Below are 56,776 nucleotides of genomic sequence, written 5' to 3'. Positions count from 1 at the left end.
TAGAAGTTGTGTCTTCTTTGGCAGGAGCTTTACATCCTGTTAATGCAGGTACTAGCATAAGAGCTAATAAAACTGATAGTAGAATTCTCATTATAAATTCCTCCTTATGTAAATTCGTTCTATACAAGTTTTTCCCAAAAACATGTAATTATGTATGTGTTGAAAATAAATTATTATCCTGCAGTCACAAGGACTAATCCGCAATTTAAATCAAAAACGATTTGTATGTATATGGTAAATTGAAGTTGTGAGGGAGGGGCTAAAATGCATGAAGAATATAAAGAGATAATAAAAAAATCAATTGAATATATAGAGAATCACTTACATGAGGAGCTTACAACAGAAAGAGTGGCATCCCACAGTGCAGTATCGATGTACCATTTTCATCGCATCTTTCAAAGATATGTTGGGATGAGTGTAACAGATTATATTCGAAAGAGAAGGTTAACTCATGCTGCGCAAGTTTTAGTGTCAACGGAGAGAGCTGTTATTGATATTGCAGTGCAATACGGTTTTTCCTCACAAGAGGCATTTACGAGAGCTTTTAAAAGAATGTTTCAATTGCCACCAAAGAAATATCGAAAGTACTTTCAGTCATTTTATATAGAAAGAGAGGGTGTTTCAATGCAAAAAGGTATACCGAAAGGATGGATCTTAAGTGGAAGTCATCCTGCTGAATATGAGATGGGTTTAGATTATGAAGTTGTCCATCAAGGAAAAGTATCTGCATACATAAAAGCAAAAGAGAATGTTACGCATGGAGGATTTTCAACATTAATGCAAATGTTCCGAGCGGATAAATATGTAGGGAAGAGATTACGTTTTACAGCATTTATTAAGAGTGAAAATGTAAGAGATTGGGCAGGATTGTGGATGCGAGTAGATGGAAAAGATACAGAACCGCTCGCTATGGATAATATGCAAAATCGCCCCATTAAAAATACGAATAACTGGCAATCGTACTCGGTTGTATTAGATATAAAAGAAGAAGCACTTGGTATTGCATTTGGTGTTTTATTATCAGGAGAAGGTTGTGTGTGGCTAGATAGTATTCGATTTGATGAAGTAGATGAAAAAATCCCTTCAACAGATTTGGCAGAGAACTTTTATGAAACACTTTTAGAAGATCCGGTGAATCTACAGTTTGAAGAAGTAGAAAAATAAAAACAAGGAGAAAAGATATGCTCAAATATGTAAAACTAATAAGTATTAGTTTAGTAATATCGTCTTGTATTATGGGAATTAATTATTTAGTTAGCTATCTTTGGTCAGGGCATATACCTTCTTCGACGTGGAGAACATATTTGATGTTTGTGTTTATATTTATGATGAGTTTTGGTTCAATGCAAAAAGAAGGAAAAGAGGATTATTGACAATAGTCTTTTTCGCCTTTCTTTCATTAACACAAATGGTTGTAACTGTGCCACATGAAATGCTTTCTAAAACATATCAAACAATTAGTGAATTATTTCCTGCAACATATGCAGCGAATGGCTATTATACAATAATATTTGGAGGAGTTAGTTTAGAGAGAAATATTATTTCATTATTAGTTATTGTATTGGTTACACAATCAGTAGCAGTGATGACTTTAGCTATAAAAGGAATGGTAAAGGGAAGAAGAAGCTCTGTAGTTAAAGAAGTATAAAATAAAAAGGTATCCTCGGTGGGATACCTTTTTATTAGCACTTATTATTTTGTAACTTCTGTCCACTTGTAGTTAAACTCACCACCGAAGTCAGTTGTTACAAGTCCTTTAATGAAAGAGCGTTGTAAGTAAGAACGGCCTTGTTGGTATAAAGGAGCGACAGCGCCGTCTTGTAATAGAATTTTTTCAGCTTGCTTCATTGCTTCAAAGCGTGCTTTTTCATCGCCAGCTAAATCTGTTTTCACTTTATGAATTAGCTCATCGTACTCTTTGTTAGAGTATTTATCGAAGTTATAAGCACTATCTGTTGTAAATAAATCTAAGAATGTAATTGGATCAGCGAAGTCAGGGCCCCAGCCGTCAATACCAATTTCATAGTCACCACTTAATAGTAGTTTTAGCTGTTGTTTACGTGGTTGTGGTTTTAAATTCACTGTTAATCCATCTAGGTTCTTTTCTAATTCACCTTTTAAATATTCACCAGTCTTTTTAGCTAAAGCATTGTCACTTGTTAATAGTTCGATTGTTACTTTGTCAGTACCAAGTTCTTGTTTTGCTTTTTTCCAGTTTTCTTTAGCTGTTTTCACATCATCCTTGACTAGATTTCCATTTTCTTTACGGAAGTCATTGCCTTCTGGGCTCTTTGCAAATTTCGCAGGAACCATTCCTTCAGCTGGAACAGCGCCGTTATTTAAGATTGTTTCTACGTAAGCTTTTTTATTCATTGCGCCGTTAATAGCAAGGCGTGCATGTTGATTTTTTAATGTTTCATTTTTCTGATTTAATCGTAAGAATTGAATACCGACTTCAGCGCGTTCTTTGAAGTTTGGATCGCTCTTATATTTATCAACAAACTCTGCAGTTAAAGCAACACGATCAATTTGTCCTGAATCATATAAGTTCACTTCTGTAGACTTATCTTTAACGACATTGAAGTTGATTTCTTCTAATTTTACAGTTTTAGCATCCCAATAGTTAGGATTTTTCTTCAATTGGAAGCTTTGTTCATGTTTCCAGTTATCTAATGTGAAAGCACCGTTATAAATTAAATGATTTGTTTCTAAACCATATTTATCGCCTTGAGACTTTAAGTACTCTTCATTAATTGGTAAGAATGTTGAGAATGTAGTTAAGCTTAAGAAGTAGGGAACAGGACGGTCTAGTTGTACTTCTAACGTTTTATCATCAACAGCTTTGACCCCTAGTTGATCAATTGGCAATTGTTTTTGGTTTATTTGTTTCGCATTCTTTATATCGAAGAATAAGAATGCGTATTCAGCTGCTGTATCAGGATTTACGGCACGTTGCCAAGCGAAGGCAAAGTCCTTTGCTGTAACAGGAGTACCGTTTGACCATTTTGAATCACGGAGATGGAATGTATATTTTGTTTTATCGGGACTAATGTCAACCGACTCAGCGACACCAGGAACCGGTTTATTATCTTCTCCCATTGCATATAGCCCTTCAAAAACATTACGCATTACGTTCATGGATTCCCCATCCGTTGCTTTTGCAACATCCATTGTTGGAATTTCTGAAGCGAATGATAAGTTAATTGCCTGTTTATCAGGTGCTTTATCGTTTGCTTTCGCTCCGCTTGCATTATCTTTATTTCCCCCGCAAGCAGTTAGTAATAGACTTGCCCCTAAAACAGATGCAACAACAGGTACAACTTTTTTCTTCATTGTTCGTTCCTCCCTAAATGTGTTGTTCGTAACGTCATAATGTCCGTGTCTTGAAGTAGCTATAGAAGGAGATAAAACCTATTATAAATATTTGTTTATAGGTAATCAGGTGTTCTATATGTATATACATGTCGAACTATAATCTATCGTTATATGTTTCAACGTAGTAGACATTATATTTTGATGGTGAAATATTTTGTTTCTTTGATTATTTAGAATATTAACACTGAAAAGAACTATATGTCAATAATAAAAATAGATTGTTAATTTCTCAGAATAATATATTAAAAAAGCAGATTCTCATGTGTGAGAGAACCTATTTTTAATATATTTTGCTAAAAAAACAATTGGTGTGGGCTAATAATAAGTGGGGATGAAGAAACCCCCACTTATTAAAGTTTCACTTTATTTTTCAATTTTTGCCCACTTGAAGTTTAATTGACCTGCAAAGTCTACTTGCACAATTCCTTTCACATAAGAACGTTCTAAATAAGATTCGCCTTTTTGGTAAAGAGGAGCGATAACAGAGTCTTTAAATAATATTTTCTCGGATGCTAGTAATGCTTCCCAGCGAGCTTTTTCATCACCAGCTAAAGTTGTTTTCACTTTTGCTATTGTTTCATCGAATTCCTTATTAGAGTAATGATCTAAGTTATAAGGGTTATTCGTTGTAAATAGCTCAAGGAATGTAATTGGATCCGCAAAGTCAGGGCTCCAGCCATCAATTCCGATTTCGTAGTCACCTTTTAATAAAAGCGAAACTTGTTGCTTACGCGGCTGAGGTTTTATATTTACTGTTAATCCATCTAGATTCTTTTCTAGTTGTCCTTTTAAGAATTCACCAGTTTTCTTATCAAGGTCAGCATCACTCGTTAATAATTCTAATGTTATCTTTTCAGAACCAAGCTCTTGTTTAGCTTTTTTCCATAACTCTTGTGCAGATTTTGTATCAACTTTTGTTAAATCGCCGTTTGCAGTACGGAAGTCTTTTCCTTCAGGTCCTTTTGCAAAGTTTTTTGGAACGAGACCAAATGTTGGTGTAGAGCCATCATTTAATAACGTATTTACAAAGGATTTTCTATCAATTGTTTGATCAATTGCTTGGCGTGCAGAAACGTTTTGAAGTACTTTGTTTTGTTGATTCATACGTAAAAATTGTACGCCTACGTTTGGACGTTCTTTAAAGTTAGCATCCTTTTTATATTTATCGACGAAGTCAGATGTTAGTTTTATACGATCTAATTGTTTTGACTCGAATAAATTTACTTCTGTTGATTTTTCTTTTACGACATTAAAATTGATTTCTTCTAGTTTGACAGTATCTTTATCCCAATAGGTAGGGTTCTTCTTAAATTTAAAGCTTTGTTCGTGCTTCCAATCGCTTAGTGTAAAAGCTCCATTGTACAAAATTGTATTATCTTCTAAAGCGTACTTATCACCTTGTACTTTAAAGAATTCCTCATTAATTGGTAGAAATGTTGGGAACGCTGTTAAGCTAATAAAATAAGGAACAGGACGCTCTAATTCTACCTCAAACGTATGGTCATCAACTGCTTTTACACCAAGTTGGTCGGCTGGAAGTTCTTTGTTGTTAATTTTTGTTGCGTTTTTAATATCAAAGAATAAAAATGCATATTCAGAGGCTGTTGCTGGATCTACGGCACGTTGCCAAGCGAACACAAAATCTTTAGCTGTAACAGGAGTGCCATTTGACCATTTTGAATCTCGCAAATGGAATGTGTATTTCGTTTTATCGCCACTTACTTCATGAGATTTTGCAACACCAGGAACAGGTTTGTTACCTTCACCAAGATTATACAAACCTTCAAATACGTTTCTCATTACTTGACCAGAATCAGTATCTGTAGCACGAGCCGTATCCATTGTTCGTATTTCAGTAGGTGAAGATAAGTTTAAAACCTGTTTACTAGGTGCCTCGTCTTTTGCATTTGCTCCGCTTGCTTCGTTTTTATAACTACCGCAACCAGTTAATAAAATACTTACTCCTACAACTGATGCAATACCGGGTACAAACTTCTTTTTCATTTGATTTTCCTCCTAAATAATTAAGTTTGGATGATGATGAGGGAAATGAAAAATAAAAAATCCCTCTTTTCATATTGAGAAAGAGGGATTTTTACGTACAAGTTATGCACCCGTATATAAACGAAGTCCCTCATTCTATCTTTCAAGCATAAAGCTTGCAGGAAGTGGCACAGTATTCAAAATGAACCTGTTGCCGAGGTTTCAAAGGGCCAGTCCCTCCACCTCTCTTGATACAATGAGTAAACGAATAAATTTTATTAATTTTTTTGTTTCTTTGATAATTCAAAATCTTACACCTTGAATAATAAAGTGTCAACTAAATGAAATATAGTTTAAATTTTCAGTTTTCTTAAATGAAAAAACCACTGCATATGGCAGTGGTTTTTCTACTAGAAGTTAAAGTTATCTGGATCTGGACCAACGCGACGATCTTCATTTAAAGCTTGAATTGCTTTCATATCATCAGCACTTAATTCAAAGTCGAAGATGTTTGCATTTTCAATAATGCGATGTTCTTTAATTGATTTGGGAATTGTTACAACTTCGTTTTGTAAATCCCAACGTAAAATAATTTGCGCAGTTGATTTATTATATTTTGTCGCAATTTCTTGTAACGTTGGATTATCTAGTAGTTGTCCTTGCATTAATGGTGACCAAGCTTCAAGCTGGATATTATGTTCTTTACAGAATGCATGTAACTCTTCTTGTGCTAAACGTGGGTGGTATTCCACTTGGTTGACCATTGGCTTAATTTCAGCAATTTCAAATACGTCTTGTAAGTGGTGAATGTGGAAATTACTCACACCGATAGCGCGAACACGGCCATCTTTATAAAGTGTTTCTAATGCTTTCCATGATTCAGTATATTTCCCTTTTACAGGCCAATGTACTAAATATAAATCTAAATATTCTAGACCTAATTTCTCTAATGTAGTTTCAAATGCTTGAAGCGTTGTTTCATATCCTTGATCGCTATTCCATACTTTTGAGGTAATAAATAATTCTTCACGTGAAACACCGGATTCACGAATCGCTTGCCCAACGCCTTCTTCATTTTGATAGATTGCTGCAGTATCGATGCTGCGGTAGCCATTTTTAATTGCTGCTTTTACAGAATCAATTACTTCTGAACCATCTTCTACTTTAAAAACACCTAAACCAAACCAAGGCATTTTTACACCGTTATGTAATGTTGTATAGTCTTTTAAACTTGTTAAGATCATATTATTTCCCCCTAGCTTTTTTGTTTGTTGCTTCTACTGCTTTTTGAATTGCCTCTGAAAAATTATATTCGTATAAAGTTTTGAGACCCTCAGCTGTGGAACCACCTGGCGTTGTTACTTGTTCGCGAAGGTTAGCTGGATTTTGCGTTTGTTCAAGCATAGAAGCAGAGCCAGAAATCATTTGAATGACAAGATGTTTTGCGGTTTCTTCATCAACTCCATAACTTTTTGTTGCTTCAATTAAGCTTTCAGCAAAGTAATAAAGGAAGGCTGGTGCACTTCCAGTAACTGCAGTAAGCTGATGAACTTCTTCCTCAGTACAAAGTTGCGAAGTACCAATACCTTTTAAAAGTAGTTGCAGGGTTTCTTGATGTATCTCGTTTACTGATTGTCCCATTGTATATAAGGAGATAGACTTTCCAATTTCAGCAGCTGTATTAGGCATAATCCAAGCAACAGGCGTGCCTTTTGGGAGTCTAGCTTCTAAATAAGATGGTCCAATGCCAGCTGCTACTGTTACGACTAGTTGATTTGATATTAACGGAGATAGCTCAGCTAATAACTCTTCATGAGCCGAAGGTGGCATTGCTAAAACAACCGTATCAACAGATGTAACATGCTGTTTCCAATCTGTTGTAGTAGACACATTATATCGATGTTGTAACTGTTTTAGCTTTTCTATGTTGCTTCGGTTAGAGACGATAATTTCTTCGATGTACTCTTTGCTTGTTTTAAGTAATCCGGAAAATATAGCTTCTGCCATACGACCGGCACCAATAAATAAAATTCGATGTTTAGTTAGCATATCCTTTATTCCTTTCTAGTAGAGATATGTTATAAAAACGATATCATCTTTAAGAGAATTTTGTAAAAAGAAAAGACTTACCGTAGATGGAATGGATAATGAGAAGGAGGAGATTCATGGTAAAGGAAAGGGCTATTCCTTATACTGGTGATAGGGAATTTATTACACATCTGGGGAGAGATAAATATGGTTAGAAGTCCACTTTTTTTACTTGTTTCTAGTATTATTTGTGTATTAGTTGGATTGTATATTCAATCGAGTTATATTGAAATTTTCGCATCAATTATGGGGATCATTAATGTTTGGTTATTAGCGAGAGAAAAAGTATCCAACTTTTTATTTGGCATGATTACTGTTGCGGTATTTCTATACATTTTTATTACACAAGGTTTATATACAATGGCAGTATTAGCCGCTTTTCAATTTATATTTAATGTATATGGTTGGTATTATTGGATTGCACGAAGTGGGGAGGGAGAGGTAAAAGCAACAGTTCGTTTAGATTTGAAAGGATGGACTTTTTATATAAGTTTTATTTTAGTTGCTTGGATTGGTTGGGGTTATTATCAAGTCCGTTATTTAGAGTCAACAAGTCCATATTTAGACGCTTTAAATGCCGTATTGGGACTAGTGGCTCAATTTATGTTAAGTCGAAAAATATTAGAAAACTGGCATTTATGGATTTTATATAACATAGTTAGCATTGCAATTTATATTTCTACTGGTTTATACGTCATGCTAATATTAGCTATTATTAATCTCTTTATATGTGTAGCTGGTTTGCTAGAGTGGAAGAGCAATTATAAGGGGCAAGAACATACAAATAATTATATCTAGAAAATAATTAGAATTAAAAAACCCCTGAAGTACATATGCTTCAGGGGTTTACTAATAGAATATAAGATTATGCTTTTGTCATACCAAGTAATACAGCGCCGCCGATAATTAAAACACTACCTAGTGCAATAAAGATCAATTGACGTTTTGTTTTCTTTTCACCTAAGAATACAATCGCACCGAATGTTGAGATAACGATTCCAGTTTGAGATAATGGGAAGCTTGTTGCTACTCCAACACGTGGTAATGAAAGAAGTAAGAATAAGTTTCCAGTTCCCCATAGTAAACCAGACAAAGCATTACGGATTGCATATTTGTTAAATGGTTTATGTTTAGACGTCAGTACAACCGCACCAACAAACATACCAACTGCTTGTGGTAAAATAGCAGACCAACCATCGATATTATACCAACGAATAATAATTACATATACAAGATAGCCGAAAGTAGAAACAATTAAAGTAAGAAGTCCTTTTTTCAATTGTCCAGGTGGCTGAGCATTTTCTTTATCATCTAATGATGTGAATACAACACCAACTACGATTAATAGGATTGCAATCGTTCCCAGAATGATCGTTGTAGTAGTAGTCCACTCACGGAAAGCGATAACCCCAAAGATAGAAGTTGCAACAAGTTGCATACCAGTAGAAATCGTTACAGTAGTTGAAACACCTAGTTTTTCAACTGTTTTTAATTGGTTTACTTGTCCTAAAGCCCAGAATAAACCTGAAATAAAACCAACAATTAAGATTGTCATTGTTAAAGCTGGTTGAGTAAATACATACATAATTGTTGCGAAGAATAGAGCACCGATTGTCATACCTACCGTTTGGCTATATGCACCACCGCCCATTTTTACGCTTACTAATAAGATGTTTCCCCATGCAATTGCAGGAAGAAGCGCTAATAAAATGTCCATTACAAGACTCCCTTCGGTTTGCTATACCAATATAGTTACATATCGTTCTAACGATCGGTAATGCCCCACTAATAGAGTAGAAGATTACCGATCGCTAAAACAGGATGAAGAATTCACGATATAAATGCGTTTTCATTTCTTCATTTTTTGAAACACCTCCATATAATAACAGGAAATTGCCTATTTTAGAAAGTGAATTCAAATAAAATGTATATTTTAATAAGAGGTAAAATTCAGTTATTTACAGGTGGTATATTTTATTTCCTAAGAAATAAAGAAGCAGCTTCGAAAAAAGCTGCTTTAAGAGTTAGTAATTCTTTTATTAATAAGTTGAATACATAGTAGAAATACGAGTGACATAACGATAGTAATAACTACAAGTGTCCATGCGAGTTGCATATTACTTGCATCAATAGCCATGTAAATTGCAGTTGGGATTGTCTGTGTTTTACCAGGAATGTTCCCGGCAAACATAAGTGTAGCACCAAATTCACCGAGCGCGCGGACAAAGCTCAAAATCATCCCGCTTAGTAAGGCAGGAAATGCGAGCGGAAGTGTAACGTGCAGAAAAACTTGATATTCACTTGCGCCAAGGTCACGAGCACTTTCTTCAATTTGTACATTTGCGATAGAAAATCCCGTTTTCGCTGATTGGTACATAAGCGGAAATGCAACAACTGTAGAAGCAATGATCGCAGCAGTAGATGTGAACATAATAGACTGCTGAAATAATGATTCAACCCACTTTCCGATCGGGCTGTTGTTTCCAAAGATGATAATGAGAAAGAAGCCGATAACAGTTGGTGGAAGTACCATTGGTAATAAAAATATGGTTTCTAATAGTACTTTATATCGCCATGAGGAGCGAGCTAGTGCTCGCCCGACAATTGTCCCTAAAATTGTAACGAGAATAGTGGCGCATGCAGCTACTCTTAAAGATAGAAAGACAGGCGATAAAATAGCATCAATGCTCATAGTAATTACGACAGGACTGTAAATCCATATTTTTTAAAGATAGATTGTGCATCTTTTGACTGCAAATACTCATAAAATGAAGTCGCCTCTTTCTTATGTTTAGATTCCTTTATAACACCTAAAGGATAGTGGATTGGCTCATGAGAAGTAGCTGCTGCTGTCTCACCAATCTTTACTTTATCCGAAATGAGAGCATCTGTTTTGTATACGATACCAGCATCGACATTCCCTGTTTCTACATATGTTAACACTTGGCGAACATCTTTTGTAAATACGACTTTATTTTGAACATCATTCCAAAGGTTTTCGTGTGTTAGAGAAGCCTTTGCATATTTGCCAGCAGGTACAGATTCAGGTGTACCAAGTGCAATTTTTTTTATTTTTTCATCTTTTAAATCTTGAATTTTTGTAAGAGAACTATCTTTTGGGACGACTAGAACGAGTTCGTTTCCAAGGAGATTTTTCCTCTCTTTTTCATTAATGAATCCTTTTTTTACAAGGGTTTGGAATTTATCTTCTGCTGCTGAGAAGAATAAATCAGCAGGTGCACCTTGTTCAATTTGTTGTTGAAGTGCTCCAGAAGCACCGAAGTTAAAAGAAAGTTTGATATTTGGCTCTTTTTCTTTATATTGTTTTTCGATTTCTTTTAATGCATCTTGTAAGCTTGCAGCAGCTGAGATAGTCAGTTCAACTGTTTTATCCTCTTTAGCAGCTGACTTTGTATGCTTTTCCCCACTTGTACAAGCAGCGCTAAATATAAGAAGGAAAGAAAGTATAAGTGCCCCGATGGAACGTAATATAAATTTATTCATAAAAAAATCCCCTTTCATTTTGACACATCTAATTATAACTAAATATAACTAAATATAACTAGTTATAATTGAATATAATTTGAACATATGTCTATTTTTAAAAAATAGGAGAAATATTCTTTTCTTTGTTACAATGAAAGGAGAAAGTGAGGAATCGTCTATGGATCATCATTCCTACACAACGGAAGAAGTAGCAAAGCGATTAAAAGTATCAAAATTAACTGTATACGACTTAATTAAAAAAGGAGAACTTCCTTCTTATAGAGTTGGTAGACAGATGCGCATTGATGCAGCAGATTTAGATCAATATATAAAGCAAATGAAAACAGGGAAAGTACAAGTTAATCCTGTGAAAAACGATGGTAGTAGTATCTTGAACACGTGTATTATTAGTGGTCAAGAACTAACGTTAGATATGTTAGCTAAACGTATAGAAAATCGTTTGCCAAGTTCTAATGTTTTAAGAGCGTATCAAGGTAGCTTAACGAGTTTAGTGAAAATGTATCAAGGAGAAGGAAGTATCGTTAGTTTGCATTTGTTTGATGGTGAAACGGGTACATATAATATTCCTTACGTAAAACGTATTTTAGTAGGACAGCCATGTCTTATGATTAATTTATTGTCCAGAAATGTAGGGTTTTATGTTCAAAAAGGAAATCCGAAGAAAATAAAGACATGGGCTGACATATCCGGGTCCACTATAAAGTTTGTGAATCGAGAAAAGGGTTCTGGTATTAGAGTGTTAGTGGATGAACAATTACGAATCCGAAAATTAAATAAAGCTGATATTAGTGGATATGAATGGGAAGAATCGAATCATCTTGGTGTTGCCACGCAAGTTGCAAATGGAAAAGCTGATGTAGGAGTAGGTTCAGAAAAGTTTTCGCAAATTGTAAATGTGGACTTTATTCCAATCATGAAAGAACAGTATGATTTAGTAATTTTGAAGAATAAAGAAAATGAAGAGCTGATTGAAGTTGTGAAAGACATTCTGCAATCGGAAGAATTTCATAATGAATTAAATGCGATTGGCGGATATGATATTACGAAAACAGGTCAAATTGTATATGAAATAAAGTGAAACTTTAATCAGTGTGGGGGTTCTTCATCCCCCACTGATTATTAGTTGAACCAATCGGACTTTTATGGGCAGCCCGACCCCCACCTAACTTCTTTGCTTTCGCTGAATTTTGAGGAGGGGGTCTTACTGCCCATTAAAGCGGGACAAACTAAAAAGCTGCTTGTCTATAAGACGAGCAGCTTTTTCTATATATAAAGGGGTTTGGGGAAACAAAGTGTTAAATAAGACCTTGAGCAAGTGTATAAATGAAAGCCGTAAGAAGAGTAGCTCCACTTGCAAGTCCGATAAAGTCTGATTTGTTGAAAGTAATGTTGTTCATTATAATCTCTCCTTATTTGTTTAATGTAGTTGCAACAGCTTTTGCATCGACAAGTGCGGATAGCACCATGCCCATTGTATTTAAAAATTTATTTGATTTCATATTGTTCATCATGCGTATCCGCTCCTTTTCGAATAGTTGTTGCCCTGCTTATGTCTTAATTATAGGGAATATGGATACTTCCAACTATCGAATTAGCTTACGAAAGACTTACACTTTTGTAAGAAAAAAAGACATTCATGTAAGAATGTCTTTCACAGCATATTGATATGATGATGGTCTTCAATTGTTTTTAAAAAACTACGCATTGAATTCGTCATATAGCTATCTTTACGGCGTATGAAAACCGTTGAAATACTGCCGTATTTTTCAGGGATTGCATGACAATGTACCTTACCTGCTTTAGAAAGATGATGGACAGCAGACTGTGGTACGAGTGTAATTCCGAGACCGAGTGCAACACTGTTTAATATTGTCTCTAATATATTGAATTCCATAATTCTTTTTGGTAGCAAACCTTCGTCTTTAAGCCAACGTTCTAGTTTGGAGCGGTATCCACATCCTTGGTTAAAAACGAGTAGAGGCGTTGTTGTAAATTCTTCTATATGAAAGGCTTTATTTTGTGTTATAAGCATTAATTTCTCTGTACTAACATCGTATTGTTCGATTAGTGGATGTTTAATAGGACCTGATATAAAGGCGCCATCTAATTGATGATCAAGTACTTCTCTAATTAATTCTTCTGTTAGACCCGCTTGTAATGATAAATCGACATTCGGATAGCTTTTATAGTAAGAAGATAAAATGGTAGGCAGTGTACTTACTGTTTCGACTGTACCGATTTTTAATATACCAGAAGGTGTTTCGCTATCTAAAAATACTTGTTTTAGTTCGTCGACATCTTGCAAAATTTTACTAACATAAACGAGCATTTTTCTTCCTTCAGCTGTTAAAGTCATTCCTCGTTTATGGCGGTAAAAGAGTGGGGTTTTTAATTCGTTTTCTAGTTGTTTAATACGTGCAGTTACATTTGATTGTACATAATTTAATTCCTTTGCTGCGCTACTTACACTACCCTGATCGGCAACGCTTTTAAAGATTTGTAAGTCTCTTAATTCCATTTTGTAATCCCCCTTGATGTTAACTATCATTATAAATGATAGTTAACATCATTTTGAATCATTTTACGTGATATATTTTTTCTTTTACAATTCTCTTTGTGCAAATAGAAAGAAACGGGGGATTGCGGTGAGAAGAGGTCAAATGATAATAGGGGCTTTGGCGTGTTTAATTGCGAGTATGTCATGGGGAGCGATGTTTCCAGTTGCTGATCATGCGCTAGAATACATAGATCCATTTTATTTTTCGCTTATTCGCTATGGAGCAGTGGCGATAATGCTGATTGTATTGTTGTTAGTGAAAGAAGGAAAACAGGCATTTTGTTTAGAGGGAAGAGGAAAGTTACTCGTCTTTTTTGGAACGATGGCATTTACAGTATATAATGTCCTCATATTTTTAGGGCAAATGTTAATGGGTAAGTCGGGTGTAATGGTAGCTTCCATTATGGAAGCACTTATGCCGATGATTTCTATTTGTATTTTATGGGGATATAAGCATATAAAACCGAAGAAGTATATGATAACGAGTATGGTTATTGCTTTTGTAGGAGCTGTGTTTGTTATTACAAAAGGTGACATGAGTTTCTTTGTAACATTGAAAGATAATATGTTCCCATTAGCATTTATATTTATTGGTGTTGTAGGGTGGGTTATTTATACGATGGGTGGTCAAACTTGTAGTGATTGGTCAACGTTACGTTATTCTACGTTGACGTGTGTATTCGGTACGACTGTTACAGGAATTATAACGGTAATTATTACGTCGCTTGGATATATTTCAGTTCCGAGTATGGGAACGATTTCTATTGTGAAATATGATTTGTTATTCATGATGACATTGCCAGGTATTGTAGCGCTACTTGCTTGGAACTATGGTGTGAAAATTTTATCATCCATTAATGGGATTTTATTTATTAATTTTGTACCAATTACGACTTTAGCTATTATGATGATGCAAGGGTATCAAATCACAATGTTTGATATTATAGGGACTGTACTTGTTATTGCAGCGCTTATTCGCAATAACGTTTGTCAGAGAAAAGAAGAAAATATAAATAAGAGAGTTTTACAAGAAGAACAATTACGTCAAGCTGTTTAATAGGCAAATGGAGGATTTCACATGTTAGAAAGTTTATTGTTTTTCTTCGCCGTCGGAGTTGCCTGTGAGCTTGCAGCAATTAATCGAAATGGTCGTAAAAAGATAAAACAACAAGCTGAGCTAATACAGCTTTTAAAAGAATTGAAAGAAAGAAAAAATTAAAAAGACGACCGGGCATAGACGGTCGTCTTTTTCTATATAAAGGGGAAAGGGGACACAAAGTTATACAAGCGTAGCAGCGTAAATGAAAGCAGTAAGAAGAAGAGAGCCGCTAGCTAATCCTAAAAAATCTAATTTGTTAAAAGTAATGTTATTCATAATACATTCTCCTTACTTGTTTAATGCAGAAGCAACAGCTTTTGCATCGAAAAGAGCCGATAATACCATGCCCATTGTATTTAAGAAATTGTTCGTTTTCATTTTGTTCATCATATTGATCCACTCCTTTTCGAATAATTGTTGCCCTGTTTCTGACTTAATTGTATGAAATATAGTAAGAAGTAACTATCGAATTAGCTTACAAGAAAATTACACTTTTGTAAGAATTGAAATTTAACAATTCATCCTTAATTTTATTACCAACTCCTAAAACTTAGTGTTATAATTGTTATAAGAATATGATTATACTTCGGATGTTTAGAAAGGAACGAAATAAATGTATAAACCAATTACATTTTTGTTGAAATATATATTTAAAACAGCTGGGAAAGTAGAAGTACAAGGAAGAGAAAAGCTACCAGAAGGTGGACCCTATGTTGTTGCATGTACACATACAAGTTTTATGGATGTATTAATGTTAGCTACAGGGATGTATCCAACTCAAATTCATTACATGGCCAAAAAAGAATTATTTGAAGGGAAATTCAAAAATTGGTTCTTTAAAAATGTAAATGCATTCCCTGTAGATCGTGCGAATCCAGGACCAAGTACACTTAAAATTCCATCACGTTTATTAAAAGAAGGAAAGGTAGTAGGGATTTTTCCGAGTGGAACAAGATCAGCGGAAGATGTTTCATTAAAAGCGGGTGCTGTGACAATTGCGATGCGTTCCAATGTTCCGTTAGTACCAGCAGCTTATGTTGGTCCATCAAGTGTAAAAGAATTAATAAAGGGGAAAAAGGCACAATTGATTTTTGGAGATCCAATTCAAATTGAGGCTGGAGAACAAATAGATCGAAAAACCGCTATGAAAATGATGACAGATCAATTAAATGAGAAGTTTGAGGAGTTAAAAGAAGCTTTGCAATCAAATCAAAAATAAGAAAAGACGACCGGGCATAGACGGTCGTCTTTTCTATTACTATTTATAATAAAGGGGAAAGGGGACACAAAGTTATACAAGCGTAGCGGCGTAAATAAAAGCAGTAAGAAGAATCGAGCCACTAGCTAGTCCTAAAAAATCTAATTTGTTAAAAGTGATGTTATTCATAATACATTCTCCTTACTTGTTTAATGTAGAAGCAACAGCTTTTGCGTCGATAAGAGCGAAAAATACCATGCCCATTGTATGTAAGAAATTGTTCGTTTTCATTTTGTTCATCATATTAATCCGCTCCTTTTCGAATAGTTGTTACCTTGTTTCTGACTTAATTGTATGAAATGTTGCGGAAAGTCACTATCGAATTAGCTTACAGAAAAATTACACTTTTGTAAGAGAAACGAATGAAGGTGTAATGATAAGAAGATTTGACATATGTTCATGAGATTCATTAAGTTAAAGGTAGAGGTGAGTGTATGGCTAATATTAAAGATATTGCAAAGATGGCGGGAGTTTCAGTTACGACTGTTTCGAGAGTGTTGAATGATCACCCATATGTAAGTGAAGAAAAAAGAAAAGCGGTTATAGAGATAGTTGAGAAATTGAATTACTCGCAAAACGCAAATGCTGTTCATTTATCAAAAGGAAAAACGAATATTGTTGGTGTGATTTTACCGTATATTAATCATCCGTGTTTTGATGCGATGGTGAGCGGAATGATGGAGACTGCGTTAGCGCATAATTACAGGGTGCTACTTTGCCAAACGAATTATAATAAAAAAGAAGAAATGAAAAGTTTACATATGTTAAAAACAAAACAATTGGATGGTCTTATTATTTGTTCACGTGCAAATGATTGGGAAACGATAGAACCGTATGCTTCTTACGGCGCAATAATTGCTTGTGAAGACAATGATATTTCAAACATCTCAAGTGTATATACGAATCATTCAGCGGCCTTTCAATTAGGAATGGATTATTTGATTGAGAAAGGTTATAAAAAAATTGGTTATTGTACGGGAAGAAAATTAGGGCCGAGTAGTCAAAAGCGTTTTGATGTTTATAAACAGCAATTGCAATCTATAGACGAAGAGGTTAATGAAGAATGGATTTTTACAGAATGTTTTACACTAGAAGATGGTGTAAAAGTGGCTCATAAGTTAAAAGAGATGCAGGATCTTCCTGAAGCATTAATAGTAGCAGGTGATGAAGTTGCGATTGGGGTTATGACAGAGGTTGAAAAATTAGGGATTCAAGTTCCTGAGGATTTAGCGATTATTGGCTTTGATAATCAACCTATCTCGCAAGTGTTACAATTGACAACTATTGATCAAAATTTAAAGGAGATAGGGAAAACTGCTTTTGAAATGTTGCATAGAAAAGTGAATGACGAGAGTTCTGAACAAGAAAAGCTGGAAATTCCATACGAACTTGTGGAACGCTCTACAGTTTAATCGTAATCCGTTATGTGTATAATCGCATAACGGATTATTTTTTTGAAATATCTTTGACAGGAAACGCGTTTCATACTTTATAAAGGAGTTAAACCGGTCTGTAATAATCCATGGATTCTTTTCAAGTGTTAATGCAGTGAATAGAATTTGGAGGAATATGCATGAATGAACTTTTATCGAGTATGAAAAAGTATGTAGATGATGATGAAAAGATTCTGGCTTTTGTGGTAGGGATATTTGAGAAGGATAATTTTATATTATCGTATCAACATGGGGTTTTTGTTGCCACTACTAGACGTCTCCTTTTTTACGGGAAATTTCCGTACTATTCTTCAACATTTAAAGAGTATTCATATTTGTATATAGATAGCATAGATTTTCATCCGTATTTTGAATTTACTTGTAGTCATGAAACCATTCGCGCTAAGTATATTCAGAAAGGGAATGTGGAGCGATTTGTCCGTGCAGTTAGAGCAAATATGAATAATTAATCAACCCTCTGTTTAAACATAATATTTCAATTTTTAAGAGGGAAAATGCGGAATAAAAACCACTTCTAAACCTCTAGGAGATAGTGATACAATGTCAAATGGGGGGAGGGTATGAACTATGGTTAATCAACGTATAAAGGAAATAACACTAATTACAATTGGTTCATTATTATTCGCAATTGGTATTAATTACTTTGCAATTCCAAACCGTTTATCGGAAGGTGGAATTATTGGTTTAACGGTTGTTACGTACTACTTATTTGATTGGTCACCAGGAATTGTGAACTTTGCTATAAATGCAATTTTACTAGCTGTTGGTTATAAATTTTTTGATAAGAAAACAATGATTTATACAATTTTAGGGATTGTAGAAACATCTTTGTTTTTATACGTTACAGAACATATTGAGTATCATGTAAATAGTGATACATTATTAGCAGCTTTATTTGCTGGTTTATTTGTGGGAATTGGATTAGGTTGTATGTTCAAAGCCGGAGGTACATCGGGAGGATCAGCAATCTTAGCTCAGTTAGCAAATCAATATTTAGGTTGGAGTGTAGGTAAAGGCGTACTAATTATTGATATTGTTGTAATTGCTGGTTCTGTATTTATAATAGGGCAAGAAAAGGCGATGTATACACTTGTGGCTGTGTTCATTGGAGCGAAGGTGATTGATTTCATTGTAGAAGGAATGGACACAAAAACGGCTGTTACGATTATTTCGAATCAACCAGATTTAATTCGTGAAGCTATTACGAAAAATATGACACGCGGTGTTACTGTATTAGAAGGGCGCGGCGGATATACTGGTAAAAATAAAGAAGTTTTATATGTTGTTATTAATAAACAAGAGCTTGTTAAGTTAAAACAAGTTATTAGCCGGGTAGATGAAGATGCTTTCGTTGTTATACATGATGTACGTGATGTACTTGGCGGTGGCTTTAAAGCAAGCTAAAAGGTGAACGAGCAAATTCGTTCACCTTTTTTAATTCTTACAAAAATGTAAGTGTAATGTAATGAGATTCAATAGTAGATTTTATTCCCCCTTTTTAAAATGGATGTATATATATCCTGCAGAGGAGGAATGTTTATTATGAAGAAAAAAATGATCACTACTATAATAGCGATGATAGTGATAGTAGTAATGTTACTGCCTACGAAACTTGGACCAGTTATCGATAAATATAATCCATTTTATAAGACGAAAGAATACTATACGGTTGTGAATACAATTGGTCAGCATATTGGTGATGAGTGGTATGAATATGAATTTATTGCATTCGATGAACGTGGTAGAGAGCAGAAAATAAAGAAAACGGTTAAGCATATGTTAAAGAGAGATGAAGCATTAAAGGTTTTTGCAAAAGGACGTTACGGTGAATCGATTGAAGAGATTGAGGTTGCAAATATTCCTATAAATGCGAAGAGCAAACTTTTAACGATGAGATAGTGAAATATACCCCCGGCTATTTTTTGTCGAAAATAAAAATACTGGGTAAGGGTATTTTTGAGATTAACAAAAAAGCCTTAGTCCATATAGAATAAGGCTTTTTTATTATATAAAGGGGAAGGGGGTACATTGTAGTAGCATGGGTGAAAGGTATAAGAAGAGTAGCTACTAGCAATGTAATTTGGTTATGTGAGTGTTCTTCTTATTTGGCTTACTTTCTAACTTTATTGTACGAAATATAAGTAAGGGGAACTATCGAATTACATTACACATAACTTACAAACATGTAAGCCTTCTGTAATGTAATTCGATAGTTAAAAGATAGTAATTTTCATATAGTGTAACTAGAAAGTCTCAATGTATTACTTTCTGTTTGTAATGAAGAATGAAAAACCAACTAATTTTTAATAATCCTCATCTGAATAAAGATGGGGATCCTTTTTTAAACCTTACAACATTGTAAGGTTTACGTAAGTTAATTCGATAGTAAATTTGTCATATTTTTTGCATAATAGATACAGATAGAAAAATAATTAGGGATCTAGTAAGAAGGGAGAAAAATGGGATGCGTAAAGAAGAAGTAGTGAAGTTACCAATTAAAGATTTCTGTAGCTACTTTACTGTTGCCGTAGTGTGTATTGGATTATTTGATATCATAACAAACTTAATTGTTAAATAATATAGATGCTAAAACAAGAAAGGAACTCCTTTCTTGTTTTTTTATGGGGGCATAAAGATGAAATGGATTGATAGTCATATACATGTTGATCAATATAAGGATGAAGAGAAGAGCAGATTACTAAAAGAGGTGGAAAATAGTAAGGAAATAAAGGGGCTTATTGCGGTATCTATGAATTATCAATCTTGTAAGGAAACGTTATCTTTAGCGAAGAAGTATCCCTTTATATATCCAGCGATAGGGTTTCATCCAGAGCAACAGATTCATAAAGAAGAGTGTGAACAGATTTATCAACTTATTGAACAGAACGCAGAGGAAATTGTTGCGATTGGTGAAGTAGGTTTGCCCTATTATTTGAGAAAAGAAGATGAAAGAATTGCTGCAGATCCATACATAGCTGTATTGAAAAAATTTATAGAACTAGCTAGTAAGTATAATTTGCCGATTGTATTACACGCAGTTTATGAAGATGCTGACATTGTATGTGATTTGCTAGAGAAATATAAAGTTTCACGTGCACACTTTCATTGGTTTAAAGGAAGCGATGAAACAATGAAACGGATGATGAGAAATGGTTATTATATTTCGATTACACCGGATGTTTTACATAAGGAGAAGATTAGAAAAATCGTTTCGTATTATCCGCTTGAATATATGATGGTAGAAACAGATGGTCCGTGGGAATTTCAAGAAGATGTTATAACGCACCCAAGAATGATTCGAGAGGTATTAAAGGAAATTAGTTCTATAAAAAACATATCCATTGATAAGGTCGCAGAAACAATATATGAAAATACAAGTCGATTTTATTTGAAAGGATAGGAGAATTATAGTTTTAATCATGTAACGGAAAAAGTAAAAGTTGAATTTATTTAATAAAATGCCACGGTTTGATATAGGACAAAAAACCACCAAGCGTTCCGCTCGGTGGTTTTGTATTAGGATTCTAATTTTTTCGCACGTTTTAATAATAAAAGAAAGACAATGATAACGAACCCTAGCATAAGGAAGAAGCCATATTGCTTTATATAATCAATTATGTCATTCGCACTGGTTGGTTTTTCAACGTGAATGCCGTCTTTATTCGTCGTAATATGAATATCTTTCATTTTTACTTCATTCTTTTCCTTTTGTAAATCAATCCATTCTATATTTGGAATACTTTCTAGATCCTTTAACACTTCTTTTAATGGTTTCGCACCTAAGTAAGGATGATAGAATGCACCAATAACTCCATCGGATAATTTAGAAACAGATAGAGCACGCTCTTTCATTTTAGCAGTAGTTTGTGGCGTATCTTCTTCAATAAATCCGACTGTTTCAGGCAATAGTTTCATTCCATGTAAAAATGATGGAGTACTTGTATAATATGGTGAGTGCATGGATTTCCAAGTTGTATCATTTAACTGTAGTTGTCCTACATAAGTTGAAAAGTACCTTGATAATATTTCATATCCTTTTTGAGACATCGTGTAATGAGGTGCTTCAAAGGCAACAGGATATAGTTTAGCATCTACAAGTTCTTGAATTCCTTTTTCGATATGATCTTTCGTATATTTTTCCTCGAATTCTTCCCCTTTTTTTACATATTGGTTATATGCCTCTATATTTGGAAAGTCATCTTTTGTCTTCGGTTTTTCATGCTTCGGTTGGCGAATTGGTTGATCTGTTTTTACATCCCAAAATTCAAAGCCTTCACCTGTTTCACTGTCATAAAATTGGTGAGTATAACCATGCATAATAATTGCTGCACCATCATCTTGCATAGAGCGTAAAAGATCAACTAGTTCTGGTTTATCTTTTAAATGTATTATCTTTCCTGTATCTGGATCTTTATATACCGGAATAACAGTAATCATGTAAGGCATCTTTTTCTCTTTTAGTAATTCAGCAATTTCTTTCAATTGATTTATATCTGCTGCGGGGTGAACATCCTCAAGGCGTAAATAAGCTTCAACTTTATTTTTCGTTGGTTTTTGGCTGAAATAAGAAAATAACATTTCACCGACGTAATGAGACATCCAGTCAAAGAGGTTAGGTGTTGCAACATAATAAGATGTTTCATGCTGAACGATTAGTGGGTTAGTGTTATTTGAGCTTAAGGCGTTAGCAAGCACAGTTCCATTCGTATCAAATGATTGAATTAATCGTTCCTCCTCTAAGGTATTTTTTAGCTTCTTGTCTGGATATTCAATTTTATTAACTCGTATATCATCACTATTCAAAGTAATGAAAGAAAAACGCTTAGATAATTGTTCAACATTTTGTCCTAATACTAATACAGGGCCGGAGAAGTTTTCTAGAAATTGTTTCGTTTCATCAGAAAACGCTTCTTTTGTTTCACCGATATAAACAATATGTGTATAGGAGGATACGTTATTAATTGAAGTTGCTTCTTTTAAGTTTTTTACGGTTATATCATTTGTAAAATGTCCTAATTGAGTATTAAGGATTTGGACATTATTTGAAAATTTATCGTCTTGTGTACTATACAAAACAAGTACTTTTGGTTTTGATGATGTTTGTGCAGAGGTGTAGGTAGGGATGAGTAGTAAAATGCTGAACAAGAGTGTTAGGCATTTTTTCATTTTGTATGCTCCTATTCTATATATAGAGTTCAGTTTACAATTATATACAATAAATGCGTTATAGTCTATGAAAGTTACATTTTTGTACGTATTTACCAGCTGTTTTTTCACAAAATCGGTCTAAAGCATGATGATAATATGTATAGTTATTTGCTATGATAAAAGAGTAATAGAATGTAGGTAATTGTAAAGGGAAGGCTGAAAGGGGACAAATTTCAGCGGAGAAAGAGGTAGAGGTAGTGAAGAAATTCTTTGTAGGATTTTTAGTTGTTCTTGGAGTATATTTATATTTCCAAGGAAAGTCTGAAGGAATGGATAAGCTAGTGAATGGAACAAGCTATGTTGATTCAGAAGAAGCAAAACAGATGAAACAAATCATTATAGAGGAAGCGAAGAAAGTAAATCTTCCGGAATGGATACCTCTTGCAATTGCTGAGCATGAAAGTCGATTAAATCCAAGAAGTGTTGGAGATAATGGAACTTCATTCGGATTGTTTCAACTACACCGCGGCGGCGGGCTTGCACCAGAGCATTTAACTGATGATGAGCTGAAAGATCCACGTACAAATGCGCAAATTGCAATGCCGCATTTAATGAAAGGATATAAGCGTGGGGTGCAAAAAGGTTTGACTGATTTTGCATTACTGAAATATATAGCGAATACATCTGGATGGCCAGGGAATTTAGGGCCAGAGTGGACGGATAATAACATGAAGTATAACATCGGATTAGAAGATGTGTACTATCGAAATAAAGGTGTAATAAAAGAGTAGGTTTTGATACCTACTCTATTTTTTTTGATAATCGTGTCATTTTGTGAAATACTCCGCTAGTTGTATTTTTACGTCTTCTAGTTTTGTAGAAACTTGCGGTATTTTATATCCTACATACAGCGGTGAAACGACAAACCTAGGAACAACTTTACAAATAATTTTTCCATTTAAGTAATAGAAGAATAAGTTATAACTACTGCATCCTTTATGAAAATCTATCAGTATGTAACGTACAGTTTGCTGAATGTAATTTGCCATTTCATCTATATATGAAATATTATCAATGATTATATTGAATTCAGTGAAGCCAATAATGGGACGCTCTGAAATATTAAGCTCAATGCGTTCATTTTTTTGAACAATTACTCCTTGGAAATTTTCCTCTTTAATATTTTCAAGATAATCTACATATTTCATTCCGATAATTTGCATGTGTGCATGATGCAAACTTCCACCTGAAAATGGACCGTGATTTTTATATAAAATCACAGATGCGAACTCTTCGTTCTTCTGTAAGTGTAACCAATGTTGAATAGAAAATTGCATTAATTTTCTCATATGTTCTTCTGTATATGTTGCGATATGATCTTCGCAATTATCGGTTTCGATTAACACTGTTTGAAATGTATCTTGTAATGTAGGAAATTTATTTTTTAACCAAATAATAGAACCATCAGTTGCTAAAATATCCGTTAATTGTTCTTTATCGCAAAATGGACATGCAGCGCTTCTATTCCGAATACTTTCTGGTTTTTGTTTACCGATATCGTTTAAAAAATATAGTTGTTGTGTATCCATTTGTATATATGCCCCTTTAAAATATGTGTAAAAATCCCGCTTAATACATTCGGGAAAAGGAGAAGGAAATCCTCTAAAGGAATAGGGGAAAAATAAAAGACAAGATATCCTCATTACGATAGGGTACCTTGTCTTTTATTTTTTCTCTAATAGTGTGTATGGATAATATAGAACATTTTCATTATTTTTCTTTTTTCTCTTTTTTATTGTGTATAAGGTAATTGCTGTGCTTGCAATTATAATAATGGCTTTCTTCATATTCATATACCCCTTTTTATTGTTGGTTTAATTCTTGGCTAACTGCTTTTGCATCGACTAAAGCGTGTAAAATCATTTTCACCATGTTCATCATATTTCTTCACTCCTTTTTATAGTTCATTTAGTTCTTTTACAACTGCTTGTCCGTTCACTAATACCTCAAAGATTGCTTTTACGATTTCTTTCATCATGTTTGTTTCCTCCTTTTGTTTGTCTCGCTTGTTTACATCTTTATTGTATAGGGAGGCATCTTTTCGTACTATCGCTTTCCATTACGTGAACATAACAGTTTTGTAAGATTTGATGTCACTTATTGAAATGTTTAGTCTATCTTCATTATTTTCAGAAAAATGACTATTCAAACATGAAATTGGAAAGTATAATAAAGAAGTAAGTATTAAATTCCGTACGAAAGGGGTGAATGAGATGAAACGTTCTTTAGCTGCGCGTGCCAAATTTTTAGATTTTATTTATTTTTGTCGTGCGATTTTTCATGATGTAGTTGTTAACGGGATACGTATGCCCTTTTTTAACAATTGCATAGTGACTATTGAACGATAGAAATCTCTTCACCCATTTTTAATAAACGTGTGAAAAGGGAGCTATTTGGCTTCCTTTTTCTATGCCGAAAACCATGGGGAATGTTTCTTTCTCATGGTTTTTTATATTGAAAGGAGTACGGAAAATGACTATTTGTAGTGTAAATAATGTAATGAAATCTTTTGGTGGAAACATCATATTTGAAAATATATCGCTTGAAATAAAGAATGGTGAACGTGTTGGGTTAGTTGGTCGTAACGGTAGTGGGAAGACAACAATCTTTGGACTTCTAACGGGAAAGGAGAGTTTGGATGCAGGAGCCATCCATATGAAGAAAGGTACACGTATTGGTCATGTCGCACAAATTCCGAAGTTTGATGAGGTTATGACTGTATATGATGTATTGAGTTCTGCTTTTAAAGTAGAAAAGGAATTAGAAAAAGAAATGCATGCTTTAGAAAAAAATATGGCGGTGGAACAGGAACAATCTGCTTTGGAAAAGCTAATGGAGAGGTACGGAGTCATTCAAGAAAAATTTGCATTTCTCGGTGGTTATGAAATCGAGGCAAATATAATGAAGGTAGCAAATGGCTTACAAGTGACAGACTTATTTTCAAGAGTATTTACGGAATTAAGTGGAGGAGAACAGACGAAAGTAAGCCTTGCATATATGCTATTGCAGAAACCAGATTTACTTCTATTAGATGAACCAACAAATCATTTAGATTTATTTGCAGTTGAATGGTTAGAGCAATTTTTAAAAGAATACACTGGAACAGTTATAGTTATTTCACATGATCGCTATTTCCTTGATGAAGTTGTAACGAAAATTTTTGATTTGGAAGATGGAGAGATTCACGTGTACCATACGAATTATTCTCAGTTCGTTGAGGAGAAGGAAGAAAGATTACTTCAAGAGTTTCAAGCTTATCAGGAGCAACAAAAGAAAATAAAGAAAATGAAAGAAGCAATTAAGCGTCTACGTGAATGGGCAAATCAAGCGAACCCTCCGAATGAAGGATTGCATAAAAGAGCGAGAAATATGGAACGTGCGTTAGAACGTATAGAGAAATTAAAGAGGCCAATTTTAGAACGAAAACAGATGGGTCTTCAGTTTGAAGGGCAAGAGAGAAGCGGGAAAGATGTTGTTGTAATGAAAGAAGTGAGTAAAGGTTTTGCTGGACGACCTTTATTTGAACAAGCGAATTTACATGTTCGTTTTCAAGAGCGTGCGGCCATCGTTGGTTGTAATGGTACAGGAAAGACAACGCTACTAAAATTATTATTAGAAGAAATAGAACCAGACGCGGGAGAAATTCGAATTGGTAGTAGTGTGAAAATCGGTTATTTATCCCAGCATGCGTACGGAAATATGAAGAGTAATGTATTAGAGGCTTTTAGAGAATATGTAGCTGTAACAGAGGGAGAAGCGAGACATATATTGGCTAAGTTTTTATTTTATGGTCCAGCGGTGTTTAAGAAAGTAACGCAACTGAGCGGTGGAGAAAAAATGAGGTTAAGACTTGCGCAACTTATGTATCAAGACATCAATTTTCTAATTCTAGATGAGCCGACAAACCATCTTGATATTGAATCAAGGGAAGTTTTAGAGGAAGCCCTTGAGCAATATAATGGAACAATCCTAGCTGTTTCACATGATCGTTATTTTTTAAATAAGTTATTTGAAAAGACGTACTGGATTGATGAATGTAAATTATTTGAGTTTGCAGGAAACTATGCATGGGCTCGTCAAAAATGGGAAGAAAAGCTTGAGAAGCAAGTAATAAAGCAAAAACGCCAAGGGAGAAAGAGTGTTGAAATGGTTCCAGTAAAAGAGAAAAAAGCTAGGAATCTTGAAGAGATTGAAAATGAGTTAATGCATGTAGAAGAAGATATATATGCAATAGAATGTGAAATGGAACATGTAGCTGATGTTGAAAGACTTAAAAAATTATATGAGGAAAAAACGATGAAAGAGTTGTTACGAGCGAAGTTATATAGTGAGTTAGAGAATATTGTGGAGTAAAGAGTAGAAAGCCACTTCCTTTCAGTTTTGTTGGAGGAAGTGGCTTTTTTCATAATGATATTTTGCTTTAAAGATTAAATGAAGCGGTGTGTTTCACGTGAAACAGTAACTTAGATAAATCCGTGTTCCTCAATTTGCATAGTTTGTGAAACATATGAAAATGATAAGGTGAAAAAGAAATGTCATTAGTGGCTTTTCGATAGGAGTAATTACAAAAACAAAGGCTAATTATTTCCCGAGAGATAAAGTGAAACTTTAATCAGTGGGGGTTTTACTGCCCGGCAAATAGCGGAATAAATATGTGTAACAGAGACTAGTGAATGAAAACAAAAAGAGAGCAAAGTTACAGCTTTACGCGCTGAACTCTGCTCTCTTTTTGCGTGGCATCTTCTCTCGTTGAAATTATAATAGCGATCCCGAGCATGATAAAAAAAGCTAAAAAGAGGACGAACTTTGGGAAGAACGGGAATAGTAATAGCGCTCCGACTATCATAATTGTTAATAATACGTAGTGCAGGACGTATTGGAATAGGTTGTCCATATTTTCGCCCCCTTTTTTGTAATTGGTTATTAGTATTCTATGTTTCATGCTGAAGGAATAGAAGTAGATTTTTAAGTTTTAATACGAATTATAGCTGAGTTTTCTTAAAGTATAAATGTAGAGTGATAATTTTGGAAAAATTCTCAAAATATTTATTTAGAAAGAATTGACAAAACATAATGAACGATATAAGCTAATAACCATAAAGTCTACCGGAAAGGTCGGAATAAGGTTGTTACCCCTCAAAAACATCTATTTTTTTACGATTAAAACCGACTTTTCCGATTGGCTATAAATGTTGCTGTGGGAGGCATACATAAGGTAATTCGTTCAGAGGGTATAATCATAAAAAGTTAGGGTGGGGACAATGAAGAAAAAGACAAAAAAATGGGCTGGTGTATTTTCGGTATTAATGAGTAGTTCGCTTGTGTTGTCTGCTTGTGGGGGACAGGAGGATACGGCTTCTACAGAGCCGGTTAAACAGCAGGATTTAAAAAATGTGAAAATTGAAAAGATCGCTGCGACAGATAAAACGAAAGTGCCAGACAAAGCGAAGAATAGAAAAGATACGTTAGTAGTTGGTATTAGTAAGCCAGGCGGCGTATTTTTGCCATACTTCCAACAAAATGGTTGGGATGGAAACGTAACTTCAGTTATTTTTGCATCTCTCGTATCAACCGATAAACAAGGGAAACCAATTCCAGAATTAGCTGAGAAGTGGGACGTTTCTTCTGATCAGTTAACATATACATTCCATTTACGTAAAGATTTGAAATTTAGTGATGGATCGCCATTAACGGCGGATGATGTAGCTTTCACATTGACGCTTTTACATGATAAGGCATATGAAGGTGAAGTAGATATCTCTCAATATGCGGTTAAAGGTGGTAAAGAATATAAGGAAGGAAAAGCAACTTCAATTGAAGGTATTCAAGTTGTTGATCCACAAACAATTAAAATTACAACTGAAAAAGTGAATTCACAAGCTATATTTGTTTTAGGAGGTACAGTACTATCAAAAGCTTATTATGGAAAAGATTATAAGCAAAATACAAGCTTAGATTACTTAAAAGATTTATATGGAAAGCCATTAGCTGCGGGTCCATATAAATTTGAAAAGTATATTCCAGGTCAAGAAGTTCGTTTTGTAGCAAACGAAAATTATTATGCGGGTAAACCAAAAATTCAAAACTTCATTTATAAAATTACTTCTGGTGATACGAAGCTTCAGTTATTCCAAACAGGAGAAGTTGACCATACTGGCTTAGGTACTGGTGATGAGGTTCTTGAACAGGCTAAGGCTTTAGAATTCGCCAATATCCAAATCGAAACAGCACCGTCATTTAGTTATATTTATATGAATAATAATAAGCCTTACTTAAAGGATAAAAAGGTTCGCCAAGCACTTATTTACGGATTAGACCGCAAAAAATATGTTGATACAGCGTTAAAAGGATACGGTACAGTAGCCAATGTACCAATTCATCCAACTTCTTGGGCTTATACGGAAGAAGGAGTTAATAAATACGAATACGATAAAGAAAAAGCGAAAAAATTATTAGATGAAGCAGGGTGGAAAGTTGGTTCGGATGGAATTCGTGAAAAAGATGGTCAAAAATTAAAACTTTCTTATTTCGGTCCAAGTTCGGCTAAAGATAGTGATTTATTAATTCCGATTGCGAAAGAGAATTATAAAGAAATAGGTGTAGAGTTTAATCCTGAATTTATGGACTTTAATACGATGCTTTCTAAGGTAAACAAAGGGGATTATGATTTAGCTTCTGTTTCGACACCGATTACAAGTGATCCGAGTGAAACAGCTGGTGAATATTTGTCTACTGCAAATGAAACTAGTCTTGGTTATAAGAATGCAAAAGTAGATGAGCTAATTCAAAAAGGTATTGAAACTGTAGATATCGAAAAGCGTAAACCTATTTATAAAGAATTGTATAAAGAATTAAGTGATGATCCACCAGTAATTCTATTAAACTACCGTAGAACAATTACTGGTTATAACGGGAATATAAAAGGAATTGATCCTGAAAAGTACAACAGTATTAGTGCAAACTTACCAGTATTATCATTTGAAAAATAACGATAAGAATGTATAAGTAGAAGACATTTTTTCATTCGGTTAGTAATGTGCCGCTTTGAAAAAATGTTCTTCTATTTTAAGCATAAGATTGGAGAGAAAAAGGGTGAAAACATATATTGTTCGTAGGTTGTTACAAATGATTCCTACACTGCTTGGTACATCAATTATTATCTTCGTCCTGTTCGCACTTCTTCCTGGGGATTATATTGATTCAAACCCGAAAATTACACCGGAAAGAGCAGCTGAACTGAGGGAGTTATATGGGTTGAACAAACCAATTGTTGAGCGTTATTTTCATTGGTTAGGTAATGCATTGCAAGGGGACTTTGGCTTCTCACTTCAATATCAAGAGCCTGTAACGTCATTATTAAATAAATTTATTTGGAATTCCTTTAGTGTAGCAATTATTGCATTGTTTTTTATTTGGCTAATTGCACTTATTATCGGTGTATTCTCGGCGACGAAGCAACATTCTTTATTCGATAAACTTGTAACAATCGGTGTTTTTGCAGCAATGTCATTCCCTTCATTCTTTATCGGTTTGTTTTTAATTAAGGTGTTTGCGGTTGACTTTAAGTTATTACCGATAGGTGGAATGATTGATGTTGGCAGTAATTCAACAGGATTTGCTTACGTGATAGAAGTTGCAAAACATATGATTTTACCAGTATTTATTTTGACACTTCTTGGGGTCGGCTCGCTAACTCGTTATTTTAGAACAAGTATGTTAGAGGTTGTAAGACAAGATTACATACGAACAGCAAGAGCGAAAGGTTTGAAGGAGAAGACGGTTATTTATAAGCATGCATTAAAAAATGCAATTTTACCGGCAATTACGTTATTAGCATTTGAATTACCTGGATTGTTTTCTGGGGCAATTATTATTGAACAAATTTTTAACTGGCCAGGGATTGGTAATATTCAATTAGAAGCATTAAATTTCCGTGACTATACAGTATTGATGGCATTTACGATGTTTCTTTCTTGTTTAACAATCGTTTCAAACTTTTTAGCAGATATCGTATATGCAGTTGTTGATCCAAGAATTCGGTTGAAGTAAGGGGGGAAAGAAATGGAGACTGTTACAGTAATTACAGAAAAAAAAGAAAAAAAGAGAAGAAATGAATCATCACCATGGCGACAAGCTTTTAAAAAGATAAAGAAAAATAAGATGGCACTTGTAGGGTTTTATGCATTAATTTTTATGTTTTTATTTTGTTTTATCGGTCCGTTCTTTTCTCCATATGCATCAGGAAAAATACAAGTTGCGCTCATTAACAAACCACCTAGTTTTTCTCATTGGCTTGGTACAGATCAATTAGGAAGAGATATTTTAACAAGGCTTATGCAAGCGGGACGTATTTCATTAACCATTGGTTTAGCTTCAATGGTTTTATCGGTTATACTTGGAGCTTTATTAGGAGCGATTGCAGGTTTTTATCGTGGTATTGTGGACAATATTATTATGCGACTTGCAGATATTTTAATGTCGATGCCAGGATTACCGTTACTTATTATAATGGGTGCGATTTTATCAGAGTGGAAAGTACCGTCTGATTATCGTTTGTATGTCATTATGATTATTTTAAGTTTAGTAGGTTGGCCAGGGCTTGCACGCCTTGTAAGAGGGCAAATTTTATCACTTAGGGAGCAAGCATTTATGCAAGCTGCGGATGTGTTAGGAATAAAAGATTACCGGAAAATTATATATCACTTAATACCTAATGTTTTACCCATTTTAATTGTCGTATCTACATTAGGTGTTGCAGGTTCTATTTTGGGAGAATCCGCACTAAGTTACTTAGGTCTCGGAGTCGTTCCACCTACACCATCATGGGGGAACATGATTAGCGCAGCTAACTCATTAATCGATTTCCAAAAGCGTCCATGGTTATGGATTCCGCCTGGTTTTGCAATCTTTATAACAGTTGTATCAATTAATTTACTTGGTGATGCACTTCGTGATGCATTAGATCCAAAGATGAGACGGTAGGTGAGGAGATATGAGTAAAGCGGTAATAGAGCTGAAAGATTTACAAACACACTTTCAGACAGAAGAAGGGACAGTAAAAGCTGTGAATCATGTTAGTTTTTCTGTTCGAGAAGGTGAAACTGTTTGTGTTGTAGGTGAATCTGGTTGCGGAAAAAGTGTAACGGCGTTATCTGTTATGGGACTTATTGCTGAATCAGGCAGTGTAGTAGGTGGAGATATTTTATATGAAGGAAAAAGTCTTTTAGGAATGAAAGAGAAAGAGCTTCGTAGTTTACGAGGGAATGATATTGCGATGATTTTCCAAGAACCGATGACATCGCTAAACCCCGTCTTCACTGTAGGAGAGCAAATTGTAGAAACGTTAAGGGAGCATGAATTACTTAGTAAAAATGAAGCATATAAGAAGGCAATTGAGTTAATTCGTAAAGTTGGCATAGCCCGCGCTGATGAAATCGTCCATTCTTATCCGCATGAACTGAGTGGCGGGATGTTACAACGTATTATGATTGCTGTTGCACTTAGTTGTAATCCTAAGTTATTAATTGCGGATGAACCAACAACAGCTCTTGATGTTACTATTCAGGCTCAAATATTGGATCTACTAAGACAAGTGAAAGAAGAATTTAAAACGTCGATTTTATTAATTACACATGACTTAGGTGTCGTAGCGGAAATGGCTGATTATGTTGTCGTTATGTATGGCGGGAAAGTTATTGAAGAAGCCCCAGTACTAGAGATATTCCAAAATCCAAAACATCCTTATACGAAAGGATTATTGAAATCAAAACCAGTAATGGGAAAACGAATAGATAAACTATATTCTATTCCAGGGCAAGTTCCGAATTTAGTTGGTTTAGGTGAGTTTTGCTACTTTAGTGGGCGTTGTGAGCATTGTATGGAAATATGTGGAAAAGAAGCCCCGAATCTAAATGTAAATGATGAAAATCATAAAGTAGCTTGCTGGCTATATGAGGAGCGTGCGGAACAATGATTGAACCATTATTAGAGGTGAAAAATCTAAAGACATATTTTCCAATTAAGGGTGGCGTATTTAGTAGAACAATTGGGCATGTAAAAGCGGTTGATGGAGTAAGTTTTACTATTAATAAAGGTGAAGTGTTTGGTCTCGTTGGCGAATCAGGGAGCGGAAAAACAACAATAGGAAAAACAATTTTACGCCTCGTTCAAAAAACGGAGGGAGAAGTGAAGTTTAAAGGGAAAGATGTTCATTCTTTATCCAAGGATGAATTAAGAAAACATCGCCCTAATATGCAGCTCGTTTTCCAAGATCCATTTAGCTCATTAAATCCGAGAATGAGAATTGGAGAAGCGCTTGGAGAGCCAATGTTGGCCCACGGATTAGCGACGAAAGAAAATGTTCGTGAAAAGGTAATTGAAGTATTGGAGTTATGTGGGTTAGCTCCTTATCATATTGACCGGTATCCCCATGAGTTTTCTGGTGGACAACGTCAGCGTATCGTAATCGCAAGAGCTATGGTATTAAATCCGGAATTTATTGTAGCTGATGAACCTGTGGCGGCACTAGATGTATCTATCCAAGCACAAATTATTAATTTATTTAGTGAGTTACAAGAGAAAAAGGGATTATCTTATTTATTCATTTCGCATGATTTAAGTGTAGTAGAACATTTATGTACGAAAATCGGAATTATGTATTTAGGTACGATTGTGGAGACAGCACCGCGTGATGAGTTATTTACCAATCCGCTACATCCTTATACGAAAGCATTGTTATCAGCTGTTCCAATACCAGATCCAACAGTGAAGCGAGAGCGAATTATACTAGAAGGGGATATTCCAAGTCCAGCAAATCCACCTTCGGGCTGTCGTTTTCATACACGTTGCCCATTTGCGACGGATGTTTGTAAAAAAATAGTACCAGAATTCCATAATGTTGGTGCAGAGCATTTTGTTGCTTGTCATCACGTATAAAAAAGGACTCTTTCAAATTGAAAGAGTCCTTTTTTTATTTAATAGATGAAGTTTGTTTCAATACAAATTGCTCGATTGCGTGAGCAACACCATGTTCATTGTTTGTTAGTGTTACAACATCACATAGCTTTTTTACATCTTCTTCAGCGTTGCCCATTGCAACAGATAAGCCTGCTACTTCTAACATCGGTACATCATTAAAATTATCACCAATAGCAACTGTATCTTCAATAGGGATATTAAAATGAGCTGCCATCTGCTGTATCCCGTTTCCTTTATGTCCATTCTTATCCATAATTTCTAAGTTAGTAGGAGCCGATGCTGTAACCATAATATCAGCATCTTCTTGTAATATACTTAATAGTTGTGCGCGATGCGCTGCATTAAACGTTAAAATGAAGAATTTAGATATTTCTAGTTCTTGGTTATTTACAACATCTTCTATTTTTTTGAAATCAGTAATTAGGTTCGATTTCTTTTGCTTTTCTGTAATTCGTTCAAGTTCCTCTAATGTAACATCAAGCGCATGCTTATTTTCTTCGAATGCTTGCATCACTTGATCTTGCCATGTATATGGAGAATAAACTCCTTTATTCGTATATAGCTTATATGGGAAACCTTCAGATTCTAGTAATTTTGCAAGTTTGTACACTTTGTCGTTTTGTATACAACGCGAGTTAATTACTTTTCCATCCACATAAACAATAGCCCCATTGCTTGCTCCGACTGGAAGAGATAATTTATATTCTTCCAATAGCTTTAAAGCATCCTCTTTCGCACGACCAGAACAGATCATTACAATATGACCAGCTTCTTGTGCAGTTTGGATTGCTTGTAGGTTTTCTTTGGAGATTTCAAGATTAGATGATAGTAGTGTACCATCCATATCTAATGCGATTAATTTCAAAATGACCACCTCTTTGTTTTTATTATACATAGTTATATAGAGGAAACATATAAACTTATCTTGGAAAGACGGTATTTTATCTCATATTAAAAGTAAGTAAAGATTAGATAGGTTTAGTGTCACTAAATAAACGATTTGTAACAAAAATAGAGAGGGATATGACGACATTTCACTTTATGACTGTAATGTTACACGAATGTTACAAACGTGAACTAAGTGAAAAACGCATTAAATAAAGGTTTTTGAGGGTTATTATAAAAAAACGTAAAAAAAGTGTAATAAATTTTACGTAATTATATTGCAACGTAATAATAGTTATGTTACATTAATGTTACAAACGTTACGTTATCAAATTTAATGTAACGTTAACATAAAAACTATGAAATAAACATTTCTTAGAAATTACATATAGATAACTTATAAAAAGGGAGGATAAATGATATGAAAGAGCAAGTATTACAAGTAACAAAAGGTGATTTCGTAGGATCAGCAAGTGGAGCGGTAGTATTAACAGCATTAATCGTATTTCTATCAAGCGTATTAGTATAATAGAAGCTTTGTAACAAAAGAAAAGGAAGGGAGGATAAATGATATGAAAGAGCAAGTATTACAAGTAACAAAAGGTGATTTCGTAGGATCAGCAAGTGGAGCGGTAGTATTAACAGCGTTAATCGTATTTCTATCAAGCGTATTAGTATAATAGAAGCTTTGTAACAAAAGAAAAGGAAGGGAGAATGAAAGATATGAAAGAGCAAGTATTACAAGTAACAAAAGGTGACTTCGTAGGATCAGCAAGTGGAGCAGTAGTATTAACAGCGTTAATCGTATTTCTATCAAGCGTATTAGTATAATAGAAGCTTTGTAACAAAAGAAAAGGAAGGGAGAATGAAAGATATGAAAGAGCAAGTATTACAAGTAACAAAAGGTGACTTCGTAGGATCAGCAAGTGGAGCGGTAGTATTAACAGCATTAATCGTATTTTTATCAAGTGTATTAGTATAATAGAAGTTTTAAATCAAACAAAAAAGGAAGGAGAATGAGGGATATGAACAGTGAACAAGTGTTTCAAGTAACAAAAATAGATTTATTAGGATCCTTAGGTGGAGCGGTAATATTAACATCATTTATTCTATTCCTTGCAAATGTATTAGTATGAGATATATAAATACAATCATTCAAAAAAAATAAAGACTCTAACGTATTAGTAAGTAGTTAATATGTTGGAGTCTTTTTTATATTCTTCTTATATCCCCTCAAGTATTAAAGTTACCTCATTATCCAGCATGCATGGCTAATTAAACGTTGCGGTTGAAACTTGATTCAACGAATAATCAAAAATCCACTGAATAAAATCCCGCTTTATTTCAAAGAGAAAAAAGTCGAATTTTATATGTAAGAAAAAAAGAGGAATTTGACAGAAAAGATAGAAAATTTTAAAGGTCAGAATTTGTTAGCTTGCTAACTAATTTCTATTAATTAACGTTGGAAGCGTTTTCGGTTGGTTTTAAGTATGGACCATTTAATCTATTTACAGGGGGATGAAGATATTATGAAACAAAAATCTATGGATACGCTAGCTGCACAAATGGAGGACTTTTTTCCAGTACGTGATGTAGATCATTTGGAATTTTACGTAGGGAATGCAAAGCAATCGAGTTATTATCTTGCGAGAGCGTTCGGATTCAAAATTGTGGCTTACTCTGGATTAGAAACTGGAAACCGTGAAAAGGTATCTTATGTTCTTGTGCAAAAAAATATGCGTTTCGTTGTGTCTGGAGCTTTAAGTAGTGAAAATCGTATTGCAGAGTTTGTAAAGACTCATGGTGATGGCGTGAAGGATGTGGCACTACTTGTTGATGATGTTGATAAAGCATACTCAGAAGCAGTGAAACGTGGTGCCGTCGCAATTGCTCCACCGCAGGAATTAACAGATGAGGACGGTACATTGAAAAAAGCAGTTATTGGTACGTATGGTGATACAATTCATACGCTTGTAGAGCGTAAAAATTATAAAGGGGCATTTATGCCAGGATTCCAAAAGGTAGAATTTAATATTCCATTTGAAGAGTCTGGTTTAATTGCTGTTGATCATGTAGTTGGTAATGTTGAAAAAATGGAAGAGTGGGTTAGTTATTACGAGAATGTTATGGGCTTTAAACAAATGATTCATTTTGATGATGACGATATTAGTACAGAGTATTCGGCGTTAATGTCGAAAGTTATGACGAATGGAAGTCGTATTAAGTTTCCTATTAACGAACCAGCAGACGGAAAGAGAAAGTCACAAATTCAAGAGTATCTAGAATTCTATAATGGAGCTGGTGTACAACATCTTGCTTTATTAACAAGTGATATTGTTAAAACAGTTGAAGCGCTTCGTGCAAATGGGGTGGAGTTTTTAGATACACCTGATACTTATTATGATGAGTTAACTGCACGAGTTGGAAAAATCGATGAAGAAATTGATAAGTTAAAAGAATTAAAGATTTTAGTAGATCGTGATGATGAAGGTTACTTACTACAAATCTTTACGAAACCAATTGTAGATCGCCCGACTTTATTTATTGAAATCATTCAACGTAAAGGTTCTCGTGGATTTGGTGAAGGAAACTTTAAAGCGTTATTCGAATCAATTGAAAGAGAACAAGAGCGTCGCGGAAACTTATAAGATTTATATCCACCAGCAAAAGTCCCTTTGCTGGTGGAAATTTCATTTTTATAAGGAGGAATCAGGATGAAATTTGTTACATTTTGTCTTCCTTCAAAAGAACTACGGGCTGGATGGCTTGAAGGTGACAAAGTAATAGATATGAATCTTGCTAGTGAAGGGAAAATCCCTTCTTCTATGATGGCTTTTTTAGAGAAAGCGGATGAGTATGTAGAAGTAGTGCGGAATATTAAGAATCCAAATAAGGGTATATATGCTTTAGAAGAAGTACAATTGACAGCTGCTCTTCCTAATCCGAGTAGTATTCGAGATTTTTACGCATTTGAACAACATGTAAAAACAGCTCGCGGACGAAGAGGATTAGATGTTGTGCCCGAATGGTATGATATTCCGGTTTTTTATTTTACTAATCATCGTGCTGTAATTGGTTCCGGTGATTTTGTAATTGGTCCGAAAAAGTCTAAAAAGCTTGATTATGAGTTGGAGATTGCTTGCGTAATGGGAAAAGAAGGGCGAAATATTTCTCGTGAGCAAGCAGAGGAATATATTTTTGGTTATTGTATTATGAACGACTGGAGTGCGAGAGACTTACAAGCAACAGAAATGAAAGTAGGTCTCGGTCCAGCGAAAGGAAAAGACTTTGCAACTTCTTTAGGAGCACATCTTGTTACGAAAGAGGAATTAGACGTTTATCGTAATGGTGATCGATATAATTTAGAAATGACTGCTCATGTAAATGGAAAACTATTATCAAAAGGAAACTTCCAAGATATTTATTATACATTTGCTGAAATGATTGAACGTGCTTCAGAGGACGTTACGTTATATCCAGGAGATGTGATTGGTTCTGGGACAGTAGGAACAGGATGTATTTTAGAACTGGGTACAGAAGAGTGGCTACAAGATGGAGATGTTGTAGAACTGTCGATTACTGGTTTAGGTACACTACGTAATACGATCAAAAAAGAAAAGGAAGCGGGTGATGGGCATGTTTTATCGTCACATGGGAGAACTACCTCATAAACGACATGTACAATTTCGTAAAAAAGATGGATCGCTTTATCGTGAACAGGTAATGGGAACAAAAGGTTTTTCTGGTACGCAGTCTATTTTGTATCATCATTATATGCCAACAGAAGTAGGTCATTCTGCATTATCGCATTCTTGTCAGTTGCAGTATGAAGAGGATGTTGCTCTTTCTCATCGCCACTTTCGAACGAAAGAAAGTAAAAAAAGTGGTGATGCAATAAGTGGACGGAATTTCATACTTGGAAATGAAGATTTATTAATTGGAGTAGTGAGTCCAACAGAAAAAATGGATTATTTCTATCGTAATGGTGATGGCGACGAAATGTTATTTGTTCATTATGGAACAGGGAAAATTGAAACGATGTTTGGAACGATTCACTATAGAAAAGGCGACTATGTAACGATCCCAATTGGAACGATTTATCGTGTTATTCCAGATGAAGGAGAGACTAAGTTTCTTGTTGTAGAGGCGAATAGCCAAATTACAACGCCGCGTCGTTATCGAAATGAATACGGACAATTGTTAGAACATAGTCCGTTTTGTGAAAGAGATCTTCGTGGTCCAGAAAAATTAGAGACATATGATGAAAAAGGCGAGTTTGTCGTAATGACAAAATCAAGAGGCTATATGCATAAACATGTTTTAGGACACCACCCGTTAGATGTTGTGGGATGGGATGGCTATTTATATCCGTGGGTATTTAATGTAGAGGATTTTGAACCAATTACAGGGCGCATTCATCAGCCACCGCCAGTACATCAAACATTTGAAGGACATAATTTTGTTATTTGCTCTTTCGTACCACGTTTATACGATTATCATCCAGAGTCAATTCCGGCACCATATTATCATAGTAATGTTAATAGTGATGAAGTTCTTTACTATGTAGAAGGAAACTTTATGAGTCGCAAAGGTGTGGAAGAAGGTTCTATTACACTTCATCCGAGCGGGATTCCCCATGGACCGCATCCGGGGAAAACAGAGGCAAGTATAGGGAAGAAAGAGACGCTTGAATTAGCTGTTATGATAGACACATTCCGTCCGCTTCGTATTGTAAAACAAGCACATGAAACAGAAGATGAAAAGTATATGTATAGCTGGATTGAACAAGGTTCATATACTGTGAAATAAGTAAAAAGGCATGCTCTCAATAAGGGGGCATGCCTTTTTCACGGAATCGACATGTATAATAATACCAAAAAAATAATGGAAAGATATATAGAAAGAATAATAAGGATTGTGCATATTCAGAAGAATTTCTACTTGTTTCGACAAAAGTATTGACTAGGAAAAGCGTAATGAGTAAAATAAAAAAGCGAATTAAAAATTTTCAGAAAATTTAAAACTTGGAGGAGTGAAAGATGAAGCAAATTTTTCAAAAGAAGCCAATTGCAAAGTTAATGCAAGAAAGTAAGCAAAAAACGTTAGCAAGAACATTGGGCGCGCTAGATTTAACTATGCTTGGAATCGGAGCAATTGTTGGAACTGGTATTTTTGTTCTAACGGGTGTTGTGGCAGCGAAACATTCTGGGCCAGCTATTATATTATCATTTGCGATTGCCGCTCTAGCTTGTGCCTTTGCTGCATTTTGTTATGCTGAATTTGCTTCTTCAGTTCCTGTCTCGGGCAGTGTGTATACGTATACATACGCGACGATGGGGGAAGTATTCGCATTTTTAATTGGCTGGGACTTAATGCTGGAATATTTACTTGCTACATCTGCTGTAGCGAACGGTTGGTCTGCATATTTTCAATCTTTATTAAAGGGGTTTGGAATTCATATTCCGACTATTCTCTCCTCGGCTCCTGGTACAGGTAAGGGTGGAATAATTGATCTACCTGCAGTTCTAATTATTTTAGTGATGACAGTTCTTTTATCTAGGGGTGTTCGTGAAAGTGCACGAGTAAATAACATTATGGTATTTATTAAAATAGCAGTTGTTCTTATTTTTATCTTTGCTGGTTTTAATTATGTGAAACCTGAAAACTGGACGCCTTTTATGCCATTTGGTTTAGATGGTGTAATGGCTGGAGCGGCTACAGTATTCTTCGCATTTATAGGATTTGATGCAGTTTCAACAGCGGCAGAAGAAGTGAAACGTCCGCAACGTGATTTACCAATTGGTATTATTGCATCGTTATTAATTTGTACAGTTCTTTATATCGTTGTTTCGCTTATTTTGACAGGAATTGTTCCATACGGACAGCTAAATATATCAGATCCAGTTGCTTTTGCACTTCAATTTATTGGACAAGATGGTTTAGCGGGGGTAATTTCAGTAGGAGCAATTACAGGGATTACAACAGTAATGCTAGTTATGATGTATGGGCAAGTTCGTGTTTCTTATGCGATGAGCCGAGATGGTTTACTGCCGAAACGTCTTGCTAAAGTTCATCCGAAATTTAAAACGCCATTTTTAAATACATGGACAACGGGAATTATTGCGGCACTGATTTCAGGATTAATAGATTTAAATGTTTTAGCACATCTTGTAAATATGGGGACATTGTCAGCATTTGCACTCGTAGCTGTTGCGGTAATCGTAATGAGAAGAACACATCCAGACTTACCAAGGGCATTTAAGGCTCCGCTTGTACCATTTTTACCAGCATTAACAGTGATCTTCTGTTTATACTTAATGCTTCAATTATCGGGGACAGCATGGATTAGTTTTGGGATATGGATGGTTATTGGTATAGCGGTTTACTTCTTATATAGCCGAAAACATAGTGCTTTAAATAATAGTAAAAAAGAAGAAGATGTTGCAAATTTATAAGTGAAAAAATCCATTCTAATTCTGTTAGAATGGATTTTTTTATTTGAAAATTTACATTTTTCTGAACTTATTATAAGATAATTGTTGGCTAACTAAAGGGGTGAAATGATGAAAAATACGTGGCGTGAGTTAAGGGAGATGGACCGTAACGTATGGATTCGATTTATTGGAGAGACGTTAAATGGAATTGCAATGATGATGTTAATGCCTTTTTTTGCATTATATTTAAAAGATAAGGTAGATTCGTTGTTGGAAGTTGGGGTTATTATGGCGCTTTCTCCAATTGCTGCAAGTTTTGGATCACTTATAGGAGGGAGAATTGCTGACATATATGGAAGAAAGCCTATTATGATATTTTCTATGGCAAGTAATGCATTATTAATGCTCGGTTTTCTATTTATAGAAGGATTTATTCCATATGCAATTTTATCTATTTTTTTAGGGTTGAGTAATTCTTTATTTCATCCAGCTGCATCAGCTATGGTCGCGGATGTAACGGCACCAGAAAAAAGAACAGAGGCATATGGTTTATTACGAATGGGACACAATATAGGTGCTGCGATTGGTCCGATAATGGGAGCATCAGTAGTTGTGTTGTCAAAGAACCTTGTGTTTATTATTGCCTCTTCTACAATGCTATTTTATGCGTTACTTGTATTACTTCTTATTCAAGAGACGATGCCAAAAAGGACAGATAAGGAAGAACATAAAGAAAAGGAAACTGGGGCAGTTTGGAAAATTGTAATGCGAGATAAGGTACTAATGATTTACTTATTAGCAGGCATTATCATTTCGATGGGGTTTTCTCAAACCGAAGGCATGTTGCCACTACATTTTGATAATGAAATGAAGCATATTTTTGGAACGAATAATCCATATCCATATTTAATGGCGTTAAACGGACTATTAGTTGTTTTATTCCAGTTTCAAATTTCAAAATGGGCTACGGATAAACCGGTCGGGAAGACGATGTTATATGGTGCATGTTTATTCGGGATTGGATTATTTTTTATAGGGTGGTTACCGAAGTGGTTTGGAGAATTTAATACAAATGCTACAATTATTTTAATAATACTACTGTTCGTTTATGCTATATATACGTTAGGTGAGATGATTATGTCGCCTGTACAGATGACATTTGTAGCAAATTTGGCCCCTGAGCATTTGAGAGGGACTTATATGGGAGCTGCAAGTTTGCAGTGGATTACAGGAAGCGCATTTGGTCCACTTTTGGGCGGTTTTTTATTAGATCGATTACTTGGTCACTTTCTATTTACAATTTTAGCTGTAGGATGTGTAGTTGCAGGTATTGTATATGTTTCTTTAGATCGCCTTGTGGAGCAAAGGCAAAAAGACACACTAACCAAACAATCTTCTTAGTGAATAGGTGACATACACAAAAAAGGGGATTTCTACATATTTTAGGTACATAACTAGATTAGATTGCCATTTTATTTTGTGTAGTTATATAGAAAATGAAATGAAAAACCAATAAGTGATGTTATTTAATTATTTATGGAAGTTACATTTTATTTCAAATAGGAACTACCTATTTTTATAAAAAGTGCTAAAATAGAAAAATGAAAACAATTGGTTAGGGTGATTTCATTGACGAAAATTAAATTAGGTTTATTATATGGTGGAAAATCAGCTGAGCATCAAGTTTCGCTACAGACGGCTCTTGCTGCTATTAAAGCGTTAAATCAAGATAAATTCGAGATTCATCCAATTTATATTACTGAACAAGGTCAATGGGTACGCGGTGAGCGTATTGAAGGTGAAGTAACAGATGTTGAAGCTTTAAAAATGAGCGGTGCAGAAAATGCGATTTCTCCGTTATCATTAAGTACAGAAATTATCCCATCTGCAGCTTCTGAGGAGAACGCTATTGACGTTATTTTCCCATTACTACATGGACCAAACGGTGAAGATGGAACGGTTCAAGGACTATTAGAATTAATGAATATCCCTTATGTAGGAAATGGTGTTCTAGCATCATCTGCTGGTATGGATAAAGTTGTTATGAAAAACATCTTTGCAGAGGCTGGTTTAAAACAAGCAAAATATGCATCCTTCATTCGTAGTGCATGGGAAAAAAATCGTGAGGAAGCTTATTCTAAAGTAGAAGATAAGTTAGGATATCCTTGCTTCGTAAAACCAGCGAACCTTGGTTCAAGTGTTGGTATTAATAAGTGTAAAAATCGTGAAGAACTTGAGGATGCATTTGTAGAGGCATTCCAATTTGATCGCAAAATTATTGTAGAAGAAAATATTGTAGGTCGTGAAGTAGAAGTTGGGGTACTAGGTAATGATGAGCCGAAATGTTCAGTTGTAGGTGAAATCGTTCCGAAAAAGGACTTCTATGATTATAAGTCGAAATATATCGATGGTGATACGGCGCTAATTATTCCAGCTGAAATGACAGAAGAAGAATCTAATGTAATTAAGCGTGATGCGATTATTGCATTCCAATCATTAGACGGTGCAGGTTTAACGCGAGCTGATTTCTTCTTAACGAAAGATGGAGAAGTGTATATTAACGAAGTAAACACAATGCCAGGATTTACACCGTTCAGTATGTTCCCTCTATTATGGCAACATACTGGGTTACCATATCCAGAATTAATCGAAGAGCTAATTCGTTTAGCGATTGAACGTCACGAAGAAAAACAAAAAATTAAATATACAATCTAACAAAAAAGGAGGAAGCACTATTCATAGGAATAGTGCTTCCTCTATGTAAGGAGCGTTTATATATGATAAAGCGAATGTTAAAGCAAGTGGAACAGATGGTAAATGGTACTGAATTAGCAGAGCAATATGAGGGAATTACTATTCAAGGCGTGTCTATTGATACGAGAAAAATTGAAAAAGGAAACTTGTATGTTCCGATTCAAGGGGAGCGCTTCGATGGACATGCTTTTGTAGATAAAGCTGTTGAAAATGGAGCTGTGGCTACATTATGGATGAAAGATGTAGCGAATCCACCTGAGAATCTCCCGGTTATTTTTGTAGAAGACACGCTATCGGCATTGCAAATGTTAGCGAAAAACTATCGCGATCAATTGGATGTTAAAGTTGTAGGTGTAACGGGTAGTAACGGTAAAACATCTACGAAAGATATTGTAACAAGTCTTCTTGCGACTAAATTCAAAGTGCAAAAAACAGAAGGGAACTTCAATAACCATATCGGATTACCTCTTACCATTTTAAACTTAGAAGAAAATACAGAAGTAGCAGTATTAGAGATGGGTATGTCAAGCCGAGGCGAAATTGAATTCTTATCTAAGTTAGCTCGTCCTAATGCAGCTATCATTACAAATATTGGTGAGGCACATTTAATGGATTTAGGATCTCGTGAGGCAATTGCTGAAGCGAAATTAGAAATTGTTACAGGATTACAAGAAGGTGGCGTGTTCGTATATAACGGAGATGAGCCTTTATTAACGAATCGTGTTCCTGGAATGAATTTAGCAGCAGAAACGGTTACGTTTGGTGATGCAAGAGCAAACGATTATTATCCAACGACTGTAACATTACAAGCAACTGGGACACATTTCAAAATGAATAGAGATGAAAATATTTCATTCTACTTACCGGTGTTAGGAAAACATAATGTGTATAATACACTTGCTTCAATGGCAATTGCGAAACATTTTGGTGTAACGTGGGAAGAGATGAAAGAAGGTTTAGTAACACTTCAAATGACGGGCATGCGTATGGAAATTGTGAAAACAAATAGTGGTTTAACAATTATCAACGATGCTTATAATGCAAGCCCGACGGCTATGGAAGCAGCATTCCATTTAATGAATGGTTTAGATGGTTTTGCTAAAAAAATCGTTGTGCTCGGTGATATGTTAGAACTTGGAGATCAAGAAGTACAGTTCCATTATGAGGTAGGAAAATTAATCGATCCAGCAAAAATCTCACATGTATTCACATACGGTAGATTAGGGGCTCAAATTGCTGAAGGAGCAAAAATTAATTTCCCTAATGAACGTGTAAAGGCGTATGATAATAAAGAAGAGTTAGTAAAAGATTTACAAGCAGTAGTCGATGTGAAAGATGTTGTATTAATAAAAGCATCTCGCGGTATGAAATTAGAAGAAGTAATTACGATGTTGAAATAATTGGTGTATATAAATAGGGATGATAGTTACGAAAATAGAAGAAACTTATAATAAGCGCTTACAGTAAATATAAAAAAATAAAAGTGAAGAAAAAAACTCTGAATATGAAAATAAGGTAACAGTTGGGTTTGCTTTTTACACATACAAAACTTATAATTGATAAAGTGTAATAACGTTTAGAAGTATTTTCGTGAAGAATATACGCCCGTTTATATACGTGAGCATTCAGGAAAAGGGCTTTTCCGCAAATTCGGAAAACGCCTTTTTTTAAATGATAAGTATAGGATAGAAAAGGAGAAGTAACATTGACAACATTTCGAGAATTAGGATTAAGTGATTCTTTACTGCAATCTGTTGAAAGTATGGGCTTTGAAGAGGCTACACCAATTCAAGCTGAAACAATTCCACATGCATTGCAAGGTAAAGATATTATTGGACAAGCGCAAACAGGTACAGGGAAAACAGCAGCATTCGGATTACCACTATTAGATAAAGTGGATACACATAAAGAATCGGTTCAAGGTATTGTTATCGCGCCAACGCGTGAATTAGCAATTCAAGTTGGAGAAGAATTATACAAAATTGGTAAGCATAAACGCGTTCGTATTTTACCGATTTATGGTGGTCAAGATATTAACCGCCAAATTCGTGCTCTAAAAAAACACCCACACATTATTGTTGGTACGCCGGGTCGTATTTTAGATCATATTAACCGTAAAACACTTCGTCTGCAAAACGTAGAGACAGTTGTTCTTGACGAAGCGGATGAAATGTTAAACATGGGCTTCATTGAAGACATTGAAGCAATTTTAACAGATGTGCCAGAAACACATCAAACATTACTATTCTCAGCGACAATGCCGGATCCAATCCGCCGTATTGCTGAGCGTTTCATGACTGAGCCTCAACACATTAAAGTAAAAGCAAAAGAAGTAACAATGCCAAACATTCAGCAGTTCTATTTAGAAGTGCAAGAAAAGAAAAAGTTTGACGTGTTAACACGCTTATTAGATATTCAATCTCCAGAGCTTGCAATCGTATTTGGTCGTACAAAGCGTCGTGTTGATGAATTATCAGAAGCATTAAACTTACGTGGTTATGCTGCAGAAGGTATTCACGGTGATTTAACTCAGGCGAAACGTATGTCTGTATTACGTAAATTTAAAGAAGGTTCTATTGAAGTTCTTGTTGCAACAGACGTTGCTGCGCGTGGTCTTGATATTTCAGGCGTAACGCACGTATATAACTTCGATATTCCACAAGATCCAGAATCATACGTTCACCGTATCGGTCGTACTGGTCGTGCAGGTAAAAAAGGTATTGCAATGCTATTTGTAACACCACGTGAATCAGGACAATTAAAAAATATCGAGCGTACAACAAAACGTAAAATGGACCGTATGGATGCACCGACACTTGACGAGGCATTAGAAGGTCAACAACGTTTAATCGCTGAAAAGCTTCAAAGCACAATTGAAAATGAAAACTTAGCATACTACAAGCGTATTGCAGAAGAAATGTTAGAAGAAAATGACTCTGTAACAGTAGTAGCTGCTGCTTTAAAAATGATGACTAAAGAGCCGGATACAACTCCGATCGCTTTAACATCAGAACCACCTGTTGTTTCAAGAGGCGGCGGTTCTAAAAAACGCGGCGGTAACGGAGGCGGATACCGTGATGGTAACCGTAATCGTAGTCGTGATGGACGCGGCGGTGGCGATGGACGTAATCGTGACCGTAACCGTGATGGACGTAATCGTGACGGAAACCGTGATCGCAATCGTGATGGTAACCGCGATCGTAATCGTGATGGTGGTAGTCGTGGTCGTAGAGGTGAAGGTCAAGGTCGCCCTGGTTCTTCAAATGGACGCGGCGAAAGAAAACATCATAGCCGTCCACAAGCTTAATAAAAAAAAGAGAATGCCCTTTGCGGGCATTCTCTTTTTTTATTTCTATAATTGTGCATACTACATAATAGTTATGATAGAAAAGGGGCTGTTATATGCTTGTAAGGCTTGGTTACGTTGCGATGAGTGTGCATTTGAAGAATGCATCTCCATCTCAAACGATGACGTATGCACAGTTTCAGAAATTAGATGATCGTGATGCTGCAATTCGTAAGCTTGAAAGAATTGCTAATTCCAATTTAGAAAATTGTTTACGTTTATTAAAGCATAATAAAGGGCATGACATATCTTTCTTTCGGCTCAGTTCAAAGCTCATTCCTTTAGCGAATCATGAGGAATTGCTAGAGTGGAACTATATTCGTCCGTTAAAAGAAAATTTAAAAAAACTAGGTGAATATGCAGTTCATATGAATATGAGAATTGATTTCCATCCAGATCATTTTGTTGTACTAAATTCACCTGAAGAGAGTGTTTTTAAACAATCTGTAAAAACATTGCAGATGCACAAAAAATTATTAAAAGGCATGGGGATTGAACATAAGCAACGATGTGTACTGCATGTTGGAGGAGGATATAAAGATAAAGAACTTGCATTAGAGCGCTTTATAGAGAATTGGTCGAATGTCCCAAGGGGTATTCAAGAAATGATTATATTAGAAAATGATGATACAACCTTTACGTTAGAGGAAACATTATATTTAGGAGAAAAATTAGATATTCCCGTCGTATTTGACTTGCATCACCATATGATGAATAATGAGCAAGAAGATTGGTATGAAGATTGGGCACGTGTTGTTCATACGTGGGAAACGTCTTTGTTGCCGATTAAAATGCATATCTCTAGCCCTAGAGAGGGAAAAGATCCAAGAGCTCATGCAGATTATATTAATGTAGACGCATTTTTATCTTTTTTAAGAAGGATAAAGGGAAGTGTTCCGCAAATTGATTGTATGATTGAGGCGAAGATGAAGGATGAGTCTTTATTTCAATTAATGAGAGATTTAAGTGAACAAGTAGATGTAGAAATTATCGATGGTGCAAGCTTTTATATTAAATAAGCTTTGCACCATCGTTTTTTTTTGTTAAAAAAGGGGTTAAAATGCCACCGGTTATTAAACCTGTTAAATGACTGATCGGATTGGCAGAAGGGTTAAAGAAAGTAAATAGCAGTAATAGAAGTATCATAATTGAGAAAATGGCAATTTCTTTTGGTTTTGAAGAGCGGTATCGATTGTACAATAAAAATAACTGTGCACCTAATAGTCCGAAAATACCACCTGATGCACCTGCGTGAATATATTCAAGCGGCATAATAATATAAGAAGAAATATTTCCAGAAATTCCAGAGAGAAAAAATAGAATAAAAAAAGAAAAGTGTCCGAGTTGCTTTTCGATAGAAGAACCAAGAGCAAACAAAAAAATACTATTAGAAAGAAAATGTTGTAAGTCTACGTGTACGAGAAGAGAAGTTATGACACGCCACCATTCTCCTTTCGCGATATATTCATTAGAGGCTGCCAGTGGTAAGAGAAAAAAGTCGCCTAATATCATCATGACTAAATGAATAAGCAGTAAGGTAAGAATAGTCGGTTGTAAAGAAATATGAGTGGATCTTATTAGCATACGGTTACTATCACCCCTTTTGCATCAGAAAGATTCTCTGTTATTCTTATCAATATGAAAGAAGAAAGTTAAATAGAAGAAGGGGATTTTGAAATGATTATAGGGATTGGTATCGATATTATTGAATTAAATCGTATTGAAAAAATGCTAGATGGAAAGCTTAAATTTATGGAACGTATTTTAACGGAAAATGAACGTAATGTTGCTATGGAGCTGAAAGGAAGTCGCCTTACAGAGTTTGTAGCTGGAAGGTTTGCAGCGAAAGAGGCGTATTCAAAAGCTGTAGGTACTGGTATCGGAAAAGAAGTGAGTTTTTTAGATATTGAAGTGAAAAATGATGAAAGAGGTAAGCCAATTCTGATTACAAGTACAGAGTATATTGTTCATTTATCAATTAGTCATAGTAAGGAATTTGCTGTTGCTCAAGTTGTTTTAGAAAGCTTGTCACGCTAGTCTGCATATTTTATATCTTTGTCTCATATATTTGAGGTAGCGATAAGGAAGGTACATCTTCCATTCATTTATAGGGGCAAAGGGGCTGAATTGATGAAAAGGCGTCTGTTTTTAGTTCTTGTCGGTTTGTTGACCGTTTTTGTGTTGGCGGGTTGTATGGAAAAGAAGCAAGATGATGTCGTGAGAGATTTAGAATCAAAAGTAAAAGGGATGAAAAGTTATCAAGCTGAGGCAAAATTATCTATTAAAACAGGCAATGAGCCTCAAGAGTATAACGTAGAGATTTGGCACAAGGAACCGTCTTTTTATCGTGTGAATTTAAAAAATGCAAAAAAAGATCAGAGCCAAATTATTTTGAGAAATGAAGAAGGTGTATTTGTATTAACGCCAGCACTTAATAAGAGCTTCCGTTTTCAAAGTGATTGGCCGCAAAATAGTAGCCAGGCTTATTTATATGAATCACTTGTAAGAGATATTTTGCAGGACAAGAAAAACCTTACTTTTGAGAAAACAGATAAGTATTATATTTTTAAAACAAAAACAAACTATCAACATCAAAATATGTTGCCGAGACAAGAGATTACATTGAATAAGAGCGACTTGACTCCAGTTTCAGTGAAGTTAATGGATAATGATCAAAATGTTCTTGTGAAAGTAGATTTCTCTAAAGTGAAATTCGATGCGAAATTTGATAAAGGTGCATTTGATACGAAACAAAATATGTCTAGAGCGCAGGTAGATGTTCAAACAACAGCGAAAGAAGACAAACCGTTTGCTATTTTGTATCCACTTGATACACCACAAGGTATGACTCTGCAAGATGAAAAAGAGTTGAAGACAGACAGTGGCAAGCGTGCGATACTCACATACACTGGAAATAAGAAATCCTTTACTTTAATACAAGAAAAGGCAAAAGTTGCAGAGGCATCATCAGCGGTAAGTGTAAGTGGAGAACCAGTTGATCTTGGGTTTACGATTGGTGCATTAACGAAAGACTCTGTAACGTGGTCGCATAACGGAGTAGAATATATGCTCGTGTCTAAAGGTTTAGAGCCGAAGGAGCTGTTAATGGTTGCTCGTTCAGTTACAGCGAAGCAGGTGAAGTAAACTTCTTAGACGTGGTGATATATGTGCACCACGTCTTTTCTTAGTTTGAAGGTGGATTTCATAAAAGAAGCATATAAAAGAATAAGCTTCGCATATCGTGTATAAGGAAGTGTATTTATGGAAGAAGCACCATTTTACCGTGACACTTGGGTGGAAGTGGATTTAGATGCCATTTATAACAACGTTACACATATTAAAGAGTTCATCCCAAGTAATGTAGAGATTTTTGCTGTAGTTAAAGCAAACGCATATGGGCACGATTATGTACCGGTGGCTAAAACGGCATTAGAAGCAGGTGCAACAAGGTTAGCTGTTGCTTTTTTAGATGAAGCTTTAGTGCTTCGGAGGGCTGGTATTACTGAGCCGATTTTAGTGTTAGGTCCCTCGCCGCCGCGTGATGTAAATGTAGCTGCTGAAAATGATGTAGCGCTAACGGTTTTTCAAAAAGAATGGGTGGACGAAGCAATTAAACTTTGGGATGGTTCATCTGTAATGAAATTCCATATTAACTTTGATAGTGGTATGGGGAGAATTGGAATACGTGAAAGAAAAGAGCTAAAAGAATTTTTAAAGAGTTTAGAGGGTGCACCGTTTTTAGAGTTAGAAGGAGTATACACGCATTTTGCAACGGCAGATGAAGTTGAGACTTCGTATTTTGATAAGCAATATAACACGTTCTTAGAGCAGTTAAGTTGGTTGAAAGAATTCGGAGTGGATCCTAAGTTTGTTCATACAGCTAATAGTGCTGCGACGTTACGTTTTCAAGGGATTACATTTAATGCAGTGCGAATTGGGATTGCAATGTATGGATTATCTCCTTCTGTAGAAATACGTCCTTTTTTACCATTTGAATTAGAACCGGCGCTATCACTTCATACGAAAGTCGCTCATATTAAACAGGTAATTAAAGGTGATGGAATTAGTTATAACGTCACCTACCGAACGAAAACTGAAGAATGGATTGCGACTGTAGCGATTGGCTATGCAGATGGGTGGCTTAGGAGGTTACAAGGATTTGAAGTGCTTATAAATGGTAAAAGGGTACCGATTGTAGGGCGAGTAACAATGGATCAGTTCATGATTCATCTTCCTTGTGAAGTGCCACTTGGTACGAAAGTTACGCTTATTGGAAGGCAAGGAGATGAGTATATTAGCGCTACAGAGGTTGCGGAATACTCAGGGACTATTAATTATGAAATTATTGCAACGATCAGTTTCCGTGTGCCGAGAATATTTATACGGAATGGTAAGGTTGTAGAGATAATTAATTACTTGAACAATATATAGAAGGTAGTATGATTGCTTCTTGTCATTGGAGTGACTGTTCATTGCTGGATAATAAGCTCTTTTTGATGAGAAGCTTTTTACTTATAATCATTTTTTATATAAGTTGCACGTAAGTTTTGAAGAGGAGTTCTATTGTTTTTAGTTAGTTATGAGATAAAAAATTTAAGAAGATGAATGTTTTGTTTGTGAATTGGAAAACATAAGCAAGGAATAAGGAAGTCTTTGCAACAGGCTCCATACAATGGTATTATTACAATAGGTGTCATATATATATTTGGGTGTGTAGTTGACGGTGGAGGTGTATTTTTGTGTCCGAATCAAGTGTAACTACTGAAATCGTGGTTCGGTTGCCAAAGCAAATGGTAACGGAATTGGACGGAATTGGAAAACAAGAGAATAAGAATCGCCATGAACTAATTTGCCAGGCAACACAATTGTTATTGCGTCAACATAAGACGAAGAAACGCTACCAACATGAATCAATGCGACGTGGGTACATTGAAATGGGAAAAATTAATCTTGGTATTGCATCTGAAGCTTTCTTAGCAGAGTATGAAGCAGCTCATACAGTAGAACGCTTAGTTAGCGGGGGGTAATATTTTGATTGTAAAACGCGGCGACGTGTATTTTGCAGACCTTTCCCCAGTTGTTGGTTCTGAGCAAGGAGGCGTTCGTCCGGTTCTTGTCATTCAAAATGACATCGGAAATCGTTTTAGTCCAACGGTGATTGTAGCGGCTATTACTGCACAGATTCAAAAAGCGAAATTACCCACTCATGTGGAAATTGATGCGAAAAAGTACGGTTTTGAGAGAGATTCTGTTATTTTACTTGAGCAGATTCGAACAATCGATAAGCAGCGCTTAACGGACAAAATCACTCACTTAGATGAAGTGATGATGATTCGTGTAGATGAAGCGCTACAAATTAGTTTAGGACTAATAGATTTTTAAATCGGCAGTTTAAGTTGCTCTCTTTGAAGGGCAACTTTTTTTATTATAGAGGAGGTTACGGTTGTATATGGAAATGGTAGATAATCGACAAGCGTTAATGAAAATGTTAGTGAAAGAATTAGGCTTTACCGAAAAGCAAGTTCGTCATGTTATTCAATTAACAGAAGAAGGTAACACAGTTCCATTTATTGCTCGTTACCGAAAAGAATGGACAGGCTCTTTAGATGAGGTGCAAATTCGTACGATTTTAGAGAGATGGCAATATATGATGCAACTTGAAGATAGGAAGGAAGAAGTTCTTCGTCTTATTGATGAGAAGGGGAAACTGACAGAAGAGCTACGACAGCAAATTGTTAAAGCTACAAAGTTGCAAGAAGTAGAAGATCTATATCGTCCATATAAAGAGAAAAGAAGAACGAAAGCGACAGTTGCTAAAGAAAAAGGATTAGAACCATTAGCTGAATGGTTATTGTTATATAAGAAAGAAGATCCGGCTAAAAAGGCAGTGGAATTTATTAATGTAGAGAAAGAAGTGCAATCTGCAGAAGAAGCTTTACAAGGTGCACAAGACATTATTGCAGAAATGGTTTCAGATGAAGCTGCGTATCGTAGTTGGATTCGAAATGTTACTTTTAGAAAAGGTGTTATGTCTTCTTCCGTGAAAGATGAAGAAAAAGATGAAAAGAATATATATGAAATGTATTACAGTTATGAAGAACCATTGCAAAAAGTAGTACCACATCGTGTATTAGCAATGAATCGTGGCGAGAAAGAAGATATATTGAGAGTTGCTGTTGTTCCGCCAGTAGATGAGATAGTAACCTTCTTAAATAAGAAAGTAATTCGTGATAACGATTCGAAAAGTGCACATTATGTACAATTAGCGATTGAAGATGGTTATAAACGATTAATTCAATCTTCAATCGAAAGAGAGATTCGTAAAGAATTAACAGAAACAGCTGAAGAACAAGCAATACATATTTTCTCTGAGAACTTACGTAACTTATTATTACAACCTCCGATGAAAGGGAAAGTCGTGCTAGCGGTAGATCCGGCATATAGAACTGGTTGTAAATTGTCTGTAGTAGATGATACGGGGAAAGTACTACATATCGATGTTATTTATCCGCATCCACCTGTTCGTAAATATGATGATGCAAAAACGAAAGTTCTTTCTATTATAGATAAATATCAAGTTGAAATGATTGCAATTGGTAATGGGACAGCATCTAGAGAAACAGAAGAGTTTATAGTAGATGTATTACAAAGTGTGAACCGAGATGTCTTTTATATTATTGTAAATGAAGCGGGTGCTAGTGTATATTCAGCTTCTGATTTAGCCCGTGAGGAATTCCCAAATTTACAAGTTGAAGAGAGAAGTGCCGTTTCTATTGGGAGACGTCTGCAAGATCCACTTGCTGAACTTGTGAAAATTGATCCTAAATCAGTTGGGGTTGGACAATACCAACATGATGTATCTCAAAAGAGACTGAATGAGTCATTAACATTTGTAGTAGAAACAGCTGTTAACCAAGTTGGGGTTAATGTAAATACGGCTTCGGTTGCATTGTTACAATATGTTTCAGGTTTATCGAAAACTGTTGCGAAAAATATTGTAGCAAAGAGAGAAGAAGATGGGAAATTCACGAAGCGCACGGAATTAAAGAAAATCCCACGTTTAGGTGCAAAGACTTATGAACAATGTATAGGTTTCTTACGTATACTAGAAGGAGCGAATCCATTAGATCGAACAGGTATTCACCCAGAGCAATATAAAAATGTTGAATTGTTATTGAAGAGTCTAGGGTTATCGATAGATGACGTAGGACAACCGCAATTACAAAAGAGATTGGAAGAAGTAGAGATTTCTAAGTTATCTCAAGAAACAGGAGTTGGGGAGCCGACGTTAGTTGATATTATAGATGCGCTTATTAGTCCTGAACGAGATATGAGGGATGAGTTGCCTAAACCACTTTTGAAAAAAGGGATTTTGAAATTAGAAGATTTAAAACGTGGTATGGAACTAGAAGGAACAGTTCGTAACGTTGTTGATTTTGGTGCTTTTGTTGATGTTGGTGTAAAGCAAGATGGTTTAGTACATATTTCTAAACTTAGCAAACAGTTTGTAAAGCATCCGTTAGATGTTGTATCAGTAGGGCAAATTGTAAAAGTATGGGTAGATGATATTGATACAAAAAAAGGACGCGTTGCACTATCTATGTTGCCGATTGAATAGTAAGAGAAGAGAGCAGATGAAACTGCTCTTTTTTTATGAAATAAAAAGTGTAATGGATTATGAGCTTTGATGTATTTTGCTATAATAAAACCAGCATTCATTTAATAACTTAATTTGATACCGGTTTTTTTCGAAATATGCACGTTGCATTTGTTTTTTTAGCCACGTAGGCATAGGAATCCCTCCTTGTTTAATCCTGCTCTCAAAAATCTAAAATGCTATTGATGAGAGGTTGGTGAGTGGATTTCTATTCATGTTTTGTTTTTAGAAACCACGCTTCTTACATGAGGATGGGTATATGTACTATTTAATATATGTATAAGAAGGGAGAAAAGTGTAAAAATATTTTTTTGTTTAGGAGGAATGAGAGTGGATGAGCAAGAAATTCAGCGACTAGTGGAAGAAGTGTCACTACAATACTTTGAGATGCCGTTCTTACATAAAGCGGTGTTTAATAATAGATTACGTACAACTGGTGGGCGTTATTTATTGAAGAGTCATAATATCGAACTGAATTATCGATATTACGAATTGTATGGTGAAGAAGAGTTAGTCGGGATTATTAAACATGAGCTTTGTCATTATCACTTACATATTGCAGGAAGAGGGTATAAGCACAGGGACAGGGATTTTCGTGAGTTGTTAAAGAAAGTTGATGCACCACGTTTTTGTAAACGAATGATTAATGAAGAGAAGGAAAAAAAGATTTATAAGTATGAATGTATGGAGTGTTCACTTCAATATGTAAGAAGGCGTCAAATAAATATAAAAAGATATGTCTGTGGAAAGTGTAAAGGGAAACTCAAACCGATATCGAAAACATCTTGACAGTAAAAACGCAATCCAGTATATTATAAACATGTCACGTTTGAACAAGATGTTGTTAAAAACTTCTTGACTTACAGAGAGAATTTTTATAAGATACAAATTGTCTTCATTATTCCGCAGTAGCTCAGTGGTAGAGCTATCGGCTGTTAACCGATCGGTCGTAGGTTCGAGTCCTACCTGCGGAGCCATACAGAGAAGTACCCAAGTGGCTCAAGGGGCTCCCCTGCTAAGGGAGTAGATCGCTAACGCGGTGCGAGGGTTCGAATCCCTTCTTCTCTGCCATACATATTGGCCCGTTGGTCAAGTGGTTAAGACACCGCCCTTTCACGGCGGTAACACGGGTTCGAATCCCGTACGGGTCACCACTTCGGAGGATTAGCTCAGCTGGGAGAGCACCTGCCTTACAAGCAGGGGGTCGGCGGTTCGATCCCGTCATCCTCCACCATATAATTTTATATGAATAGTATTGTCGCGGGGTGGAGCAGCACGGTAGCTCGTCGGGCTCATAACCCGAAGGTCGCAGGTTCAAATCCTGTCCCCGCAACCAAATGGTCCCGTGGTGTAGTGGTTAACATGCCTGCCTGTCACGCAGGAGATCGCCGGTTCGACCCCGGTCGGGACCGCCATTTTAACTTCTGCTATATAGCAGTTGTTTTTTATTGGACATTATGTTACAATAACATTTGTCTTTGGAAAGAAGATAATTATTTCGATGGGCTATAGCCAAGCGGTAAGGCAACGGACTTTGACTCCGTCATGCGCTGGTTCGAATCCAGCTAGCCCAGCCATTTACGAGCCATTAGCTCAGTTGGTAGAGCATCTGACTTTTAATCAGAGGGTCGAAGGTTCGAGTCCTTCATGGCTCACTTTTGTTTTTTCCACGCGGTCGTGGCGGAACGGCAGACGCGCTAGGTTGAGGGCCTAGTGGGGGAAACCCCGTGGAGGTTCAAGTCCTCTCGGCCGCATCAAAAAAATCTTAAAAAAGTGCTTGCATTTGAAAATGTAGTATGATAAGATAATTGAGTCGCCAAATTACAACGACGAAAAAAACATCATGAATAAGCGCCCGTAGCTCAATTGGATAGAGCGTTTGACTACGGATCAAGAGGTTAGGGGTTCGACTCCTCTCGGGCGCGCCAATTACGGGAAGTGGCTCAGCTTGGTAGAGCACCTGGTTTGGGACCAGGGGGTCGCAGGTTCAAATCCTGTCTTCCCGACCACGCGGGTGTAGTTTAGTGGTAAAACAAGAGCCTTCCAAGCTCTGGTCGAGAGTTCGATTCTCTTCACCCGCTTTTAGTTCTTTGAAAACTGAACGAAACAAACAACGTGAAACGTCAATTTTTATTTTAGATGCTAGACAAACTAACTTTATTGGAGAGTTTGATCCTGGCTCAGGATGAACGCT

Annotated in this window: 61 protein-coding genes, 12 tRNA genes and 1 riboswitch (1 of these 74 cut by a window edge); of the genes, 54 read left to right on the top strand and 19 right to left on the bottom strand. The window is 35.5% G+C overall.

The features are described from left to right. Positions 1–91, bottom strand: the 5' end (the start) of a protein-coding gene (locus ACTFN4_RS27605) for a YusW family protein (protein ID WP_439963102.1). Its footprint begins 377 nt before the window's first position; the window shows 91 of its 468 coding nt (coding positions 1–91); the start codon lies at positions 89–91; its stop codon lies beyond the left edge, outside the window. Between the two features lie 173 nt (positions 92–264). Here ACTFN4_RS27605 and ACTFN4_RS27600 point away from each other — a divergent pair, with 173 nt between their 5' ends. From ACTFN4_RS27600 to ACTFN4_RS27590, 3 genes are read left to right on the top strand one after another with little or no spacing between them, the layout of a single operon-like run. Further along, on the top strand, positions 265–1,164 hold the full coding sequence (locus ACTFN4_RS27600; protein WP_000544202.1) for a helix-turn-helix transcriptional regulator: 900 nt from the start codon (positions 265–267) through the stop codon (positions 1,162–1,164). A 17-nt stretch (positions 1,165–1,181) separates the two neighbouring features. Beyond that, the gene (locus ACTFN4_RS27595; protein WP_439963101.1) at positions 1,182–1,373 is read left to right on the top strand and encodes a hypothetical protein; all 192 of its coding nucleotides are present in this window, start codon (positions 1,182–1,184) and stop codon (positions 1,371–1,373) included. Then, positions 1,370–1,648, top strand: coding sequence for a hypothetical protein (locus tag ACTFN4_RS27590; protein ID WP_000156944.1), 279 nt, complete (start codon positions 1,370–1,372; stop codon positions 1,646–1,648). The genes ACTFN4_RS27595 and ACTFN4_RS27590 overlap by 4 nt, the downstream gene beginning before the upstream one ends. Before the next feature lie 44 nt (positions 1,649–1,692). On the opposite strand, the gene ACTFN4_RS27585 is transcribed toward ACTFN4_RS27590, so the two are convergent. The 4 genes from ACTFN4_RS27585 to proC all read right to left on the bottom strand — a co-directional run bounded on the left by ACTFN4_RS27585 (position 1,693) and on the right by proC (position 7,407). After that, positions 1,693–3,333 (bottom strand): peptide ABC transporter substrate-binding protein, encoded by a 1,641-nt coding sequence (locus ACTFN4_RS27585; protein WP_000731086.1) that lies wholly within the window; start codon positions 3,331–3,333, stop codon positions 1,693–1,695. Between the two features lie 405 nt (positions 3,334–3,738). Then, positions 3,739–5,379 carry a peptide ABC transporter substrate-binding protein gene (locus ACTFN4_RS27580; protein WP_000726482.1) on the bottom strand — a complete coding sequence of 547 codons (1,641 nt, stop codon included), beginning with the start codon at positions 5,377–5,379 and terminating at the stop codon, positions 3,739–3,741. A gap of 132 nt (positions 5,380–5,511) precedes the next feature. Then, positions 5,512–5,616, bottom strand: a riboswitch (SAM riboswitch). A 152-nt stretch (positions 5,617–5,768) separates the two neighbouring features. After that, a complete protein-coding gene (locus tag ACTFN4_RS27575; protein ID WP_000604203.1) occupies positions 5,769–6,602 on the bottom strand; it encodes an aldo/keto reductase in 834 nt (277 codons plus the stop codon). Position 6,603: 1 nt separating this feature from the next. Beyond that, positions 6,604–7,407 (bottom strand): pyrroline-5-carboxylate reductase, encoded by an 804-nt coding sequence (proC, locus tag ACTFN4_RS27570; protein WP_000956253.1) that lies wholly within the window; start codon positions 7,405–7,407, stop codon positions 6,604–6,606. Between the two features lie 186 nt (positions 7,408–7,593). Here proC and pnuC point away from each other — a divergent pair, with 186 nt between their 5' ends. Then, the gene (pnuC, locus tag ACTFN4_RS27565) at positions 7,594–8,244 is read left to right on the top strand and encodes a nicotinamide riboside transporter PnuC (RefSeq protein ID WP_439963099.1); all 651 of its coding nucleotides are present in this window, start codon (positions 7,594–7,596) and stop codon (positions 8,242–8,244) included. 67 nt (positions 8,245–8,311) lie between these two features. Here pnuC and ACTFN4_RS27560 read toward each other — a convergent pair whose 3' ends face one another. The 3 genes from ACTFN4_RS27560 to modA all read right to left on the bottom strand — a co-directional run bounded on the left by ACTFN4_RS27560 (position 8,312) and on the right by modA (position 10,950). After that, positions 8,312–9,163: a GRP family sugar transporter gene (locus ACTFN4_RS27560; RefSeq protein WP_000353544.1), complete on the bottom strand. Its 852-nt coding sequence runs from the start codon at positions 9,161–9,163 to the stop codon at positions 8,312–8,314. 300 nt (positions 9,164–9,463) lie between these two features. Then, a complete protein-coding gene (gene modB, locus ACTFN4_RS27555; protein ID WP_000020527.1) occupies positions 9,464–10,138 on the bottom strand; it encodes a molybdate ABC transporter permease subunit in 675 nt (224 codons plus the stop codon). A gap of 5 nt (positions 10,139–10,143) precedes the next feature. Continuing rightward, positions 10,144–10,950 (bottom strand): molybdate ABC transporter substrate-binding protein, encoded by an 807-nt coding sequence (gene modA / locus ACTFN4_RS27550; RefSeq protein ID WP_439963098.1) that lies wholly within the window; start codon positions 10,948–10,950, stop codon positions 10,144–10,146. Positions 10,951–11,110: 160 nt separating this feature from the next. Between modA and ACTFN4_RS27545 the strand changes: the two genes are divergently transcribed. Next, positions 11,111–12,031, top strand: a complete 921-nt coding sequence (locus tag ACTFN4_RS27545; RefSeq protein ID WP_002180310.1) for a substrate-binding domain-containing protein — start codon at positions 11,111–11,113, stop codon at positions 12,029–12,031. Between the two features lie 217 nt (positions 12,032–12,248). On the opposite strand, the gene ACTFN4_RS27540 is transcribed toward ACTFN4_RS27545, so the two are convergent. Together ACTFN4_RS27540 and ACTFN4_RS27535 are read right to left on the bottom strand one after the other, a co-directional pair. Next, positions 12,249–12,350: a DUF3948 family protein gene (locus ACTFN4_RS27540; protein WP_001060017.1), complete on the bottom strand. Its 102-nt coding sequence runs from the start codon at positions 12,348–12,350 to the stop codon at positions 12,249–12,251. Between the two features lie 254 nt (positions 12,351–12,604). Beyond that, complete coding sequence (locus tag ACTFN4_RS27535; protein WP_000423031.1) at positions 12,605–13,471, bottom strand: LysR family transcriptional regulator; 867 nt, start codon at positions 13,469–13,471, stop codon at positions 12,605–12,607. A 127-nt stretch (positions 13,472–13,598) separates the two neighbouring features. Here ACTFN4_RS27535 and ACTFN4_RS27530 point away from each other — a divergent pair, with 127 nt between their 5' ends. Together ACTFN4_RS27530 and ACTFN4_RS27525 are read left to right on the top strand one after the other, a co-directional pair. Then, a complete protein-coding gene (locus ACTFN4_RS27530) occupies positions 13,599–14,567 on the top strand; it encodes a DMT family transporter (protein ID WP_002182372.1) in 969 nt (322 codons plus the stop codon). 21 nt (positions 14,568–14,588) lie between these two features. Next, positions 14,589–14,729: a YrzO family protein gene (locus ACTFN4_RS27525; RefSeq protein WP_000894065.1), complete on the top strand. Its 141-nt coding sequence runs from the start codon at positions 14,589–14,591 to the stop codon at positions 14,727–14,729. Positions 14,730–14,789: 60 nt separating this feature from the next. Here ACTFN4_RS27525 and ACTFN4_RS27520 read toward each other — a convergent pair whose 3' ends face one another. Continuing rightward, entirely contained in the window at positions 14,790–14,885 is a 96-nt protein-coding gene (locus ACTFN4_RS27520) for a DUF3948 family protein (protein ID WP_001060007.1), read from the bottom strand. 337 nt (positions 14,886–15,222) lie between these two features. Here ACTFN4_RS27520 and ACTFN4_RS27515 point away from each other — a divergent pair, with 337 nt between their 5' ends. After that, complete coding sequence (locus ACTFN4_RS27515; protein ID WP_000277778.1) at positions 15,223–15,828, top strand: lysophospholipid acyltransferase family protein; 606 nt, start codon at positions 15,223–15,225, stop codon at positions 15,826–15,828. 72 nt (positions 15,829–15,900) lie between these two features. Here the strand turns inward: ACTFN4_RS27515 and ACTFN4_RS27510 are convergent, their stop codons facing one another. Then, the gene (locus tag ACTFN4_RS27510) at positions 15,901–15,996 is read right to left on the bottom strand and encodes a DUF3948 family protein (protein ID WP_001059999.1); all 96 of its coding nucleotides are present in this window, start codon (positions 15,994–15,996) and stop codon (positions 15,901–15,903) included. A 305-nt stretch (positions 15,997–16,301) separates the two neighbouring features. On the opposite strand from ACTFN4_RS27510, the gene ACTFN4_RS27505 reads away from it, so the two are divergent. The 5 genes from ACTFN4_RS27505 to ACTFN4_RS27485 all read left to right on the top strand — a co-directional run bounded on the left by ACTFN4_RS27505 (position 16,302) and on the right by ACTFN4_RS27485 (position 20,721). Further along, entirely contained in the window at positions 16,302–17,279 is a 978-nt protein-coding gene (locus ACTFN4_RS27505) for a LacI family DNA-binding transcriptional regulator (protein ID WP_001273903.1), read from the top strand. Positions 17,280–17,440: 161 nt separating this feature from the next. Then, a complete protein-coding gene (locus ACTFN4_RS27500; protein WP_001004246.1) occupies positions 17,441–17,770 on the top strand; it encodes a PH domain-containing protein in 330 nt (109 codons plus the stop codon). 118 nt (positions 17,771–17,888) lie between these two features. Beyond that, positions 17,889–18,725, top strand: coding sequence for a YitT family protein (locus ACTFN4_RS27495; protein ID WP_000248045.1), 837 nt, complete (start codon positions 17,889–17,891; stop codon positions 18,723–18,725). A gap of 138 nt (positions 18,726–18,863) precedes the next feature. Continuing rightward, a complete protein-coding gene (locus ACTFN4_RS27490; protein WP_000728422.1) occupies positions 18,864–19,220 on the top strand; it encodes a YxeA family protein in 357 nt (118 codons plus the stop codon). Between the two features lie 736 nt (positions 19,221–19,956). Then, entirely contained in the window at positions 19,957–20,721 is a 765-nt protein-coding gene (locus ACTFN4_RS27485; RefSeq protein ID WP_000871102.1) for a TatD family hydrolase, read from the top strand. 116 nt (positions 20,722–20,837) lie between these two features. On the opposite strand, the gene ACTFN4_RS27480 is transcribed toward ACTFN4_RS27485, so the two are convergent. Next, positions 20,838–22,487 (bottom strand): DUF2334 domain-containing protein, encoded by a 1,650-nt coding sequence (locus ACTFN4_RS27480; RefSeq protein WP_000710597.1) that lies wholly within the window; start codon positions 22,485–22,487, stop codon positions 20,838–20,840. A 239-nt stretch (positions 22,488–22,726) separates the two neighbouring features. Here ACTFN4_RS27480 and ACTFN4_RS27475 point away from each other — a divergent pair, with 239 nt between their 5' ends. Further along, on the top strand, positions 22,727–23,260 hold the full coding sequence (locus tag ACTFN4_RS27475; RefSeq protein WP_000713249.1) for a transglycosylase SLT domain-containing protein: 534 nt from the start codon (positions 22,727–22,729) through the stop codon (positions 23,258–23,260). A gap of 36 nt (positions 23,261–23,296) precedes the next feature. Here the strand turns inward: ACTFN4_RS27475 and ACTFN4_RS27470 are convergent, their stop codons facing one another. Beyond that, entirely contained in the window at positions 23,297–24,058 is a 762-nt protein-coding gene (locus ACTFN4_RS27470) for a DUF4931 domain-containing protein (RefSeq protein ID WP_033693683.1), read from the bottom strand. Between the two features lie 135 nt (positions 24,059–24,193). Beyond that, positions 24,194–24,322, bottom strand: coding sequence for a hypothetical protein (locus ACTFN4_RS27465; protein ID WP_002023099.1), 129 nt, complete (start codon positions 24,320–24,322; stop codon positions 24,194–24,196). 420 nt (positions 24,323–24,742) lie between these two features. Between ACTFN4_RS27465 and ACTFN4_RS27460 the strand changes: the two genes are divergently transcribed. Together ACTFN4_RS27460 and abc-f are read left to right on the top strand one after the other, a co-directional pair. Continuing rightward, entirely contained in the window at positions 24,743–24,877 is a 135-nt protein-coding gene (locus tag ACTFN4_RS27460) for an RAxF-45 family protein (RefSeq protein WP_000830643.1), read from the top strand. A 73-nt stretch (positions 24,878–24,950) separates the two neighbouring features. Then, positions 24,951–26,882, top strand: coding sequence for a ribosomal protection-like ABC-F family protein (abc-f, locus tag ACTFN4_RS27455; RefSeq protein WP_439963107.1), 1,932 nt, complete (start codon positions 24,951–24,953; stop codon positions 26,880–26,882). Between the two features lie 343 nt (positions 26,883–27,225). Here abc-f and ACTFN4_RS27450 read toward each other — a convergent pair whose 3' ends face one another. After that, positions 27,226–27,423 carry a hypothetical protein gene (locus ACTFN4_RS27450; RefSeq protein ID WP_000369254.1) on the bottom strand — a complete coding sequence of 66 codons (198 nt, stop codon included), beginning with the start codon at positions 27,421–27,423 and terminating at the stop codon, positions 27,226–27,228. A gap of 367 nt (positions 27,424–27,790) precedes the next feature. Between ACTFN4_RS27450 and ACTFN4_RS27445 the strand changes: the two genes are divergently transcribed. The 5 genes from ACTFN4_RS27445 (at position 27,791) to ACTFN4_RS27425 (ending at position 33,464) form a co-directional block, all read left to right on the top strand. Continuing rightward, positions 27,791–29,518, top strand: a complete 1,728-nt coding sequence (locus tag ACTFN4_RS27445; protein WP_061456692.1) for an ABC transporter substrate-binding protein — start codon at positions 27,791–27,793, stop codon at positions 29,516–29,518. A gap of 103 nt (positions 29,519–29,621) precedes the next feature. Further along, on the top strand, positions 29,622–30,578 hold the full coding sequence (locus ACTFN4_RS27440; protein WP_000860748.1) for an ABC transporter permease: 957 nt from the start codon (positions 29,622–29,624) through the stop codon (positions 30,576–30,578). A 12-nt stretch (positions 30,579–30,590) separates the two neighbouring features. Next, the gene (opp4C, locus tag ACTFN4_RS27435; protein ID WP_000451077.1) at positions 30,591–31,511 is read left to right on the top strand and encodes an oligopeptide ABC transporter permease; all 921 of its coding nucleotides are present in this window, start codon (positions 30,591–30,593) and stop codon (positions 31,509–31,511) included. Between the two features lie 10 nt (positions 31,512–31,521). Then, positions 31,522–32,502, top strand: a complete 981-nt coding sequence (locus tag ACTFN4_RS27430) for an ABC transporter ATP-binding protein (protein ID WP_173601048.1) — start codon at positions 31,522–31,524, stop codon at positions 32,500–32,502. Next, on the top strand, positions 32,499–33,464 hold the full coding sequence (locus ACTFN4_RS27425; protein ID WP_000572377.1) for an ABC transporter ATP-binding protein: 966 nt from the start codon (positions 32,499–32,501) through the stop codon (positions 33,462–33,464). The genes ACTFN4_RS27430 and ACTFN4_RS27425 overlap by 4 nt, the downstream gene beginning before the upstream one ends. Before the next feature lie 34 nt (positions 33,465–33,498). On the opposite strand, the gene ACTFN4_RS27420 is transcribed toward ACTFN4_RS27425, so the two are convergent. Next, the gene (locus tag ACTFN4_RS27420; RefSeq protein ID WP_000766420.1) at positions 33,499–34,371 is read right to left on the bottom strand and encodes a Cof-type HAD-IIB family hydrolase; all 873 of its coding nucleotides are present in this window, start codon (positions 34,369–34,371) and stop codon (positions 33,499–33,501) included. 441 nt (positions 34,372–34,812) lie between these two features. Here ACTFN4_RS27420 and ACTFN4_RS27415 point away from each other — a divergent pair, with 441 nt between their 5' ends. The 14 genes from ACTFN4_RS27415 (at position 34,813) to uvsE (ending at position 47,944) form a co-directional block, all read left to right on the top strand. Further along, on the top strand, positions 34,813–34,920 hold the full coding sequence (locus tag ACTFN4_RS27415; protein WP_000664237.1) for a DUF3948 family protein: 108 nt from the start codon (positions 34,813–34,815) through the stop codon (positions 34,918–34,920). Between the two features lie 43 nt (positions 34,921–34,963). After that, positions 34,964–35,071 carry a DUF3948 family protein gene (locus ACTFN4_RS27410; RefSeq protein ID WP_000664237.1) on the top strand — a complete coding sequence of 36 codons (108 nt, stop codon included), beginning with the start codon at positions 34,964–34,966 and terminating at the stop codon, positions 35,069–35,071. Between the two features lie 34 nt (positions 35,072–35,105). Then, complete coding sequence (locus ACTFN4_RS27405; protein ID WP_000654250.1) at positions 35,106–35,222, top strand: DUF3948 family protein; 117 nt, start codon at positions 35,106–35,108, stop codon at positions 35,220–35,222. 43 nt (positions 35,223–35,265) lie between these two features. Beyond that, entirely contained in the window at positions 35,266–35,373 is a 108-nt protein-coding gene (locus ACTFN4_RS27400) for a DUF3948 family protein (protein WP_000664237.1), read from the top strand. A gap of 43 nt (positions 35,374–35,416) precedes the next feature. Then, a complete protein-coding gene (locus ACTFN4_RS27395) occupies positions 35,417–35,527 on the top strand; it encodes a DUF3948 family protein (RefSeq protein WP_001083689.1) in 111 nt (36 codons plus the stop codon). 393 nt (positions 35,528–35,920) lie between these two features. Further along, on the top strand, positions 35,921–37,039 hold the full coding sequence (hppD, locus tag ACTFN4_RS27390) for a 4-hydroxyphenylpyruvate dioxygenase (protein WP_000810922.1): 1,119 nt from the start codon (positions 35,921–35,923) through the stop codon (positions 37,037–37,039). A 66-nt stretch (positions 37,040–37,105) separates the two neighbouring features. Then, positions 37,106–38,062 (top strand): fumarylacetoacetate hydrolase family protein, encoded by a 957-nt coding sequence (locus tag ACTFN4_RS27385; RefSeq protein WP_000673988.1) that lies wholly within the window; start codon positions 37,106–37,108, stop codon positions 38,060–38,062. Continuing rightward, positions 38,028–39,200 carry a homogentisate 1,2-dioxygenase gene (locus ACTFN4_RS27380; RefSeq protein WP_013141710.1) on the top strand — a complete coding sequence of 391 codons (1,173 nt, stop codon included), beginning with the start codon at positions 38,028–38,030 and terminating at the stop codon, positions 39,198–39,200. The genes ACTFN4_RS27385 and ACTFN4_RS27380 overlap by 35 nt, the downstream gene beginning before the upstream one ends. A 230-nt stretch (positions 39,201–39,430) precedes the next feature. Next, positions 39,431–40,846 (top strand): amino acid permease, encoded by a 1,416-nt coding sequence (locus ACTFN4_RS27375; protein ID WP_000809361.1) that lies wholly within the window; start codon positions 39,431–39,433, stop codon positions 40,844–40,846. Positions 40,847–40,954: 108 nt separating this feature from the next. Next, positions 40,955–42,226 (top strand): MDR family MFS transporter, encoded by a 1,272-nt coding sequence (locus tag ACTFN4_RS27370; RefSeq protein WP_000799723.1) that lies wholly within the window; start codon positions 40,955–40,957, stop codon positions 42,224–42,226. Positions 42,227–42,454: 228 nt separating this feature from the next. Then, positions 42,455–43,540, top strand: coding sequence for a D-alanine--D-alanine ligase (locus tag ACTFN4_RS27365; RefSeq protein ID WP_000161427.1), 1,086 nt, complete (start codon positions 42,455–42,457; stop codon positions 43,538–43,540). Positions 43,541–43,602: 62 nt separating this feature from the next. Next, the gene (gene murF / locus ACTFN4_RS27360) at positions 43,603–44,979 is read left to right on the top strand and encodes a UDP-N-acetylmuramoyl-tripeptide--D-alanyl-D-alanine ligase (protein WP_000595957.1); all 1,377 of its coding nucleotides are present in this window, start codon (positions 43,603–43,605) and stop codon (positions 44,977–44,979) included. A gap of 305 nt (positions 44,980–45,284) precedes the next feature. Next, a complete protein-coding gene (locus ACTFN4_RS27355; protein ID WP_000206592.1) occupies positions 45,285–46,886 on the top strand; it encodes a DEAD/DEAH box helicase in 1,602 nt (533 codons plus the stop codon). Between the two features lie 95 nt (positions 46,887–46,981). Beyond that, entirely contained in the window at positions 46,982–47,944 is a 963-nt protein-coding gene (uvsE, locus tag ACTFN4_RS27350; RefSeq protein WP_000961166.1) for a UV DNA damage repair endonuclease UvsE, read from the top strand. Here the strand turns inward: uvsE and ACTFN4_RS27345 are convergent. Next, complete coding sequence (locus ACTFN4_RS27345; RefSeq protein WP_000908523.1) at positions 47,937–48,509, bottom strand: rhomboid family intramembrane serine protease; 573 nt, start codon at positions 48,507–48,509, stop codon at positions 47,937–47,939. The two genes, uvsE and ACTFN4_RS27345, sit on opposite strands and share 8 nt — an antisense overlap. A gap of 93 nt (positions 48,510–48,602) precedes the next feature. Between ACTFN4_RS27345 and acpS the strand changes: the two genes are divergently transcribed. The 6 genes from acpS to ACTFN4_RS27315 all read left to right on the top strand — a co-directional run bounded on the left by acpS (position 48,603) and on the right by ACTFN4_RS27315 (position 54,543). Next, a complete protein-coding gene (acpS, locus tag ACTFN4_RS27340; RefSeq protein WP_000583416.1) occupies positions 48,603–48,962 on the top strand; it encodes a holo-ACP synthase in 360 nt (119 codons plus the stop codon). A gap of 156 nt (positions 48,963–49,118) precedes the next feature. After that, a complete protein-coding gene (locus ACTFN4_RS27335) occupies positions 49,119–50,069 on the top strand; it encodes a LolA family protein (protein WP_002004297.1) in 951 nt (316 codons plus the stop codon). Positions 50,070–50,186: 117 nt separating this feature from the next. Beyond that, positions 50,187–51,356 (top strand): alanine racemase, encoded by a 1,170-nt coding sequence (gene alr / locus ACTFN4_RS27330; RefSeq protein WP_000390615.1) that lies wholly within the window; start codon positions 50,187–50,189, stop codon positions 51,354–51,356. Positions 51,357–51,664: 308 nt separating this feature from the next. Then, positions 51,665–51,952, top strand: coding sequence for an antitoxin EndoAI (locus ACTFN4_RS27325; RefSeq protein ID WP_000004570.1), 288 nt, complete (start codon positions 51,665–51,667; stop codon positions 51,950–51,952). Positions 51,953–51,956: 4 nt separating this feature from the next. Further along, positions 51,957–52,307 (top strand): type II toxin-antitoxin system endoribonuclease NdoA, encoded by a 351-nt coding sequence (gene ndoA / locus ACTFN4_RS27320; protein WP_000635963.1) that lies wholly within the window; start codon positions 51,957–51,959, stop codon positions 52,305–52,307. Positions 52,308–52,374: 67 nt separating this feature from the next. Then, positions 52,375–54,543: a Tex family protein gene (locus tag ACTFN4_RS27315; protein ID WP_000426242.1), complete on the top strand. Its 2,169-nt coding sequence runs from the start codon at positions 52,375–52,377 to the stop codon at positions 54,541–54,543. 57 nt (positions 54,544–54,600) lie between these two features. Here the strand turns inward: ACTFN4_RS27315 and cmpA are convergent, their stop codons facing one another. Next, a complete protein-coding gene (cmpA, locus tag ACTFN4_RS27310; RefSeq protein ID WP_001143642.1) occupies positions 54,601–54,717 on the bottom strand; it encodes a cortex morphogenetic protein CmpA in 117 nt (38 codons plus the stop codon). 195 nt (positions 54,718–54,912) lie between these two features. Between cmpA and ACTFN4_RS27305 the strand changes: the two genes are divergently transcribed. From ACTFN4_RS27305 to ACTFN4_RS27245, 13 genes are all read left to right on the top strand, one after another. Further along, a complete protein-coding gene (locus ACTFN4_RS27305; protein ID WP_000344234.1) occupies positions 54,913–55,371 on the top strand; it encodes a SprT family protein in 459 nt (152 codons plus the stop codon). 113 nt (positions 55,372–55,484) lie between these two features. Further along, positions 55,485–55,559: transfer RNA gene (locus ACTFN4_RS27300), tRNA-Asn, on the top strand. Between the two features lie 3 nt (positions 55,560–55,562). Beyond that, positions 55,563–55,653 (top strand) — tRNA-Ser (locus ACTFN4_RS27295). A gap of 8 nt (positions 55,654–55,661) precedes the next feature. Further along, positions 55,662–55,736, top strand: a tRNA-Glu gene (locus ACTFN4_RS27290). A 4-nt stretch (positions 55,737–55,740) separates the two neighbouring features. Continuing rightward, positions 55,741–55,816, top strand: a tRNA-Val gene (locus ACTFN4_RS27285). Between the two features lie 25 nt (positions 55,817–55,841). After that, a tRNA-Met gene (locus tag ACTFN4_RS27280) sits at positions 55,842–55,918 on the top strand. Between the two features lie 3 nt (positions 55,919–55,921). Beyond that, positions 55,922–55,997 (top strand) — tRNA-Asp (locus ACTFN4_RS27275). An 87-nt stretch (positions 55,998–56,084) separates the two neighbouring features. Further along, positions 56,085–56,159, top strand: a tRNA-Gln gene (locus ACTFN4_RS27270). 5 nt (positions 56,160–56,164) lie between these two features. Next, positions 56,165–56,237, top strand: a tRNA-Lys gene (locus ACTFN4_RS27265). Positions 56,238–56,253: 16 nt separating this feature from the next. Next, a tRNA-Leu gene (locus ACTFN4_RS27260) sits at positions 56,254–56,336 on the top strand. A gap of 97 nt (positions 56,337–56,433) precedes the next feature. Continuing rightward, positions 56,434–56,510, top strand: a tRNA-Arg gene (locus ACTFN4_RS27255). A gap of 4 nt (positions 56,511–56,514) precedes the next feature. After that, positions 56,515–56,591: transfer RNA gene (locus ACTFN4_RS27250), tRNA-Pro, on the top strand. A 1-nt stretch (position 56,592) separates the two neighbouring features. Continuing rightward, positions 56,593–56,663: transfer RNA gene (locus ACTFN4_RS27245), tRNA-Gly, on the top strand. The last annotated feature ends 113 nt before the right edge of the window (positions 56,664–56,776 follow it).

The sequence above is a fragment of the Bacillus cereus group sp. MYBK95-2 genome, from assembly GCF_051915225.1.
GTDB lineage: Bacteria > Bacillota > Bacilli > Bacillales > Bacillaceae_G > Bacillus_A > Bacillus_A cereus.
Note: the sequence above shows the minus strand (reverse complement) of the source record. Positions and strands in the feature narration are given on the sequence as shown.

Coding starts and splice junctions, on each gene's coding strand:
- ACTFN4_RS27595 (WP_439963101.1), top strand. CDS start 1,182: ATGCTCAAATATGTAAAACTAATAAGTATTAGTTTAGTAATATCGTCT.
- opp4C (WP_000451077.1), top strand. CDS start 30,591: ATGGAGACTGTTACAGTAATTACAGAAAAAAAAGAAAAAAAGAGAAGA.
- proC (WP_000956253.1), bottom strand. CDS start 7,407: ATGCTAACTAAACATCGAATTTTATTTATTGGTGCCGGTCGTATGGCA.
- ACTFN4_RS27450 (WP_000369254.1), bottom strand. CDS start 27,423: ATGGACAACCTATTCCAATACGTCCTGCACTACGTATTATTAACAATT.
- ACTFN4_RS27370 (WP_000799723.1), top strand. CDS start 40,955: ATGAAAAATACGTGGCGTGAGTTAAGGGAGATGGACCGTAACGTATGG.
- cmpA (WP_001143642.1), bottom strand. CDS start 54,717: ATGCCTACGTGGCTAAAAAAACAAATGCAACGTGCATATTTCGAAAAA.
- ACTFN4_RS27480 (WP_000710597.1), bottom strand. CDS start 22,487: ATGAAAAAATGCCTAACACTCTTGTTCAGCATTTTACTACTCATCCCT.
- ACTFN4_RS27575 (WP_000604203.1), bottom strand. CDS start 6,602: ATGATCTTAACAAGTTTAAAAGACTATACAACATTACATAACGGTGTA.
- ACTFN4_RS27415 (WP_000664237.1), top strand. CDS start 34,813: ATGAAAGAGCAAGTATTACAAGTAACAAAAGGTGATTTCGTAGGATCA.
- modB (WP_000020527.1), bottom strand. CDS start 10,138: ATGAGCATTGATGCTATTTTATCGCCTGTCTTTCTATCTTTAAGAGTA.
- ACTFN4_RS27520 (WP_001060007.1), bottom strand. CDS start 14,885: ATGAATAACATTACTTTTAACAAATTAGATTTTTTAGGATTAGCTAGC.
- ACTFN4_RS27500 (WP_001004246.1), top strand. CDS start 17,441: ATGAATGAACTTTTATCGAGTATGAAAAAGTATGTAGATGATGATGAA.
- ACTFN4_RS27425 (WP_000572377.1), top strand. CDS start 32,499: ATGATTGAACCATTATTAGAGGTGAAAAATCTAAAGACATATTTTCCA.
- ACTFN4_RS27525 (WP_000894065.1), top strand. CDS start 14,589: ATGTTAGAAAGTTTATTGTTTTTCTTCGCCGTCGGAGTTGCCTGTGAG.
- ACTFN4_RS27335 (WP_002004297.1), top strand. CDS start 49,119: ATGGAAAAGAAGCAAGATGATGTCGTGAGAGATTTAGAATCAAAAGTA.
- alr (WP_000390615.1), top strand. CDS start 50,187: ATGGAAGAAGCACCATTTTACCGTGACACTTGGGTGGAAGTGGATTTA.
- pnuC (WP_439963099.1), top strand. CDS start 7,594: ATGGTTAGAAGTCCACTTTTTTTACTTGTTTCTAGTATTATTTGTGTA.
- ACTFN4_RS27465 (WP_002023099.1), bottom strand. CDS start 24,322: ATGAATATGAAGAAAGCCATTATTATAATTGCAAGCACAGCAATTACC.
- ACTFN4_RS27430 (WP_173601048.1), top strand. CDS start 31,522: ATGAGTAAAGCGGTAATAGAGCTGAAAGATTTACAAACACACTTTCAG.
- ACTFN4_RS27510 (WP_001059999.1), bottom strand. CDS start 15,996: ATGAATAACATCACTTTTAACAAATTAGATTTTTTAGGACTAGCTAGT.
- ACTFN4_RS27515 (WP_000277778.1), top strand. CDS start 15,223: ATGTATAAACCAATTACATTTTTGTTGAAATATATATTTAAAACAGCT.
- ACTFN4_RS27385 (WP_000673988.1), top strand. CDS start 37,106: ATGAAATTTGTTACATTTTGTCTTCCTTCAAAAGAACTACGGGCTGGA.
- ACTFN4_RS27580 (WP_000726482.1), bottom strand. CDS start 5,379: ATGAAAAAGAAGTTTGTACCCGGTATTGCATCAGTTGTAGGAGTAAGT.
- ACTFN4_RS27375 (WP_000809361.1), top strand. CDS start 39,431: ATGAAGCAAATTTTTCAAAAGAAGCCAATTGCAAAGTTAATGCAAGAA.
- ACTFN4_RS27345 (WP_000908523.1), bottom strand. CDS start 48,509: ATGCTAATAAGATCCACTCATATTTCTTTACAACCGACTATTCTTACC.
- ACTFN4_RS27535 (WP_000423031.1), bottom strand. CDS start 13,471: ATGGAATTAAGAGACTTACAAATCTTTAAAAGCGTTGCCGATCAGGGT.
- ACTFN4_RS27485 (WP_000871102.1), top strand. CDS start 19,957: ATGAAATGGATTGATAGTCATATACATGTTGATCAATATAAGGATGAA.
- abc-f (WP_439963107.1), top strand. CDS start 24,951: ATGGGGAATGTTTCTTTCTCATGGTTTTTTATATTGAAAGGAGTACGG.
- hppD (WP_000810922.1), top strand. CDS start 35,921: ATGAAACAAAAATCTATGGATACGCTAGCTGCACAAATGGAGGACTTT.
- ACTFN4_RS27400 (WP_000664237.1), top strand. CDS start 35,266: ATGAAAGAGCAAGTATTACAAGTAACAAAAGGTGACTTCGTAGGATCA.
- ACTFN4_RS27505 (WP_001273903.1), top strand. CDS start 16,302: ATGGCTAATATTAAAGATATTGCAAAGATGGCGGGAGTTTCAGTTACG.
- ACTFN4_RS27395 (WP_001083689.1), top strand. CDS start 35,417: ATGAACAGTGAACAAGTGTTTCAAGTAACAAAAATAGATTTATTAGGA.
- ACTFN4_RS27405 (WP_000654250.1), top strand. CDS start 35,106: ATGAAAGATATGAAAGAGCAAGTATTACAAGTAACAAAAGGTGACTTC.
- murF (WP_000595957.1), top strand. CDS start 43,603: ATGATAAAGCGAATGTTAAAGCAAGTGGAACAGATGGTAAATGGTACT.
- ACTFN4_RS27380 (WP_013141710.1), top strand. CDS start 38,028: ATGTTTTATCGTCACATGGGAGAACTACCTCATAAACGACATGTACAA.
- ACTFN4_RS27600 (WP_000544202.1), top strand. CDS start 265: ATGCATGAAGAATATAAAGAGATAATAAAAAAATCAATTGAATATATA.
- modA (WP_439963098.1), bottom strand. CDS start 10,950: ATGAATAAATTTATATTACGTTCCATCGGGGCACTTATACTTTCTTTC.
- ACTFN4_RS27470 (WP_033693683.1), bottom strand. CDS start 24,058: ATGGATACACAACAACTATATTTTTTAAACGATATCGGTAAACAAAAA.
- acpS (WP_000583416.1), top strand. CDS start 48,603: ATGATTATAGGGATTGGTATCGATATTATTGAATTAAATCGTATTGAA.
- ACTFN4_RS27490 (WP_000728422.1), top strand. CDS start 18,864: ATGAAGAAAAAAATGATCACTACTATAATAGCGATGATAGTGATAGTA.
- ACTFN4_RS27410 (WP_000664237.1), top strand. CDS start 34,964: ATGAAAGAGCAAGTATTACAAGTAACAAAAGGTGATTTCGTAGGATCA.
- ACTFN4_RS27460 (WP_000830643.1), top strand. CDS start 24,743: ATGAAACGTTCTTTAGCTGCGCGTGCCAAATTTTTAGATTTTATTTAT.
- ACTFN4_RS27315 (WP_000426242.1), top strand. CDS start 52,375: ATGGAAATGGTAGATAATCGACAAGCGTTAATGAAAATGTTAGTGAAA.
- ACTFN4_RS27445 (WP_061456692.1), top strand. CDS start 27,791: ATGAAGAAAAAGACAAAAAAATGGGCTGGTGTATTTTCGGTATTAATG.
- ACTFN4_RS27545 (WP_002180310.1), top strand. CDS start 11,111: ATGGATCATCATTCCTACACAACGGAAGAAGTAGCAAAGCGATTAAAA.
- ACTFN4_RS27495 (WP_000248045.1), top strand. CDS start 17,889: ATGGTTAATCAACGTATAAAGGAAATAACACTAATTACAATTGGTTCA.
- ACTFN4_RS27585 (WP_000731086.1), bottom strand. CDS start 3,333: ATGAAGAAAAAAGTTGTACCTGTTGTTGCATCTGTTTTAGGGGCAAGT.
- ACTFN4_RS27560 (WP_000353544.1), bottom strand. CDS start 9,163: ATGGACATTTTATTAGCGCTTCTTCCTGCAATTGCATGGGGAAACATC.
- ACTFN4_RS27540 (WP_001060017.1), bottom strand. CDS start 12,350: ATGAACAACATTACTTTCAACAAATCAGACTTTATCGGACTTGCAAGT.
- uvsE (WP_000961166.1), top strand. CDS start 46,982: ATGCTTGTAAGGCTTGGTTACGTTGCGATGAGTGTGCATTTGAAGAAT.